This is a genomic window from Streptomyces sp. NPDC051180 (assembly GCF_040689545.1).
Classification (GTDB): domain Bacteria; phylum Actinomycetota; class Actinomycetes; order Streptomycetales; family Streptomycetaceae; genus Streptomyces.
The window spans coordinates 1-44,940 of record NZ_JBFBBC010000025.1; the positions used below are offsets into that span (position 1 = coordinate 1).

43 protein-coding genes are annotated in these 44,940 nt (G+C 73.5%); 19 read left to right on the plus strand and 24 right to left on the minus strand.

What is annotated here, in order from left to right; translation table 11 throughout:
* Positions 1–146 precede the first annotated feature (146 nt).
* The 3 genes from AB0424_RS29455 to AB0424_RS29465 form a co-directional block, all read right to left on the minus strand.
* Positions 147–1,799 (minus strand): phospho-sugar mutase, encoded by a 1,653-nt coding sequence (locus tag AB0424_RS29455; RefSeq protein ID WP_366309692.1) that lies wholly within the window; start codon positions 1,797–1,799, stop codon positions 147–149.
* Positions 1,800–1,974: 175 nt separating this feature from the next.
* Positions 1,975–2,778: a purine-nucleoside phosphorylase gene (locus AB0424_RS29460; protein WP_366309694.1), complete on the minus strand. Its 804-nt coding sequence runs from the start codon at positions 2,776–2,778 to the stop codon at positions 1,975–1,977.
* 167 nt (positions 2,779–2,945) lie between these two features.
* Positions 2,946–3,383 (minus strand): gamma-glutamylcyclotransferase, encoded by a 438-nt coding sequence (locus AB0424_RS29465; RefSeq protein WP_366309696.1) that lies wholly within the window; start codon positions 3,381–3,383, stop codon positions 2,946–2,948.
* 228 nt (positions 3,384–3,611) lie between these two features.
* Here AB0424_RS29465 and AB0424_RS29470 point away from each other — a divergent pair, with 228 nt between their 5' ends.
* Together AB0424_RS29470 and AB0424_RS29475 are read left to right on the plus strand one after the other, a co-directional pair.
* Positions 3,612–5,051, plus strand: coding sequence for an NAD(P)H-quinone dehydrogenase (locus tag AB0424_RS29470; protein ID WP_366309698.1), 1,440 nt, complete (start codon positions 3,612–3,614; stop codon positions 5,049–5,051).
* A 201-nt stretch (positions 5,052–5,252) separates the two neighbouring features.
* A complete protein-coding gene (locus AB0424_RS29475; RefSeq protein ID WP_366309700.1) occupies positions 5,253–6,209 on the plus strand; it encodes a DeoR/GlpR family DNA-binding transcription regulator in 957 nt (318 codons plus the stop codon).
* A 79-nt stretch (positions 6,210–6,288) separates the two neighbouring features.
* Here AB0424_RS29475 and AB0424_RS29480 read toward each other — a convergent pair whose 3' ends face one another.
* On the minus strand, positions 6,289–6,834 hold the full coding sequence (locus AB0424_RS29480) for a helix-turn-helix domain-containing protein (RefSeq protein ID WP_366309702.1): 546 nt from the start codon (positions 6,832–6,834) through the stop codon (positions 6,289–6,291).
* 102 nt (positions 6,835–6,936) lie between these two features.
* Positions 6,937–8,691: a biotin carboxylase N-terminal domain-containing protein gene (locus AB0424_RS29485; protein WP_366309704.1), complete on the minus strand. Its 1,755-nt coding sequence runs from the start codon at positions 8,689–8,691 to the stop codon at positions 6,937–6,939.
* 373 nt (positions 8,692–9,064) lie between these two features.
* On the opposite strand from AB0424_RS29485, the gene AB0424_RS29490 reads away from it, so the two are divergent.
* Complete coding sequence (locus AB0424_RS29490; RefSeq protein WP_366309706.1) at positions 9,065–9,496, plus strand: hypothetical protein; 432 nt, start codon at positions 9,065–9,067, stop codon at positions 9,494–9,496.
* A gap of 197 nt (positions 9,497–9,693) precedes the next feature.
* Here the strand turns inward: AB0424_RS29490 and AB0424_RS29495 are convergent, their stop codons facing one another.
* The 3 genes from AB0424_RS29495 to AB0424_RS29505 all read right to left on the minus strand — a co-directional run bounded on the left by AB0424_RS29495 (position 9,694) and on the right by AB0424_RS29505 (position 11,279).
* On the minus strand, positions 9,694–10,299 hold the full coding sequence (locus AB0424_RS29495) for a nucleoside triphosphate pyrophosphatase (protein ID WP_366309708.1): 606 nt from the start codon (positions 10,297–10,299) through the stop codon (positions 9,694–9,696).
* Between the two features lie 66 nt (positions 10,300–10,365).
* Positions 10,366–10,494: a morphogenic membrane protein MmpB gene (locus AB0424_RS29500; protein WP_093874383.1), complete on the minus strand. Its 129-nt coding sequence runs from the start codon at positions 10,492–10,494 to the stop codon at positions 10,366–10,368.
* A gap of 149 nt (positions 10,495–10,643) precedes the next feature.
* Positions 10,644–11,279: a TetR/AcrR family transcriptional regulator gene (locus AB0424_RS29505; protein ID WP_366309711.1), complete on the minus strand. Its 636-nt coding sequence runs from the start codon at positions 11,277–11,279 to the stop codon at positions 10,644–10,646.
* A gap of 70 nt (positions 11,280–11,349) precedes the next feature.
* Here AB0424_RS29505 and AB0424_RS29510 point away from each other — a divergent pair, with 70 nt between their 5' ends.
* Positions 11,350–12,759: an MFS transporter gene (locus AB0424_RS29510; RefSeq protein WP_366309713.1), complete on the plus strand. Its 1,410-nt coding sequence runs from the start codon at positions 11,350–11,352 to the stop codon at positions 12,757–12,759.
* 82 nt (positions 12,760–12,841) lie between these two features.
* Here AB0424_RS29510 and AB0424_RS29515 read toward each other — a convergent pair whose 3' ends face one another.
* Both AB0424_RS29515 and AB0424_RS29520 read right to left on the minus strand, forming a co-directional pair.
* Positions 12,842–13,054 (minus strand): acyl-CoA carboxylase subunit epsilon, encoded by a 213-nt coding sequence (locus AB0424_RS29515; RefSeq protein WP_366309714.1) that lies wholly within the window; start codon positions 13,052–13,054, stop codon positions 12,842–12,844.
* Between the two features lie 29 nt (positions 13,055–13,083).
* On the minus strand, positions 13,084–14,676 hold the full coding sequence (locus AB0424_RS29520; protein WP_366309716.1) for an acyl-CoA carboxylase subunit beta: 1,593 nt from the start codon (positions 14,674–14,676) through the stop codon (positions 13,084–13,086).
* Between the two features lie 134 nt (positions 14,677–14,810).
* Here AB0424_RS29520 and AB0424_RS29525 point away from each other — a divergent pair, with 134 nt between their 5' ends.
* From AB0424_RS29525 to hutH, 5 genes are all read left to right on the plus strand, one after another.
* Positions 14,811–15,662 carry a biotin--[acetyl-CoA-carboxylase] ligase gene (locus tag AB0424_RS29525; protein WP_366309718.1) on the plus strand — a complete coding sequence of 284 codons (852 nt, stop codon included), beginning with the start codon at positions 14,811–14,813 and terminating at the stop codon, positions 15,660–15,662.
* Between the two features lie 169 nt (positions 15,663–15,831).
* Complete coding sequence (locus AB0424_RS29530; protein WP_366309720.1) at positions 15,832–16,971, plus strand: adenylate/guanylate cyclase domain-containing protein; 1,140 nt, start codon at positions 15,832–15,834, stop codon at positions 16,969–16,971.
* A 65-nt stretch (positions 16,972–17,036) separates the two neighbouring features.
* Positions 17,037–17,831 (plus strand): enoyl-CoA hydratase-related protein, encoded by a 795-nt coding sequence (locus AB0424_RS29535; protein ID WP_366309722.1) that lies wholly within the window; start codon positions 17,037–17,039, stop codon positions 17,829–17,831.
* Between the two features lie 134 nt (positions 17,832–17,965).
* Positions 17,966–19,114: a GGDEF domain-containing protein gene (locus AB0424_RS29540; RefSeq protein ID WP_366309724.1), complete on the plus strand. Its 1,149-nt coding sequence runs from the start codon at positions 17,966–17,968 to the stop codon at positions 19,112–19,114.
* A gap of 88 nt (positions 19,115–19,202) precedes the next feature.
* On the plus strand, positions 19,203–20,747 hold the full coding sequence (gene hutH / locus AB0424_RS29545; RefSeq protein WP_366309773.1) for a histidine ammonia-lyase: 1,545 nt from the start codon (positions 19,203–19,205) through the stop codon (positions 20,745–20,747).
* Between the two features lie 96 nt (positions 20,748–20,843).
* Here the strand turns inward: hutH and AB0424_RS29550 are convergent, their stop codons facing one another.
* On the minus strand, positions 20,844–21,110 hold the full coding sequence (locus tag AB0424_RS29550; RefSeq protein ID WP_366309726.1) for a hypothetical protein: 267 nt from the start codon (positions 21,108–21,110) through the stop codon (positions 20,844–20,846).
* 111 nt (positions 21,111–21,221) lie between these two features.
* Here AB0424_RS29550 and AB0424_RS29555 point away from each other — a divergent pair, with 111 nt between their 5' ends.
* Positions 21,222–21,560, plus strand: coding sequence for a hypothetical protein (locus AB0424_RS29555; RefSeq protein ID WP_366309728.1), 339 nt, complete (start codon positions 21,222–21,224; stop codon positions 21,558–21,560).
* Positions 21,561–21,791: 231 nt separating this feature from the next.
* Entirely contained in the window at positions 21,792–23,060 is a 1,269-nt protein-coding gene (locus tag AB0424_RS29560; RefSeq protein WP_366309730.1) for an Ig-like domain-containing protein, read from the plus strand.
* A gap of 69 nt (positions 23,061–23,129) precedes the next feature.
* On the opposite strand, the gene AB0424_RS29565 is transcribed toward AB0424_RS29560, so the two are convergent.
* Positions 23,130–23,996 carry a helix-turn-helix transcriptional regulator gene (locus AB0424_RS29565; RefSeq protein WP_366309732.1) on the minus strand — a complete coding sequence of 289 codons (867 nt, stop codon included), beginning with the start codon at positions 23,994–23,996 and terminating at the stop codon, positions 23,130–23,132.
* Positions 23,997–24,125: 129 nt separating this feature from the next.
* Here AB0424_RS29565 and AB0424_RS29570 point away from each other — a divergent pair, with 129 nt between their 5' ends.
* Together AB0424_RS29570 and AB0424_RS29575 are read left to right on the plus strand one after the other, a co-directional pair.
* Entirely contained in the window at positions 24,126–25,178 is a 1,053-nt protein-coding gene (locus AB0424_RS29570; protein ID WP_366309734.1) for an NAD(P)-dependent alcohol dehydrogenase, read from the plus strand.
* A gap of 73 nt (positions 25,179–25,251) precedes the next feature.
* Positions 25,252–25,596 carry a DUF1330 domain-containing protein gene (locus AB0424_RS29575; protein WP_366309736.1) on the plus strand — a complete coding sequence of 115 codons (345 nt, stop codon included), beginning with the start codon at positions 25,252–25,254 and terminating at the stop codon, positions 25,594–25,596.
* Positions 25,597–25,645: 49 nt separating this feature from the next.
* Here AB0424_RS29575 and msrA read toward each other — a convergent pair whose 3' ends face one another.
* The 5 genes from msrA to AB0424_RS29600 form a co-directional block, all read right to left on the minus strand.
* A complete protein-coding gene (msrA, locus tag AB0424_RS29580; protein WP_366309738.1) occupies positions 25,646–26,311 on the minus strand; it encodes a peptide-methionine (S)-S-oxide reductase MsrA in 666 nt (221 codons plus the stop codon).
* An 80-nt stretch (positions 26,312–26,391) separates the two neighbouring features.
* Positions 26,392–27,462, minus strand: a complete 1,071-nt coding sequence (locus tag AB0424_RS29585; RefSeq protein ID WP_366309740.1) for a hypothetical protein — start codon at positions 27,460–27,462, stop codon at positions 26,392–26,394.
* Positions 27,463–27,464: 2 nt separating this feature from the next.
* On the minus strand, positions 27,465–28,601 hold the full coding sequence (locus tag AB0424_RS29590) for a hypothetical protein (protein WP_366309742.1): 1,137 nt from the start codon (positions 28,599–28,601) through the stop codon (positions 27,465–27,467).
* A 48-nt stretch (positions 28,602–28,649) separates the two neighbouring features.
* Positions 28,650–30,254, minus strand: a complete 1,605-nt coding sequence (locus AB0424_RS29595) for a M48 family metallopeptidase (protein WP_366309743.1) — start codon at positions 30,252–30,254, stop codon at positions 28,650–28,652.
* A gap of 114 nt (positions 30,255–30,368) precedes the next feature.
* On the minus strand, positions 30,369–31,475 hold the full coding sequence (locus tag AB0424_RS29600) for a hypothetical protein (RefSeq protein ID WP_366309745.1): 1,107 nt from the start codon (positions 31,473–31,475) through the stop codon (positions 30,369–30,371).
* Between the two features lie 72 nt (positions 31,476–31,547).
* On the opposite strand from AB0424_RS29600, the gene AB0424_RS29605 reads away from it, so the two are divergent.
* Positions 31,548–32,702 (plus strand): cystathionine gamma-synthase, encoded by a 1,155-nt coding sequence (locus tag AB0424_RS29605; protein ID WP_366309747.1) that lies wholly within the window; start codon positions 31,548–31,550, stop codon positions 32,700–32,702.
* A gap of 121 nt (positions 32,703–32,823) precedes the next feature.
* On the opposite strand, the gene AB0424_RS29610 is transcribed toward AB0424_RS29605, so the two are convergent.
* From AB0424_RS29610 to AB0424_RS29620, 3 genes are all read right to left on the minus strand, one after another.
* Positions 32,824–33,075: a hypothetical protein gene (locus AB0424_RS29610; RefSeq protein WP_366309749.1), complete on the minus strand. Its 252-nt coding sequence runs from the start codon at positions 33,073–33,075 to the stop codon at positions 32,824–32,826.
* Positions 33,072–33,542, minus strand: a complete 471-nt coding sequence (locus AB0424_RS29615) for a sigma factor-like helix-turn-helix DNA-binding protein (protein WP_366309751.1) — start codon at positions 33,540–33,542, stop codon at positions 33,072–33,074. The genes AB0424_RS29610 and AB0424_RS29615 overlap by 4 nt, the downstream gene beginning before the upstream one ends.
* A 101-nt stretch (positions 33,543–33,643) precedes the next feature.
* Positions 33,644–34,195, minus strand: a complete 552-nt coding sequence (locus AB0424_RS29620) for a MarR family transcriptional regulator (protein WP_366309753.1) — start codon at positions 34,193–34,195, stop codon at positions 33,644–33,646.
* A 149-nt stretch (positions 34,196–34,344) separates the two neighbouring features.
* Here AB0424_RS29620 and ilvA point away from each other — a divergent pair, with 149 nt between their 5' ends.
* The 3 genes from ilvA to AB0424_RS29635 all read left to right on the plus strand — a co-directional run bounded on the left by ilvA (position 34,345) and on the right by AB0424_RS29635 (position 37,550).
* Positions 34,345–35,574, plus strand: coding sequence for a threonine ammonia-lyase (gene ilvA / locus AB0424_RS29625; protein WP_366309755.1), 1,230 nt, complete (start codon positions 34,345–34,347; stop codon positions 35,572–35,574).
* A 99-nt stretch (positions 35,575–35,673) separates the two neighbouring features.
* A complete protein-coding gene (locus AB0424_RS29630; RefSeq protein ID WP_366309757.1) occupies positions 35,674–36,705 on the plus strand; it encodes an ATP-binding cassette domain-containing protein in 1,032 nt (343 codons plus the stop codon).
* On the plus strand, positions 36,702–37,550 hold the full coding sequence (locus AB0424_RS29635) for an ABC transporter permease (RefSeq protein WP_366309759.1): 849 nt from the start codon (positions 36,702–36,704) through the stop codon (positions 37,548–37,550). The genes AB0424_RS29630 and AB0424_RS29635 overlap by 4 nt, the downstream gene beginning before the upstream one ends.
* 25 nt (positions 37,551–37,575) lie before the next feature.
* Here the strand turns inward: AB0424_RS29635 and AB0424_RS29640 are convergent, their stop codons facing one another.
* The 4 genes from AB0424_RS29640 to AB0424_RS29655 form a co-directional block, all read right to left on the minus strand.
* Entirely contained in the window at positions 37,576–39,858 is a 2,283-nt protein-coding gene (locus AB0424_RS29640) for a protein kinase (RefSeq protein WP_366309761.1), read from the minus strand.
* Between the two features lie 4 nt (positions 39,859–39,862).
* Entirely contained in the window at positions 39,863–42,346 is a 2,484-nt protein-coding gene (locus AB0424_RS29645; RefSeq protein ID WP_366309763.1) for a PQQ-binding-like beta-propeller repeat protein, read from the minus strand.
* 127 nt (positions 42,347–42,473) lie between these two features.
* Positions 42,474–42,971 (minus strand): transcription elongation factor GreA, encoded by a 498-nt coding sequence (gene greA, locus AB0424_RS29650; protein WP_366309765.1) that lies wholly within the window; start codon positions 42,969–42,971, stop codon positions 42,474–42,476.
* Positions 42,972–43,159: 188 nt separating this feature from the next.
* On the minus strand, positions 43,160–43,561 hold the full coding sequence (locus AB0424_RS29655; RefSeq protein ID WP_366309767.1) for a DUF4307 domain-containing protein: 402 nt from the start codon (positions 43,559–43,561) through the stop codon (positions 43,160–43,162).
* A 98-nt stretch (positions 43,562–43,659) separates the two neighbouring features.
* Here AB0424_RS29655 and mca point away from each other — a divergent pair, with 98 nt between their 5' ends.
* Both mca and AB0424_RS29665 read left to right on the plus strand, forming a co-directional pair.
* Positions 43,660–44,541, plus strand: a complete 882-nt coding sequence (mca, locus tag AB0424_RS29660; RefSeq protein WP_366309769.1) for a mycothiol conjugate amidase Mca — start codon at positions 43,660–43,662, stop codon at positions 44,539–44,541.
* Entirely contained in the window at positions 44,534–44,779 is a 246-nt protein-coding gene (locus tag AB0424_RS29665; RefSeq protein ID WP_366309771.1) for a hypothetical protein, read from the plus strand. Before mca ends, AB0424_RS29665 begins: the two co-directional genes overlap by 8 nt.
* Positions 44,780–44,940: the final 161 nt, after the last annotated feature.

Genomic DNA, 44,940 nt, shown 5'->3' on the forward strand with positions numbered 1-44,940 from the left:
CCTCCCGGTAGGGGCCGTGGTACGTGCAGTGGTCGACCCACTCCCGCCAGAACTCGGCGGTCGCCGCCAGGGAGCCCTCGACGTGGTGTCCGTACCGGCCCTCCGGCGTGTCGGCCGGGCGGGTCCGCCCGCGCCGCCGACCTGTCCTACAGGCCCGCGGCGGCGGACAGGTCCCGCTTGATCGCGGCGAGGATCTCCGCGCCGGTGGCGCGGGCCGCGGTCAGGCCGCTCGCGTCGGCGACCGGGACGACGACCTCCAGGTAGCACTTGAGCTTGGGCTCGGTGCCGCTCGGGCGGACGATCACGCGGGCCTTGTAGGCCCCCTCCAGGTGGTAGCGCAGGCCGTCCGTCGGCGGGAGGGACTCCGTGCCCTTCGTCAGGTCCTCGGCCGAGACGACCGTGAGCCCGGCGAGGGAGACGGGCGGGCGCTCGCGCAGCGCGGCCATCGCGTTCGCGATGACGGAGAGGTCCTCGACGCGCACCGACAGCTGGTCCGTGGCGTGCAGCCCGTGCGCGACCGCGAGGTCGTCGAGCAGGTCGGTCAGCGTCCGGCCCTGCTCCTTGAGGACCGAGGCCAGCTCGGTGACGAGCAGCGCCGCCGTGATGCCGTCCTTGTCGCGGACGCCCTCGGGGTCGACGCAGTAGCCGAGCGCCTCCTCGTAGCCGTACCGCAGGCCGTCGACGCGGGCGATCCACTTGAAGCCGGTCAGCGTCTCCTCGTAGCCGACGCCCGCGGCATCGGCGATGCGGCCGAGCAGCGAGGACGACACGATCGACTCGGCGAAGACGCCGGTGGCGCCCTTGCCCACCAGGTGCGCGGCGAGCAGCGCGCCGACCTCGTCGCCGCGGAGCATCCGCCAGCCGCCCTCGACGGAGGCGTCGGGCACGGCCACCGCGCAGCGGTCCGCGTCCGGGTCGTTGGCGATGACGATGTCGGGACCCACGGCACGGGCGGCCTCGAAGGCGAGGTCCATGGCGCCCGGCTCCTCCGGGTTGGGGAAGGCGACCGTGGGGAAGGCGGGGTCCGGGTCGGCCTGCTCGGCGACGAGCGCGGGCGGCGGGAAGCCGGCCCGGGCGAACGCGGCCGTCAGGACGTCCTTGCCGACGCCGTGCATGGCCGTGTAGACGGTCCGCGCGGTGCGGGGGGAGCCGGGCGTCAGGACCGCGTCCGTGCGCTCCAGGTAGGCGGCCAGGACCTCGTCGCCGAGGGTCTCCCAGCCCGACGCGGGGCGCGGCACGTCGTGCAGCGAGCGGACCGCGTCGATCTCGGCGGCGATCTCCGCGTCGGCGGGCGGCACGATCTGCGAGCCGTCGCCCAGGTACACCTTGTAGCCGTTGTCGCGGGGCGGGTTGTGACTCGCCGTCACCTCGACGCCCGCGACGGCACCCAGATGCCTTATGGCGTACGCGAGGACGGGCGTCGGCAGCGGCCGGGGGAGGACCGCGGCGCGGAGCCCCGCGCCGGTCATCACGGCGGCGGTGTCACGGGCGAAGTCGGCCGACTTGTAGCGGGCGTCGTAGCCGATCACCACGAGGCCGCCCTCCTCGCCCTTGGCCTTGAGGTACGCGGCCAGGCCGGCGGCGGCGCGGATGACCACCGAGCGGTTCATCCGCATCGGCCCGGCGCCCAGCTCGCCGCGGAGCCCGGCGGTGCCGAACTGGAGCGTCCCGGCGAACCGGGCGGCGAGCTCGGCGGTGTCACCGGCTTCGATGAGTCGCGCGAGCTCCTCGCGGGTCTCGCTGTCGGGGTCCTCGGCGAGCCATGCCTGGGCCCGGGTGAGGAGGTCGTCCTGCGTCACGGTGTGCCTTTCGGGGAGTGCGGGCGGGAGGGCGGCGGGTGCGGGCCGGCGGCGCGTGCGTGCGGCCGTCGCGCGGAGCCTTTCCCCGCCCGGCCCCTTCCCGTAACCCGGGGATCCGCCCGGCCCTCCCCGTGTCCGGGGGATCCGCTCGGCGGCCCCCGGTGAGCCGGGAGGCTCAGATGCGGTCGAGCACCCGGGTCAGGAGTTCGCCCATCCGGGCCGCCGAGTCGCGTCCCGCCTGGAGCACCTCCTCGTGGTTCAGCGGCTCGCCCGAGAGCCCCGCGGCGAGGTTGGTGACGAGGGAGATGCCGAGGACCTCGGCGCCGGCCTCGCGGGCCGCGATGGCCTCCAGGACGGTGGACATGCCGACCAGGTCGCCGCCCATGACGCGGACCATGTTGATCTCGGCCGGGGTCTCGTAGTGCGGGCCGGGGAACTGGACGTAGACGCCCTCCTCCAGCGTCTCGTCGATCTCCTTGCACAGCGCGCGCAGCCGCGGCGAGTACAGGTCGGTGAGGTCGACGAAGTTGGCGCCCACGATCGGGGAGGCGGCCGTGAGGTTGAGGTGGTCGCTGATGAGGACCGGCTGGCCGGGGCGCATGCCCTCGCGCAGGCCGCCGCAGCCGTTGGTGAGGACGACCGTCTTGCAGCCGGCGGCGACGGCGGTGCGGACGCCGTGGGCGACGGAGGCGACGCCCCGGCCCTCGTAGAAGTGCGTGCGGCCGAGGAAGACCAGCGCCCGCTTGGCACCGATCTTGTACGAGCGGACCTTGCCGCCGTGGCCCTCGACGGCCGGCGGCGGGAAGCCGGGGAGTTCGGTGACCGGGAACTCGGCCTCGGGGGCGCCGAGCGCGTCGACGGCGGGCGCCCAGCCCGAGCCCATGACCAGGGCGACGTCGTGGCTCTCGACTCCGGTCAGCTCGCGAAGACGTGCGGCAGCGGCCTCGGCGGCCTCGTACGGGGTGGCAGTTGCGTTCACTGACTCTCTCGCCTCGGGGAGGGGAGTCCGAGGGGGGCCCCGGACGGATTTGTTACGCGAAGAAGCGTATCCGGAGATTGCCTACGCGCGTAGATGACGAGCTGACGGACATGCGATCGTTGTCTTGTCGTTTCCGACGAACGGGTGATCCGGCAGCCGCGGGCGGATCAACAGGGACGCTTCCGCAACTCCATCACGTAGTCGTGCGGCGCGCCCGCCGACTCGGCGGCGTCCGCCACCTCGCCCAGGTACCGGGCGGAGGGCAGCCCGCCCTCGTAGGCGTTGAGGACGTACACCCAGGCCGCCTCCTCGCCGTCGAGCGTGTGCACCCGGACGCGCATCCGGCGGTAGATGTCGAGCCCCACGCCCTCCCAGCGGTCCATGGAGTCCTCGTCCATCGGGGCGATGTCGTACAGCCCCACGAAGACCTGGGACCGGGGGGCCTCCACGATGGTGGCCAGCGCCCCCTCCCAGCCCATCTGCTCGCCGCCGAAGGTCAGCCGCCAGCCGTTCAGCCAGCCGGTGCCGCGCAGCGGGGAGTGGGGTGCGCGGCGGCTCATCAGCCGCGCGTCGAGGTTGCCGGCGAAAGCGGCGTAGAGCGACATGGGACCGAGGGTACGGGAGCGGGCGGGGTGTCCGGCGAACTCCGAGGTGGCGGACGTGCGCAGGCCCCGCGGGCACCGGGGCGGCGCGCCTACCGAGCCCCGACGTGAGGCAGTGCCGGGCGTGCGGGAGAATGGGGTACGCACTTGAAGCGTGCGGGACAATGGCGTACGCACTGCACCCCAGCGGGGGGACCCCCCGGCAGAACGAGACGCGAGGCGTAGATCCCAGTGACCCGGATCGTGATCATCGGTGGCGGACCCGGCGGATACGAGGCGGCCCTGGTGGGCGCCCAACTCGGCGCGGAGGTGACCGTCGTCGACTGCGACGGACTCGGCGGCGCGTCCGTCCTGACCGACTGCGTCCCCTCGAAGACGCTGATCGCCACGGCGGAGGTGATGACCACCTTCGACTCCTCCTACGAGGAACTCGGCATCATCGTCGCGGACGACACCCCGCACGTGGAGCAGGCCGCCCGCGTCGTCGGCGTCGACCTCGGCAAGGTCAACCGACGGGTGAAGCGCCTCGCGCTGGCCCAGTCGCACGACATCACCGCCTCCGTCACCCGCGCCGGGGCCCGCGTGCTGCGCGGCCGCGGCCGGCTCTCCGGCCGCCAGGCCGTGGACGGCTCCCGCCAGGTGGTCGTGACCGCGGCCGACGGCAGCGAGGAGACGCTGACCGCGGACGCCGTGCTGATCGCGACCGGCGCCCACCCGCGCGAGGTGCCCGACGCCAAGCCGGACGGCGAGCGCATCCTGAACTGGACCCAGGTCTACGACCTCAAGGAGCTCCCGGAGGAGCTCATCGTGGTCGGTTCCGGCGTCACCGGCGCCGAGTTCGCCGGCGCCTACCAGGCGCTCGGCTCCCGGGTCACCCTCGTCTCCTCCCGCGACCGGGTGCTGCCCGGCGAGGACCCCGACGCGGCCGCCGTCCTGGAGGACGTCTTCCGCCGCCGCGGCATGAACGTCATGGCCCGCTCCCGCGCCGAGTCCGCCAAGCGGGTCGGCGACCGGGTGGAGGTCACCCTCTCCGACGGCCGGGTCATCTCCGGCACCCACTGCCTCATGGCCGTCGGCGCCATCCCGAACTCGGCCGGAATGGGTCTGGAGGAGGCCGGGATCAAGCTGAAGGACTCCGGTCACATCTGGACCGACCGGGTCTCCCGGACGAGCGCCCCCGGCGTCTACGCGGCCGGCGACGTCACCGGCGTCTTCGCGCTCGCCTCGGTCGCCGCCATGCAGGGCCGCATCGCGATGTACCACTTCCTCGGCGACGCGGTGGCCCCGCTCAACCTGAAGACGGTCTCCTCGAACGTCTTCACCGACCCGGAGATCGCCACCGTGGGGTACACCCAGGCGGACGTCGACGCCGGCAAGATCGACGCCAAGGTCGTCAAGCTGCCGCTGCTGCGCAACCCGCGCGCCAAGATGCAGGGCATCCGGGACGGCTTCGTGAAGATCTTCTGCCGCCCCGGCACCGGCATCGTGGTCGGCGGCTGTGTCGTCGCACCGAAGGCGAGTGAACTGATCCACCCGATCTCGATCGCGGTCGACAACAATCTGACGGTCGAACAGATCGCAAATGCTTTCACCGTGTACCCCTCCCTGTCGGGCTCGATCGCGGAAGTGGCACGGCAGTTGCACACCCGAAAGTCCGCGGGCGAGGCGTAGCACCGGGGTCCGGCCCCGCTCCCGCCTGCGGGAACGGTTCGCCGACTCGGACAACCCCCGGCAAGGCGGGGCATAGCCCTGGCGCCGGACGGATCAATGACGGGGTCTCCCATACCACTTGGGGGCCCCGTCTGTGCACATCTTCTGCAATTCGGCGCATAGTGCTGAAAACTATCGGCCGGTCACGTTACTGTCAGTTTCGTGTTCGCTGCAGAACGTCGCCAGTTGATCCTCGAAATGGTGCGAGCCAATGGGGCCGTGTCGCTCCGCGAGCTCGCCCGCGTCGTCCAGACCTCGGAAGTGACCGTACGAAGAGACGTACGGGCACTGGAGGCAGAAGGACTCCTCGACCGCCGCCACGGCGGTGCGGTGTTGCCGGGCGGATTCACGCGAGAATCCGGCTTCCCGCAGAAATCCCATCTCGCCACCGCGGAGAAGACGGCCATCGCCGACGTCGCCGCGGGTCTCGTCGAAGAGGGCGAGGCCATCGTCGTCGGCGCCGGGACGACCACGCAGGAGCTGGCCCGCCGGCTCGCCCGCGTGCCCGGTCTGACCGTGGTCACCAACTCCCTGCTCGTCGCCCAGGCCCTCGCCCACGCCAACCGGGTCGAGGTCGTCATGACCGGCGGGACCCTGCGCGGCTCCAACTACGCGCTGGTGGGCAGCGGGGCCGAGCAGTCGCTCCAGGGGCTGCGGGTCTCCCGGGCCTTCCTCTCCGGCAGCGGCCTCACCGCCGAGCGCGGCCTCTCCACGTCCAACATGCTCTCCGCGAGCGTCGACCGGGCGCTGGTGCAGGCGGCGGCGGAGGTCGTGGTCCTCGCCGACCACACCAAGCTCGGCGCCGACACCATGTTCCAGACCGTCCCGACGGACGTCATCACCCGCCTGGTCACCGACGAGCCGCCGGCCCACGACGACCGGGCCGCCACCGAGCTCCAGGCCCTCGCCGACCAGGGCGTGCAGATCGCCGTCGCCGGCACCGGCCAGGGCGCGGGCGGCGGTGACCAGCACCCGCCGGGCGCCCGGCCCCGCCGTGACATGCCGCTCCCGGTCCAGCGCGGCCGGATGGCCGCCGGCCCGTACCGGGGCCCCGGCGGAGCGATGGCCGCGGAGACGATGGAGCGCACCGCGCGGGTCGCCGACATGCGACGCCGCTGAGGCCCCGAGGGACCCTCCCCCAGGGGTCCCACGCCGCCCGTCCCCCCGAACGGGACCGGGCCGGCCGCGGACCCGGACGTCAGCCCTTGAGCCCCCGCAGCGTCAGCGCGAGCAGGCGGTCCGCCAGCCGCGCGTCCTCCGGGCACTGCTCCGCCGCCAGCGCGATCGCGTTGGTCAGCTGCATCAGGTCGCCGATGGACACGTCGGCGCGCACCTGCCCCGCCTCCTGGGCCCGGCCGAGCAGCGCCTCACCCGCCGCGCGCAGCGGGTCGCTGCACCGGGAGAGCGCGGAACTCCGGTCGTACGAGGCGGACATCAGCGCGTGCGCGAGCCCCCGGTACTCCACCGCGTGGGTGATCAGCGCCCGCAGCCACTCCACGAGCGCCCGGCAGGGCGCGTCCGCCCCGGCGAGCTCCCGCGAGCGCTCCAGCAGCTCCGCCAGGGCTTCCTGGAAGACGGAGTTGAGCAGGTCGGCCCGGGTGGGGAAGTGGCGGTAGAGGGTGCCGATGCCGACGCCCGCGCGGCGGGCGATCTCCTCCAGGGGCGCGTCCGTGCCCTGCTCGGCGAAGGCGGCCCGGGCCTCGGTCAGCAGCCGCTCGTGGTTGCGGCGCGCGTCGGCTCGCATGGGTGATGGCCCTCCCCTGGTCCGGCCTGATCCACAGCCCCTGTACGAAGGGCCCGCAGGCGGCTGCCTGCGGGCCCTTCGTACGGTACTGCGTGGAGCGGGTCAGTCCTTGATGTCGCAGATGGAGGCGCCGGAGGTGACGGACGCGCCGACCTCGGCGGTCAGACCCTTGACGGTGCCGGAGCGGTGCGCGTTGAGCGGCTGCTCCATCTTCATGGCCTCCAGGACGACGATGAGGTCGCCCTCCTTGACCTCCTGGCCCTCCTCGACCGCGACCTTGACGATCGTGCCCTGCATCGGGGAGGCGAGGGTGTCGCCGGAGGCGGTCGGGCCGGACTTCTTGGCCGCGCGCCGCTTCGGCTTCGCACCGGCCGCGAGGCCCGTGCGGGCCAGCGTCATGCCGAGCGAGGACGGCAGCGAGACCTCGAGGCGCTTGCCGCCGACCTCGACGACGATCGTCTCGCGGTTGCCCTCGTCCTCGTCCGCCTCGCCGACGGCGGGGGCGAACGGCTTGATCTCGTTGACGAACTCCGTCTCGATCCACCGGGTGTGGACGCGGAACGGGTCGGCGGTGAACGCCGGGTCGACGACGACGGCACGGTGGAACGGGATCGCCGTCGCCATGCCCTCGACCTTGAACTCCGCCAGGGCGCGGGCGGCGCGCTGGAGCGCCTGCTCGCGGGTCGCGCCGGTGACGATCAGCTTGGCGAGGAGCGAGTCCCACGCCGGGCCGATGACCGAGCCCGACTCGACGCCGGCGTCCAGGCGGACACCCGGGCCCGAGGGGGCGTCGAAGAGGGTGACGGTGCCGGGGGCGGGCAGGAAGCCGCGGCCCGGGTCCTCGCCGTTGATGCGGAACTCGATGGAGTGACCGCGCGCGGCGGGGTCGTCGTAACCCAGCGCCTCGCCGTCGGCGATCCGGAACATCTCGCGGACCAGGTCGATGCCGGAGACCTCCTCGGTGACCGGGTGCTCGACCTGGAGGCGGGTGTTGACCTCGAGGAACGAGATCGTGCCGTCGGCACCGACGAGGAACTCGACCGTTCCGGCACCGACGTAGCCGGCCTCCTTCAGGATCGCCTTCGAGGCCGCGTACAGCTCCGCGTTCTGCTCGTCCGTCAGGAACGGCGCGGGCGCCTCCTCGACCAGCTTCTGGTGGCGGCGCTGGAGCGAGCAGTCACGGGTGGAGACCACGACCACGTTGCCGTGCGAGTCGGCGAGGCACTGCGTCTCGACGTGCCGCGGCTTGTCGAGGTAGCGCTCGACGAAGCACTCGCCGCGGCCGAAGGCGGCGACGGCCTCGCGGACGGCGGAGTCGTAGAGCTCGGGGACCTCTTCGAGGGTCCGGGCGACCTTCAGGCCGCGACCGCCACCGCCGAAGGCGGCCTTGATGGCGATCGGCAGGCCGTTCTCCCGGGCGAACTCGACGACCTCGTCGGCGCCCGACACCGGGTCGGGGGTGCCGGCCACGAGGGGGGCGCCGGCGCGCTGCGCGATGTGACGCGCCGCCACCTTGTCACCCAGGTCGCGGATCGCCTGCGGCGGCGGGCCGATCCAGATCAGACCGGCGTCCAGGACCGCCTGGGCGAACTCGGCGTTCTCGGAGAGGAAGCCGTAGCCCGGGTGGACGGCGTCCGCCCCGGAGTCCGCGGCCGCCTGCAACACCTTCGCCATGTCCAGGTAACTGGTCGCCGGAGTGTCACCGCCCAGAGCGAACGCCTCGTCGGCCGCCCGGACATGCAGAGCGTCCCGGTCCGGTTCGGCGTACACGGCCACGCTGCCGATACCCGCGTCCCGGCACGCCCGGGCCACACGGACAGCGATTTCGCCACGGTTGGCGATGAGCACCTTGCGCACGATGGCTCCCTCCTTGAAACAAGCTGAGTTTAGGGACTGCCGACACGGCCTTTCGACCCGTCCCCAGTGGTGAGCTTGCCCACACGGAGCGTGACCCCGGGCCTGCTCGGGTCGTGAATTCCCTTGTCGCACCACGGTACGCAGGGTTCCTTTACGGCACAGTAGCTCCGAGGTGTGGCGCAGGTCTCTGTTCAAGCGGCCAGTCGCCATTCGGGTTTCTTTGTGGAGTCCCTACGAATGGCGCAACGATTCTTTGCCGACCGCTCCGCGGCCGCCCACCGTGTGCGCCCCCTTGTCCAGGGGTTTACCGGCCAGTAGCCTTCGCGCTGTCGATCGTACTGTCGGTAACAGGCGAATCCAGGGGGTGGCCGAGGTGGCCCGCAGACCGATAGCCCTCGTGACGGCGGCGGTGCTCCTCCTCGAAGCACCCGGCATCGTCGCGATCAACGCCGTGATGGCACGGTTCCTGGAGGTCCAGACGATGTCGCTGGACGGCATGGACCCCGACGCGATGGTCACCGGCACCTGGGCGCTCGGCATCGCCTCCGGGGTCGCCCTCGCCGTCTGCGGCCTCGTCGCCCTCCTCGCGGGCCTCCGTGACCGCCGCCCGGGCCGGTTCGGCCGCGGGCTCCTCATCGGCTGCGCGGTCGTGCACGGCATCCTCGGCGCGGTCGCCGTCGGTCTGCTCGGCTGGCCGGCCTTCGCCTTCCTGATGTCGGTTCTCGCTCTGCTGGTCCTCACCCTGGTGGCGTACGGCAAGGACGCCCCCGAGGAGACCTCGACCGGAACCCCGGCGACCGCCTAGGGTCCTCCGGCGCCCGTCCAGGGGGCCTCGGGGGCGGCTCAGGCGCCCGTCCAGGGGTTCTCCGGGGTGCCTCCGGCGCGGCCCGACGCCCGGGCGTGTCCCGCCCCCGAGCGGACGAGCCCCCCGGGCGTGTCGCGCGGGGCCCCGCGCCGGCCCGGGCGCGGCGAGCGGCCCGGCGGCGCCGGCCCGGCGGCGGCTCAGGCCCAGAGGTCGGTGATCCGCACGTCCAGCTTGCCGAGGAGCCTGCGCAGCAGCGGCAGCGACAGCCCGATCACGTTGCCCGGGTCGCCGTCGATGCCGTCGATGAACGGCGCCGACCGGCCGTCGAGGGTGAAGGCGCCCGCCACGTGCAGCGGTTCGCCGCTCGCCACGTACGCCGCGATCTCCTCGTCCGTCGGCTCGCCGAAGCGCACGACGGTCGAGGCCGTCGCCGACTCGTACCGCTTGGCGGCCGTGTCGTACACGCAGTGACCCGTCTGGAGGATGCCGACGCGGCCGCGCATGTCCTTCCAGCGGGCGGTGGCGTCCTCGGCGTCGGCCGGCTTGCCGAGGGCCCGCCCGTCGAGTTCGAGGACCGAGTCGCAGCCGATGACGAGCGCGCCGAACACGCCGGGCCTGGCCGCCACATGGGCGGCCTTCGCCTCGGCGAGGGCGAGCGCGAGCTCGGCCGGGGTCGGGGCGTGGACCTTGTCCTCGTCGACACCGCTCACGATCACCTCGGGGGAGAGCCCTGCCTGGCGCAGCAGGCCGAGGCGGGCGGGGGAGGCGGAGGCGAGGACGACACGGCGCGGATCAGCAGTCATGGGGGCAGCGTAGCCAGTGCCGCCCACCCGTTCCCGCCGGAGCGTCAGGAAGCCCCGGCCGCGGGCTCAGCGCGCGCTCGCCACGAACATCGCCACCACCATGGCCAGGGCGAGGAGTACACCCGTTCGGCGGAGCATCGCCTGCATGTCGCGCAGGAACTTCGGCGGCTGGTTCTTGGGGTCGGACCACAGCATGCCCCGATCCTCCGCGCGGGAGGCCCGGGGCGCCTGAGTACGGATACTCAAGCGGCCTGCGCGGAAGGACTCGTCCGGGGCGCGCGGCCGGGATGCCCCTCATGCCGGGCCCTCCGCACCGAGGCGCCCCCTCCGCGCCGAGGCGCCCCCTACGCGCCGGTGAACACGCCGTCGCGCGCCGCCGCGAGCGCCGCCGCCGCGGCCCGTTCCGCCACGTCCGCCGTGAGCTCCTCGTGGGTGACCGCGAAGCGGTAGTACAGCGGCGCGGAGACGGCCCGGAGGAGTTCGACGGGGTCGGTCCCCGCCGGGACCTCGCCGCGCGCCGCGCCCCGGGTGACGACCGGGGTCCATTCGGCGAGCCGGGTCCGGTAGAAGCCGGCGAGCGCTCCGGCGCACTCCTCGTCGCAGGCGGCCGCGGCGATGACCGCGCGGAAGACGGCGCCCATCCGGGGGTCGGTGAGGGTGGCCCGGACGAGTTCGGCGTTGGCGCGCAGGTCGCCCGGGAGGCCGCCGGTGTCGGCGGCCGGCAGGGACTGCTCGGCCATGTCGTGCAGGAGGTCGGCGACGAGTCCGGCGGGGGAGCCCCAGCGCCGGTAGACGGTCGTCTTGCCGACGCCGGCGCTCGCGGCGACCCGGTCCATGTTGAGGGCGTGGAAGCCCGTGTCGGCGAGGGCGTCCCGGGTGGCGTCCAGGACGGCGCTGCGGACCTTCGCGGTGCGGCCGCCGGGGCGGAGGGTGCCGGGCGAGGCCGGGCGGCTCTCAGTCAAATGGGTCTCCTGTTCCATTAAGGCCGTCGACTCTGCTACGGTACGGGACATCTTAACGGAACCAGCCTCCCATTAAGGGGTCGTACGCATGGTTGCCCTGGATCTCCCCGCCACCGCGCCGGCCACATCGCCGAGCGCCCCGCCCGACCGCATGACCGGCCGGATGAGACTCGTCCTGGTCGTCCTCCTCCTCGCCCAGTTCATGCTGGCCGTCGACTTCTCGATCCTGAACGTCGCCCTGCCCGTCATCGGCCGGGGACTCGGCTTCGGCCTCGGCGGCCTCCAGTGGATCGCCACCGCCTTCGCCCTCGCCGCCGCCGGATTCACCCTCCTCTTCGGGCGTGTCGCGGACCTCGTCGGCCGCCGCCGGCTCTTCCTCGGCGGCATGGCGCTCCTCGGCCTCTCCTCGCTCGTCGGCGGCCTCGCCACCGGCCCCGAGATGCTGATGGCCGCCCGGGTCGCCCAGGGCCTCGCGACGGCCGCCGTGACCCCCGCCGGGCTCTCCCTGCTCACCGCCTCGTTCCCCGAGGGCCCGCTGCGCGCCAAGGCGCTCGGCCTCAACGGCGCCCTCATGTCCGCGGGCTTCACCACCGGCGCGATCCTCGGCGGCGTCCTCACCGACCTGCTCTCCTGGCGCTGGGCCTTCCTCGTCAACGTCCCGGTCGCCCTCGCCGTCCTCCTCGTCGCCCCCGCCGTCATCGCGGAGAGCCGCCCGGCGGTCCGGCCCCGGCTCGACGTGCCCGGCGCGGTCACCGTCACCGGCGGCCTCCTCGCCCTCGTCTACGGTCTGACGGCCGCCGGCGAGCACGGCTGGGCCGACCCCGTCGCGCTCACCGCCCTGGCCGCCGGAGCCGCCCTCCTGGCCGCCTTCGGGCTGGTCGAGCGGCGCGCCGCCTCGCCCCTCGTCGCGCTCCACGTCCTGAAGCGCCGCACGGTCGTCTGGGGCAACCTCGCCGGGCTCGTCGCCTTCGTCACCGAGACCTCGCTCGTCTTCCTGATGACGCTGTACCTCCAGGACGTCCTGGGCTTCTCGCCGCTCGCCGCCGGACTCTCCTTCGGCGTGCTCGGCGCCGGCACGATCCTCGGCGGCGTCACCGCCTCCCGGTTCATCGGCCGCTTCGGAGCCCGCGGCGCCCTGGTCACCGGTGGACTCCTCCAGGCCGCCGCGACCCTCGCGCTGTACGGCCTGGGCGACGACCGGAGCGGCCTCTGGCTGCTGCTCGCCGCCACCTTCGCCGGCGGGGTCGGCAACATGCTCGCGATCGTCGGCTTCATGGTCACCGCCACCTCGGGCATCCCCGACGGCGAGCAGGGCATGGCGACCGGCCTCGCGACGATGACCCAGCAGATCGGCATCACCATGGGCACGCCGGTGATGAGCGCCGTCGTCGTCACCGCCCCGGTGCTCCTCGACGGCATCGGCCTCGCCGTCCTCGTCAACGCCGCGATCGTCGCCGTCGGCGCCGTGCTCGCCGGTCTCTTCCTCCGCCGTACGTGACGCGGCCCCGGACAGGGGAACGCGAAGGGCCGGACCCCCCGCACACGGGGTCCGGCCCTTCGTCGCACGGCGGCCTCTCCGGCTACACCGGCCAGTACGACCGCGCCCAGGCCCGCGGGCCCGGTCGCTGCCGCACCGTCCGCGCGATGCGCGACGGGTCCGACCACCCCTCCGGTACGGCCGGGCCGCCGCCCTCGGCGGACGCCGCCGCCGTGGCCGCGGCCCGCGCCTGCACGACCGCCAGTGCGGCGGCCAGCTCCTCGGGGGTCGGATTTCCTCGTACGACCTTGATCACAACGGCTCCTTCAGCGCTCGTACAGGGGCCTACAGCGGGATGTTGCCGTGCTTCTTCGGAGGAAGGGATTCCCTCTTCGTCCGCAGCTGACGCAGCCCCTTGACGATCTGCGGGCGCGTGTCGGACGGCAGGATCACCCCGTCGATGTAACCGCGCTCGGCGGCGATGTACGGGTTGAGCAGCGCGTCCTCGTACTCCTGCATCAGCCGCGCCCGCTCCGACTCCTGGTCCTCCGCCTCGGCGATGGTCCGCCGGTGCAGGATGTTGACCGCGCCCTGCGCGCCCATGACCGCGATCTGCGCCGTCGGCCACGCCAGGTTCAGGTCGGCGCCCAGGTGCTTGGAGCCCATGACGTCGTACGCGCCGCCGAACGCCTTGCGGGTGATGACCGTGATCAGCGGGACCGTCGCCTCGGCGTACGCGTAGATCAGCTTCGCGCCGCGCCGGATGATGCCGCCGTACTCCTGGTCCACGCCCGGCAGGAAGCCCGGCACGTCGACGAAGGTCAGGACGGGGATGTTGAACGCGTCGCAGGTGCGCACGAACCGCGCGGCCTTCTCGGACGCGTTGATGTCGAGGCAGCCCGCGAACTGCATCGGCTGGTTGGCGACGACGCCGACCGGGAAGCCCTCGACCCGGCCGAAGCCCGTCAGGATGTTCGGCGCGAAGAGCGCCTGGGTCTCCAGGAACTCGCCGTCGTCGAGGACGTGCTCGATGACCTTGTGCATGTCGTACGGCTGGTTCGCCGAGTCCGGGATCAGCGTGTCGAGTTCGCGGTCCTCGTCGTTCACCTCGGTCTCCGCCGCCTCCGGGAAGGCGGGCGGCTCGGAGAGGTTGTTCGACGGCAGGTAGGACAGGAGCGACTTCACGTACTCGATCGCGTCCTTCTCGTCCCCCGCCATGTGGTGCGCCACGCCCGAGGTCGCGTTGTGCGTCCGGGCGCCGCCCAGCTCCTCGAAGCCCACGTCCTCACCGGTGACCGTCTTGATGACGTCCGGACCGGTGATGAACATGTGCGAGGTCTGGTCCACCATCACCGTGAAGTCGGTGATCGCGGGGGAGTACACCGCGCCGCCCGCGCACGGGCCCACGACCAGGGAGATCTGCGGGATCACCCCCGACGCGTGGGTGTTGCGGCGGAAGATCTCGCCGTACATGCCGAGCGCGCTCACACCCTCCTGGATGCGGGCGCCGCCGGAGTCGTTGATGCCGACGACCGGGCAGCCCGTCTTCAGCGCGAAGTCCATCACCTTGATGATCTTCTGGCCGTACGTCTCGCCCAGCGCGCCGCCGAAGACGGTGAAGTCCTGGGAGAACACGGCCACCGGACGGCCGTCGACCGTGCCGTAGCCGGTCACGACGCCGTCCCCGTACGGGCGGTTCTTCTCCAGGCCGAAGTTGGTCGACCGGTGTCGGGCCAGTTCGTCGAGCTCGACGAACGACCCTTCGTCGAGCAGCAGGGCGATCCGCTCGCGCGCGGTCAGCTTCCCCTTCGCGTGCTGCTTCTCCACCGCACGCTCCGAGCCGGCGTGAGTGGCCTCGTCGATACGGCGCTTGAGGTCCGCGATCTTGCCTGCGGTCGTGTGAATGTCGATCTCGTACTGCTCTGCCGGCTCGGACATCGGGATGCGGCTCCCTGCCTGGTCACGGGGGGTTCGTTGACTTCGAATGGGCTACTGCTGGCCTACTGACCCGTAGCGTATCGACGCCGATACGGTTCGGCACTGCGGTCTTTGCCACACCTACTCTGGCTTGCATGACGTCCTCCCAAGGCTCAGGCGGCCCCTGGTCCGACCTCGACCGGCCCCCGCTGAACGCCCCCGCACTGCGCCGCGCGCTAGTCACCCCCGACGGCCCGTGGACCTCGCTCGACGTGGTCGCCTCCACCGGTTCCACCAACAGCGACCTCGCCGGCCGCGCCGACGAACTGCCCGAGGGCGCGGTCCTCGTCGCCGAGGAGCAGACCTCGGGCCGCGGCCGCCTCGACCGCAGCTGGACGGCGCCGGCCCGCTCCGGGCTCTTCCTCTCCGTCCTGCTCAAGCCCGAGGTCCCCGTCCACCGCTGGGGCTGGCTCCCGCTCCTCACCGGGGTGGCCGCGGCGACCGGCCTCGCGAAGGCCGCCGGCGTCGACATGTCCCTCAAGTGGCCCAACGACCTCCTGGTCTCCGTCGCCGGCGAGGAGCGCAAGACCGGCGGCATCCTCGCCGAGCGGGCCGGCGCGGACGGCGTCGTCGTCGGCCTCGGCATCAACGTCACCCTCAAGGCGGACGAACTCCCCGTCCCCACCGCGGGGTCCCTGCTCCTCGCCGACGCCGTCTCCACCGACCGCGACACCCTGCTGCGGGCCGTCCTGCGCTCCCTCGCCCAGTGGTACGGAGACTGGGTGCGGGCCGGGGGCGATCCGGTCGCCTCCGGCCTCCAGGCCGCGTACACCGCCGACTGCGCCACCCTCGGCCGCCGCGTTCGCGCGGACCTCCCGGGTGAACGCATGCTGGAGGGCGAGGCCGTCGCCCTGGACGGCGACGGCCGGCTGGTCGTCGCCACCGAGGGCGGCGGCACCGAAGCGGTCGGCGCCGGCGACATCGTCCACCTGCGGACCCCCGTCTGACGGCCGACGTGAGCGAGGGGCGCGGTCCGGGCACGGCCCGGACCGCGGCCACGGGACGGAATGGCTCGCCGTTCGGGCGTGAGCCATTCCACACCTGTCGTATCGTGGACCGCGATCCAGGCGACAGATCGGCAGGGCAAGTGGGCAGGGAACGGGCAGGAGGCGGCCGGTGACCGTCGACGACGAGAACGAGGGCCGCGCGCCCGAGCCTCCCGCGTACCCCACCCCCCACCACGAGGTCGACCACACGGTCGAGCCGACCGACGACCCCCTCGCCATCCGCCTCGAACAGCTCATCCTCGGAGCGGACCGGCGCTACACGCCCTTCCAGGCCGCCCGCACGGCCGGCGTCTCCATGGAGCTCGCGTCGCGCTTCTGGCGGGCCATGGGCTTCGCCGACATCGGCCAGGCCAAGGCGCTCACCGAGGCCGACGTGCTGGCCCTGCGCCGCCTCGCCGGCCTCGTCGAGGCGGGGCTGCTCAGCGAGCCGATGGCCGTCCAGGTCGCCCGCTCCACCGGCCAGACCACCGCCCGTCTGGCCGAATGGCAGATCGACTCCTTCCTGGAGGGCCTCACCGAGCCCCCCGAGCCCGGCATGACCCGGACCGAGGTGACCTACCCCCTCGTCGAGCTGCTCCTGCCCGAGCTGGAGGAGTTCCTGATCTACGTGTGGCGCCGCCAGCTGGCCGCCGCCACCGGCCGGGTCGTGCAGGCCGCCGACGACGAGGAGATGGTCGACCGGCGCCTCGCCGTCGGCTTCGCGGACCTCGTCGGCTTCACCCGGCTCACCCGGCGCCTGGAGGAGGAGGAGCTCGGCGAGCTGGTCGAGGCGTTCGAGACCACCTGCGCCGACCTCGTCGCCGCGCACGGCGGCCGGCTCATCAAGACCCTCGGCGACGAGGTGCTGTACGCCGCCGACGACGCCGGCACGGCCGCCGAGATCGCGCTGCGCCTGATCGAGACGCTCAGCCACGACGACACCATGCCCGCCCTGCGCGTCGGCATCGCCTTCGGCACCGTGACGACCCGGATGGGCGACGTCTTCGGCACCACCGTGAACCTCGCGAGCCGCCTGACCTCGATAGCCCCCAAGGACGCCGTCCTCGTCGACGGCGCGCTCGCCGAGGAGCTGTCCAGGACCGGCGAGGCGCCCGTCTCCGAGACGGCCGCCGCCGAGGACGCGGCCCGCGCGGAGAAGGAGGGCCGCGAGGCCGCCCGCTACCGCTTCGCGCTCCAGCCGATGTGGCAGCGTCCCGTCCGCGGCCTCGGCGTCATCGAGCCCTGGCTCCTGACCCGCCGTCCCACTTAGGATCCCCGGTGAACGCCGGTTAACAACCGTTGACGGGCGGATCACGGTCGGGAGGGTGTGCGGTCATGTCCGAGCAGCGCTTCGGTGAGTTCGTGGTGGTCCGGAAGGACGGGAGCGGTCACGTCGCCGAGCTCGTCCTCGACCGGCCCAAGGCGATGAACGCCGTCTCCTCCGAGATGGCCCGCTCGCTCGGCGCCGCCTGCGAGACGCTCGCCGCCGACCCGGCGGTCCGGGTGACCGTGCTGACCTCGTCGAACGACCGGGCCTTCTGTGTCGGCGCCGACCTCAAGGAGCGCAACTCCTTCACCGACGCCGAGCTGGTCCGGCAGCGCCCCACCGCCCGGGCCGCCTACACCGGCGTCCTGGAGCTGCCGATGCCGACCGTCGCCGCCGTGCACGGCTTCGCGCTCGGCGGCGGCTTCGAGCTGGCGCTCGCCTGCGACGTGATCGTGGCCGACGCGACCGCCGTGGTCGGCCTCCCCGAGGTCTCCGTCGGCGTCATCCCGGGCGGCGGCGGTACGCAGCTGCTGCCGCGCCGGGTGGGGGCCGCGCGCGCCGCCGAGCTGGTCTTCACGGCCCGCCGGGTGGAGGCCGCGGAGGCCCGCGAGCTGGGTCTGGTGGACCTCCTGGAGGAGGACGCGCGGACGGCGGCCCTGGAGCTGGCCGGCCGGATCGCGGCCAACTCGCCGGTCGGGCTGCGCGCGGCCAAGAAGGCGATGCGGCTCGGTCAGGGCCTGGACCTCAGGGCGGGCCTGGAGGTGGAGGACGCGGCGTGGCGTTCGGTGGCCTTCTCGGGCGACCGCGCGGAGGGCGTGGCGGCCTTCAACGAGAAGCGCAGGCCGAACTGGCCGGGCGAGTAGGGGCGACCGCCGGCCGGGCGGAGCGGGGCGCGTGAGCCGTCCCGTCCCCTCGGCGCCCCTCGATTTCTCCCCGGATGTCACGGACGGTGACGTCTCGAAGGGGAAAACGGGTGGAACCTCCCTAAGCTGGAGGAATGGGAGAGGACGTGCGGCTGCGGGCCGTAGTGGCGCTGGCGCAGGGGATGGCGGCGGCGCACACTCCGCGAGAGTTCTGGCGGGCTGCGGCGCTCGGGTCCTGCGAGGGGCTCGGCGGGAGCTTCGCCGCGCTGTCGGTCTGGCAGCGGGACCACGGTCGGCTGAAGGTCCTGGTGAACGCCGGGGAGCGGGCCGTGGGCGAGGAGGAGTTCCCGGACGCGGAGACGTATCCCGTGCACCAGTTCCCCGAGATCACCGAGTTCCTGCACGAGCAGTGGGCGGGCGGCGGCGAGCCGGACTCCTGGGTGGAGACCGCCGCGGACCGGGTCCCGACCGGCCGGGTGCTCGGTCTGCGCCGGCGGGGCCGGGGCTGCTGCGTGGTGGCACCGATCGTGCTGCACGGGCGGGCGTGGGGCGAGCTCTACGTGGCGCGCCCGATGGAGGCGAAACCTTTCACCCGTGCGGACGCCGATTTCGCGACCGTCCTGGCGGCGGTCGTGGCGGCGGGCATCGCCCAGGCCGAGCGCCTGGAGGAGGTCCGCAAGCTGGCCTTCACCGATCCGCTCACCGGCCTCGCCAACCGGCGGGCCGTCGACACCCGCCTCGACGAGGCCATCGAGCGCTACCGGGCGGACGGCTCCGTGGTGAGTCTCGTGGTCTGCGACCTCAACGGCCTCAAGCGCGTCAACGACACCCACGGCCACGCCGTCGGCGACCGGCTCCTCGAACGCTTCGGCTCGGTCCTCTCCCGCTGCGGCGCCCGGCTCCCCGGCGCCCTCGCGGCCCGCCTGGGCGGCGACGAGTTCTGCCTGCTCGCGGTCGGCCCGACGTCCGACGAGGTGGTCGCCGTCGCCGAGGAGCTCTGCGTGCGGGCGGCGGAGCTCGAACTCGGCGAGGGCGTCGCCTGCGGCGTGGCCTCCACCGGTGACCCGATCGGCCCCCTCAAGTCCGCCCGCCGCCTCTTCCGGCTGGCCGACGCCGCCCAGTACCAGGCCAAGGCCGAGCGTTCCGCGAAGCCCGTCGTCGCGGGCCGCGACGGCACCGTCATCCGCCTCGCCGACGCCCCGCCCGGCGCCCGCGACCGCCGCCGCTTCCGCGACGCGCCCACGACCGAGCCCCCGTCCGGACCCCCGCGGCGGGCCGACTGACCGGTAAGGGTCCGTCCCGTGTCGGGACGGTGACAGATTTCCCCTAGTGACATGTCGGTCTTCAATCCGTAGGGTGCTGAATATGGATATGCAGACAGTCGTCGTCCTCGGCACGTCCGGCACGACCCCGCAGGACGTCATCGACGTCGCCCGCCACGGCGCCCGCGTCGAGCTGTCGGCCGACGCGGTGGCCGCGCTCGCCGCCGCCCGCGAGATCGTGGACGCCCTGGCAGCCAAGCCCGAGCCCGTCTACGGCGTCTCGACCGGCTTCGGCGCCCTCGCCACCCGGCACATCGGCCACGAGCTCCGCGCACAGCTCCAGCGCAACATCGTCCGCTCGCACGCCGCCGGCATGGGCCCGCGCGTCGAGCGCGAGGTCGTGCGCGCCCTGATGTTCCTGCGCCTGAAGACCGTGGCCTCCGGCCACACCGGTGTCCGCCCCGAGGTCGCGCAGACCATGGCCGACGTCCTCAACGCCGGCATCACCCCGGTCGTGCACGAGTACGGCTCCCTCGGCTGCTCCGGCGACCTCGCCCCCCTCTCCCACTGCGCCCTCGCGCTCATGGGCGAAGGCGACGCCGAAGGCCCCGACGGCGTCCTGCGGCCCGCCGGCGAACTGCTCGCCGCCGCCGGCATCGCCCCCGTCGAGCTCAAGGAGAAGGAGGGCCTCGCCCTCCTGAACGGCACCGACGGCATGCTCGGCATGCTGGTCATGGCCCTCGCCGACCTCGAGAACCTGTACAAGTCGGCCGACGTCACCGCCGCGCTCTCCCTCGAAGCGCTCCTCGGCACCGAGAAGGTCCTCGAACCCGAGCTGCACGCCATCCGCCCCCACCCCGGCCAGGCCGCCTCCGCCGCCAACATGCTCGCGGTGCTCAAGGGCTCCGGCCTCACCGGCCACGCCCAGGCCGGCGAGGCGCCCCGCGTCCAGGACGCCTACTCGGTCCGCTGTGCCCCGCAGGTCGCCGGCGCCGGCCGCGACACCATGGCCCACGCCCGCCTCGTCGCCGAGCGCGAGCTCGCCGCCGCCGTCGACAACCCCGTCGTCCTGCCCGACGGCCGGGTCGCCTCCAACGGCAACTTCCACGGCGCCCCCGTCGCGTACGTCCTCGACTTCCTCGCGATCGCCGCCGCCGACCTCGGCTCCATCGCCGAGCGCCGCACCGACCGGCTCCTCGACAAGAACCGCTCGCACGGCCTCCCGCCGTTCCTGGCCGACGACGCCGGCGTCGACTCGGGCCTGATGATCGCCCAGTACACGCAGGCCGCCCTGGTCAGCGAGATGAAGCGGCTCGCGGTCCCGGCCTCCGCCGACTCCATCCCGTCCTCCGCGATGCAGGAGGACCACGTCTCCATGGGCTGGTCCGCCGCCCGCAAGCTGCGCACCGCGATCGGCAACCTCAACCGGATCATCGCGGTCGAGATGTACGCCGCCACCCGCGGCATCGAGCTCCGCGAGGGCCTCACCCCGGCGCCCGCCTCGCGCGCCGCCATCGACGCCCTGCGCGCCGCCGGCGTCGAGGGCCCCGGTCCGGACCGCTTCCTCGCCCCCGACCTCGCCGCCGCCGACGACTTCGTCCGCGAGGGCAGGCTGGTCGCCGCCGTCGAGCCGGTCACCGGCCCGCTGGCGTAACACCCGCCCGAACCTGTCGAGGGCCCTCCTCCCGGAATCCGGGAGGAGGGCCCTCGGCCGTGGTGGAAGGGCGCACGACGCCCGTCGGCGGAGGCGTCAGAAGGCCCGGCCGCGCCGCCGCATCGCCAGGGCGACGAAGCCCGCGCCGACCCCCAGGAAGCCGGTTCCGCCCAGCACGTACGGGGTGGTGTCCAGCCGGCCGGTCTCCGCGAGGCGCCCGTCGGAGACGGGGCCGTCCTGACTCACCCCGACCCGTACCCCACCCTGCTCGTCGGTGGCGTTCGCGGACGGCACGAACCACAGGGCGCACAGCAGCGTCCCCGCGGCGGTGGCGGTCAGCAGTGGACGTCGGGCGGCGGACACGGAAATTTCGATCCCCCTTGCGGAAACCGCGAATTGGTCGGTGCATGGATGCTAATGAACACACCGGGTCGTGGGAAAGCCGAGACCCCCCGGACCCCTACGCTCCCGACCATGAGCACTTCTGAGACCGCACGCTATGTACGTCTTCGCGTCGATGTCGTCCTGGAGATCGACGGCCCCGCCGCACTGACCGACGCCGCCAAGGCCCGGATCGACGACGACGAGTTCATGCCCGAGGAGGAGCGGACGCAGGCCCGCGCCGCCGTGACCGAGGACAGCGCCGAGGCGCTCGCCCACCTCGTCGAGCCGTTCGACCTCATCCGCGACGTCCCCGGCATCGACATGGTCCAGGCGTCCTGGAGCACCGAGGAGATCGAGTACGACCCCGATGCGCTGGAGTGGGACCTCGGCGAGGAAGATGGGGACGAGGAAGACGACGACCAGCCGTAGGGGCCGGGACCGGTCGCGCGAGCGCCGGTGAACGACCTGCTCACAGGCCCTGGGGCGATGTCCCGGGGCCTTTCCCGTGACGGGGCCCCGGTTCGCCTAGTGAGCGGGGAACCGGACGCTCCGCCGGTGCGTGTCGAACAGTGGCGTTCCCCACAAACGGACCGGAGACGGAACCGGACGGGGTGTCATGGGTATTGAAGTAGACGAAGCAAGAACCGCAAATCGGCGACGATGGAGAAGCGTGTGATGACGGACGGCAAGCGCCGCAGGAGCCTGGCCGCCGCGGCCGCCGTGCTCGGCGGCGTGCTGGTGCTCTCGGCGTGCAACGACGGGGACAAGGACGGCGGCGCCTCCGGCTCTCCCACGGAACAGTCGCAGGCCCAGGTCGACGAGGCGGCCGCGCAGAAGACCTCCAAGGCGCAGATCACCATCGCGCCGAAGAACGGTGCGCAGAACGCCTCGATCAACAACGACGCCAAGGTCACCGTCACCGACGGCAAGCTCACCGAGGTCACCATGACCTCCGCCGAGGGCACCGCCGTCGAGGGCGCGATAGCGGCCGACGGCCTCAGCTGGAAGCCCACCGGGGCGCTCAAGCGGGCGACGGTCTACAAGATCGCCGCCACCGCCACGGACGCGGCCGGCCTGGAGGCGCACGAGAACTCCTCCTTCACCACGGTCTCGCAGGCCAACAGCTTCATCGGGAACTTCACCCCCGAGGACGGCTCGACCGTCGGCGTCGGCATGCCCGTCTCGATCAACTTCAACAAGTCGATCACCGACAAGAAGGCCGTCCAGGGCGCCATCAGCGTCTCCTCCAGCTCCGGCCAGGAGGTCGTCGGGCACTGGTTCAACACCCAGCGCCTCGACTTCCGCCCGGACGAGTACTGGACCGAGGGCTCGACCGTCACGCTGAAGCTGGACCTCGACGGCGTCGAGGGCGCCGACGGAGTCTTCGGCGTCCAGCAGAAGACCGTCACCTTCAAGATCGGCCGCAACCAGGTCTCGACCGTCGACGTCGCCACCAAGACCATGACGGTCAAGCAGGACGGCAAGACGATCAAGACGATCCCGATCTCCGCCGGCTCCCCGGACAACCCGACCTATAACGGTCAGATGGTGATCTCCGAGAAGTTCAAGGAGACCCGGATGAACGGCGCCACCGTCGGCTTCACGGACGACGACGGCAAGGGCGAGTACGACATCAAGGACGTGCCGCACGCCATGCGGCTGTCCACCTCCGGCACCTTCATTCACGGCAACTACTGGGGCCCGGACTCGATCTTCGGCTCCTCCAACACCAGCCACGGCTGCGTGGGCCTCAACGACGTCAAGGGCGCCGGCGACCCGAACCAGTCGGCCGCCTGGCTGTACGACCACTCGATCGTCGGTGACGTCGTGATCGTCAAGAACTCCAAGGACAAGACGATCGCCCCCGACAACGGCCTCAACGGCTGGAACCTGAGCTGGGCGGACTGGAAGGCCGGCTCGGCCGTCTGACCGAGCGCCCACGGCGCGCACGAGGCCCCCTCCCGCACCGGGAGGGGGCCTCGGCCGTACGCGCCCCCGCTACTCCCGCATCTCCGCCGGCTCGTCCACGCCCCACTGCGCGAGCAGCCGCAGCGCGTCCGCCGACGGGGACCCCGGCTCCGCGTGGTACGTCACCAGCACCAGGTCCGGGTCACCGCCCGACACCTTCAGCGTCTCGTACGCCAGCGTCATCTCGCCCACCAGCGGATGCCGCAGCCGCTTCGTCCCGTGCCCCTTGTCGGTCACCGTGTGCGCCGCCCACAGGGAGCGGAACTCCTCGCTCTTCACCGACAGCTCGCCCACCAGCGCGGACAGCAGCGGATCGTCCGGATAGCAGCCCGCGTACAGCCGCAGCACGCTCACCACCTCGGTCGCCTTGCACTCCCAGTCGAGGTAGAGGGCGCGCGCGTTCGGGTCGAGGAACACCATCCGGGCCATGTTCCGCTCGCGCGGATCCCAGGCGGCGAAGTCGCCGAGCAGCGCCCGCGCCATCCGGTTCCACGCCAGCACGTCGAGACGGCGGCCCAGGACGACCGCGGGCACGGCGTCCAGGGAGTCGATGAGGTGGACCAGCCCCGGCCGGACCTGCTGGGGGCGGGCGATCGCCGCCCGCTGCCGCTTCTTCACCGTCGGCTTCGCGAGATGCGTCAGATGGGCCCGCTCGGTGTCGCTCAGTCGCAGCGCCCGCGCGATCGCGTCGAGGACCTCCACGGACACGTTCCGGCCGTTGCCCTGCTCCAGCCGGGTGTAGTACGCCACCGACACCCCGGCCAGCTGCGCCAGCTCCTCGCGGCGCAGGCCGGGCACCCGCCGGTGCCGCCCGAACTCGGGCAGACCCACGTCCTGCGGCTTCAGCCGGGCCCGCCGGGAGCGCAGGAATTCGCTGAGTTCGGCACTGGGGTCCATACGACCCGATTATCGGCGATCCGGACGGCCGACGGACATGCGTTCCTGACCCTGCCGGTAGTAGGCACACCGGACGTAGGCAGGACAGGTGGCTGGGTGCCGCCCGCCCCCTCCGGCAGGCTGGACGCCATGACCACGAACGTCACCACCGTCCCCGCGTACGCCGCCCCCGCCGCCAACGCCCCGCTGGAGCGCACCACGGTGCCGCGCCGGCCGGTCGGCGAGCACGACGTCCTCATCGACATCAAGTACGCCGGGATCTGCCACTCCGACATCCACCAGGCGACCGACGGCTGGGGGCAGGGCATCTTCCCGATGGTCCCCGGCCACGAGATCGCGGGTGTCGTCGCCGAGGTCGGCCCCGGCGTGACCAGGTTCCGGGTCGGCGACCGGGTCGGCGTCGGCTGCTTCGTCGACTCCTGCCGGGAGTGCGCGTACTGCCGGCGCGGTCTGGAGCAGTACTGCGTCACGGGCGGCACCGGCACCTACAACGCGCGCGACAAGAACGGCGAGCCCACCTACGGCGGCTACTCCAGCCACATCGTCGTCGACGAGAACTACACCCTCCGCATCCCCGAGGGCATCGACCTCGACGAGGCCGCGCCGCTGCTCTGCGCCGGCATCACCCTGTACTCGCCGCTCGTCCACTGGAAGGCCGGCCCCGGCAAGAAGGTCGCCATCGTCGGCCTCGGCGGTCTCGGCCACATGGGCGTCAAGATCGCCCACGCGCTCGGCGCCGAGGTCACCGTCCTCAGCCAGTCGCTCAAGAAGCGGGAGGACGCCCTCAGGCTCGGCGCCGACCACTACTACGCGACCGGTGACCCGGAGACCTTCACCGAGCTCGCCGGCACCTTCGACCTGATCGTCTCCACCGTCTCCGCGCCGCTCGACTTCGGCGCCTACCTCTCCCTGGTGAAGACGGACGGCGCCCTGGTCAACGTCGGCGCCCCCGAGGAGCCCATCGCCCTCAACCTCTTCTCCCTCATCGGCGGGCGCAAGACCCTCGCCGGCTCCATGATCGGCGGCATCGCCGAGACGCAGGAGATGCTCGACTTCTGCGCCGCCCACGGCCTCGGCGCCGAGATCGAGGTCATCGCCGCCGACAGGATCAACGAGGCGTACGAGCGGGTCGTCGCCAGCGACGTCCGCTACCGCTTCGTCATCGACACGGCCACCATCTGATCCGCCGCCCGTCGCCGGGCCATGACGTCCGGGGTAATCGACTCCGCACGGCAGGGCCCGGCAGGCTGGTCCCATGACCGCATACGCCATCGGAAACCTGCACCCGAAGCCCGTCCTCGACGAGGAGGTCCTCACCTACATGGAGCGCATCCAGGACACCCTCGACCCCTTCGGCGGCCGCTTCCTCGTCCACGGCGCCCCCGCCCGCGAGGTCCGCGAGGGCAGCTGGCCCGGCGCCGTCGTCGTCATCGCCTTCCCGGCGTACGACAACGCCCGCGCCTGGTACGACTCCGACGCCTACCAGGCCCTCATCCCGCTCCGCACCCGCCACATGCCCGGCGACGTCCTCCTGGTGGACGGCGTCCCCGACGGATACGAGGCATCCGCCACGGCGGCACTCCTGCGCGCCTCGGCCTGACCGGCACCGGGGCCGCTCGGCCCCGCGCGCCGGTCAGGCCCGGCCGGTGTCAGCCGTCGGCCTTCGCCACGCCGATCGGGCACGAGACGCCCGTGCCGCCGATGCCGCAGTACCCGGCGGGGTTCTTGTCGAGGTACTGCTGGTGGTAGCCCTCCGCGGGGTAGAACGGGCGGGTGGAGTCGGCGGGGAGGACGTGGGTGGTGATCTCGCCGTAGCCGGAGCGGGCGAGGACCTGCTGGTAGGCGTCGCGGGAGGCGGCGGCCGCGGCGGCCTGTCCGGGGGTGTGGGTGTAGACGGCGGACCGGTACTGGGTCCCGACGTCGTTGCCCTGGCGGAAGCCCTGCGTGGGGTCGTGGGACTCCCAGAAGAGCTTGAGGAGCGCGTCGTACGAGACCTTCGCCGGGTCGAAGACGACGCGGACGACCTCGGTGTGGCCGGTCAGGCCGGAGCACACCTCCTCGTACACCGGGTTCGGCGTGTGGCCTCCCTGGTAGCCGACGAGCGTCGTCCAGACGCCGTCGGTCTGCCAGAACTTGCGCTCGGCGCCCCAGAAACAGCCCAGGGCGAAGTCGGCGACCTCCAGGCCCTCCGGGTAGGGACCGAGCAGCGGGTTGCCGAGGACGGTGTGGCGCTCCGGGACCGAGAACTCGGGCTCGGGGCGACCGCGCAGGGCCTGCTCGGGGGTGGGGAGGACGGGGGTGCGGGACAGGAACATGCTGCATCTCTCCTCAGCGGTCGGCGAAGGGGACAACGCCCGCGGCGAGGGAGGGATTCCCTTCCGGCCTCCCGGCCCCCTCAGCGGCGCCGGCCGCCCCGCACCGCCCGGTCGCGCCACCGGCAGAAGGCCGCCGCCGGATCGTCGAAGTACCGCCACGGCATCGCGTTCACATAGCCGTCGACCAGGCGGAACTGCTGCACCGCCTCCGCGTGGCGGCCCTGCTCGGTGAGGAAGTACGCCAGCAGGTGCCGGGTCGGGGCGAGCCGCGGATGGTCGGGACGGGCGGCCGCCACGTCCGCGAGGGCCGCGTCGACGAGCGCGGTCGGACCGGGCGAGCGGAACAGGGCCGGACCCGTCCTCTCCGGCCGGTGCTCGAACCAGGCGACCAGCGGCAGCACGGTCAGCAGCGAACCCGCCGGAGCCCCGTCCGCGGCCTCGCGGGCGAAGGACGTCGCCAGCTCCTCCGAGCCGTGCCACTTGGCACACCAGTACTGGAGCATGGCGAGATGCGCCCCGCAGTGGTACGGGTCGAGCGCGGTGATCCGCGACCACAGCGCCCGCATCTCCTCGTGCGGACGGCCCTGCCCGATCCCCGCCCACACCTCGGGAAGCAGCGGCGTCGGATCCTCCGGCGCCAGCTCCGCGGCGCGCGCGAGCACCTCGCGGGAGGCGGCGAGCACCCCGTGGAAGTCCCTGAACCGCTCCCGGCTCGTGTCCGCGGCCCAGCCCGCACCGCGCAGCTGCCAGGCCAGCCGGATGACCGCCTCGGCGCGGACGACGGCGAGATCCGGGTCGTCGGGTCCGGCGATCCGTTCCCAGGCGCCGAGGAAGGCCGCCTCGCCGCCGTCCGTCCGCACGGCGGCGACGCCCAGGGCGCCGGCGTACTCGGCGCGGCGCGCCCAGTCCCGCGACTCGCGGGTGGCGGCGAGCAGCCGCGCCGCCGGTTCCCAGCCGCCGCGCGAGGCGGCCGACACGGCGACGTGCAGCGCCGGGTCGGGGCCGGCGAGCCGGGTGTTCTGCCGGGACGGGGGCAGGAACCCGGGGGGCGCGGTCTCCGGCCCCGGCCCGGGGTCGGCGGCGTGGTGCCGGTAGACGAGGACGCCCAGCACGACGACGGCGAGCAGGACGACGACGCGCGTGATCTCCACGCTCACCCCGCCTCCCGTCCGGCGCCGGCGCCGTCCGCGGCGGCCGCGGCGTGCCGGGCGGACTCGTCGCGCATCCGGCAGAACTCCGCCGCGGGGTCGCCCTTGTACCGCCAGGGCAGCGCCCCCACGTACCCGTCGACCAGCCGGAACTGCTCCAGGGCCTCGTCCCACCGGTCCTGCAGGTACAGGTAGTACGCGAGCAGGTGCCGCACCTCCGCGAGGCGCGGGTGGCCCGGATCGGCGGCGGCCACGTCCGCCAGCGCCGCGTCCACCGCGGCGAACATCTCCGGGGTGCGGTCCACGTCCGTCGAGTCCGACTCGTCGTGCTCGAAGTGGGCGATCAGCGGGAACGCCGTCATCAGGCTCCCGGCCGGCGCCCCGGCGGCGGCCCGTACGGCGAAGGCGCGGGCCTGCTCCTCGGAGCCGCGCCACTTGGCGCACCAGAACTGGAGCGCCGAGAACGTGGCCTCGTAGTGGTGCGGCGCCCGGTCGGTGATCTCGCGCCAGATCCGCCGCATCTCCGCGTGCGGCAGCCCGAGTCCGAGCGCCGTCCAGATCTCGCCCACGTACGGGGAGGGGTCGTCGACCGGCGCCAGCGCCACGGCCCGCACGTGCTCCTCGCGCGAGCGGGCCAGCACGCGGCGGAAGCCCTCGAACTGCTCCCCGGTCGTCTCCGCGGCCCGCTTCCCGCCCCGGACGTTCCAGGCGAGGAAGACCGTGCCGCGCGCCCGCAGCAGGGCGGCGCCCGGGTCGCCCGGCCTCGCCTCCTCCCAGGCCCGCAGCCAGGTGTCGTCGTCGGCCGCCACGTCCGCGAGCTGTTCGGTGAGGAACGTGCGGCGCTCCCAGTCCCGGGCGGCCGCCGTCGCGTCGAGCAGGTCGGCGGCCGGCTCCCACTCGCCGGCCCGGGCGGCCGCGAGGGCGACGGTGAGCGCGGGCGGCAGCGGGGCGGCCAGGTCGGTGTGCTGCCGCTCGGCGTCGAGCATGCCGAGCGCGTGGACGCGCGCCGCGGCCTCCGCGGCGTACGGATCGGCGCGCAGGCCCTTGGCGAAGCCCTGCACGATGGCCTTCAGGAAGACGAGGGCGACGGCGAGGAGGCCGAGCGCGAGGGGGGTCAGGACGACCCAGAGCAGGATGATCACGGGGGTCTCGTTCGGGGAGGAAGCGGGGACGGGGGAGCGGCGGCAGGGTCAGGCGGTCGTCGCCAGCAGTTCGCGCAGCGGCCCGGTGTCGGAGCGCTCGGAGATCGCCGCGTCCAGCGCCTCGTCCAGCGCGCCGGTGCGGCCGACGGCCAGACGGAGCGAAGCGGGCCCGGACCAGGACAGCTGCCAGCGGGCCCGGCCGTCGGAGGCGAGGGCCGCCGTCACGAGACGGGCGAGCTCCCGCCGCAGCGAGGAGCGGGCGAACTCGCGGGCGGCCCGGCCGGTCGCGGCGGCGGCCTCCTCGGACCGGGGCAGCCCGCCGACGACGTCCCAGGCGGTGCCGGAGTCGACGGCGTCGAGGAAGGCGTCGAGGAGGGCGGCCGGACCGGAGTCGGCGGGAGCGGTTTTCAGGGCGGCGCGCACGGGCTCGGTGTCCTGGACGTACCGGGCGGTCATCGCCTCGTGGACCAGGTCGGGCCAGTCGAGGCGGCGCATCAGCAGGGCCTCGGGGGCGAGGGTGGCGTCCTCGACCCGGACGGACGCCGCCTCGGGCGAGTCGAACAGGTCGAGGGCCGGGCGGGGCCGCTCGGAGCCGCGCCCGTCGTCGGGCAGCGCTTCGAGGGCGGCGACCCGCTCGGCGGTCGGCGGGTGGGAGTCGTAGGGGGAGACGGGCTCGACGGGCAGCGCGGCCCCTGCCCCCGCCGGTTCCTCCGCGCGGGCGTCGAGCAGCCGCCGGACCCCGCCGAAGACCTCGCCGCGCGGCGGAAGCATCCCGAACTCGACGCCCAGGGTCGCGTAGGAGGAGAGGTAGAACGCGTGGGCGTCGTCGAGGGCGGGGAGGGCGCGCAGCGCCGAGGCGGTGGCGTCGCGGCCCGCGATGCGGGCCGCGGCGAGGTCGGCGGCGAGCTCCTGGCGGCGGGCGTCGCTCTGGGTGGCGCGCATGGAGAAGCGGCCGTACGCCGTGTAGACGCGGGCCATCGCGCGGTAGGTGAAGCCGACGCCGGTGGTGTCGACCTCGCGGGCGGACCTGCCCCGGGCGACCCGCTTGGCGGACCGCTTCTCCTGACGGGCGCGTTCCTTGGCGATCGTGTGGCCGGACTTCTCCTCGAAGCGGTCGACGGTGCGGGCCACGTGGGCGCGGCAGCGCTCGGCGATCCCGGAGAGCCGGGTGTCGAAGTGGCCGTAGTGGCCGAGTTCGTGGGCGAGCACCGCGCGCAGCCGGGCCTCGGTCAGGCCGGCGACGAGGGGGAGGCCGAGGTAGAGGCGGCGGGTGCCGCCGAGGAGCCCGAGCAGGCGGGCGTCCTCGGTGACGGCCGCGTTCATGTCGGCGGTGAGGCGGATCTCGTCGGGCGCGCGGGTGCCGACCAGGGCGGCCAGGTCCCGTACGGCCGCCCAGAGCCGCGGTTCCTCGGCGTCGGTGACGGGGACGCCGGCGACGCCCTCGTCCCGGGGTGTCCGCAGCAGGAGCATGCCGCGGACGACGGGGACGGCGAGGAGGAAGCTGACGACGTAGAGCTTGAGCGCCCAGCCGGCCGGCGCCCAGCGGTGGGCCGCCCAGTCGAGCGCGCCGAGCGCGGTGAGGAGGGCGAGGCCGAGCAGGTGGAAGCAGGCGAGCAGGACGAGGGCGCGCAGCGCGCGCAGAGTTGCGCCCATCGGGCAGATTCCCCCCACGGGAATGGCGTGATGATCATACGAGCCGTGGGGGTGCCCGGAGTATGGCCCACCGCGGACGCCGTCGTCCACACGGTTCCCGCAGGTGGGCGCGGGTCAGCGCGGCAGCGTCGCCGGACTGCCGCCGTTCGCCTCGTACCCGGCGACCGCCAGGTTCCGGAAGACGGTGTAGAGCTCCGCCGGGTCCCGGCTCAGCGTCCACGGCACCGCGCCGACGTGCCCGTCGACGCGCACCAGCTGGTGCATGGCCTCCGTCCAGCGCTCGGCGCGCACGAGGAACCAGACGAGCAGATGGCGCACGTGCGCCAGCATCGGGTCGTCGTGCCGGGCGGAGTGGACCGCGTACAGCGCGCCGTCGATGGCCTTGGCCACCACGGCCGTACGGAAGAAGTCCTGCACGAGGACGACGTCGGGCACGTGCTCGTGCACCGCGAACAGCGGCAGCGCGGCGAGCAGCGACCCGCGCGGGGCACGGGCGGCGGCGGTCGTCGCGAAGTGGTCGGCCTCCTCGCGCGAGCCGTGCCACTTCTCGCACCAGTAGTGCAGCGCCGCCAGGTGCGCCCCCATGTGCTCCGGCGCGCGGTCGATGACCTTCGCCCACACCTGGTCGAACTGCTCGTGCGTGTAGCCGAGTCCGCGGGCCACCGCCAGCTCCACGATGTACGGCACCGGGTCGCCGGGCGCGAGCAGCGCGGCCTCGCCGGCGACCTTCCGCGCCTCCTCCAGGATGATCCGGAAGTCGTCCGTGCCGGCCGACGAGGAGCGCCACGCCTGCTGCACCAGGAACTCGGCGTGCACGGCCGCGCCGCCCGGGTCCTTCGGCGCCTCGGCGCGCCACGCCCGCAGCCACGCGCCGCCGACGCCCGGCCGGTCCCGGAGTTCGAGCGAGGCGGCGCCCGCGAACGCCTGGACGCGCTGCCAGCGCACCTCGCCCGCCGCGTCGGTGTCGGCCAGCAGCCGGGACGCGGCCCGCCAGTCCTGGGTGGCCTGGACGACGTCGAGCACGTGGAGCAGGTCGTCGTCCGCGCCCGGCAGCCGTACGTCCTGGTCCTCCTGACGCGCGAACCCGTACGCCTCCGGGTCCGCCGCGTCCGGCGCGTCGGGTGCCACCACCCGGATGCCGCCGCGCCGCCGGCGCAGCACGTAGGGGCCGAGGACGCCGAACAGCAGCCCCAGCGCGATCAGGAACCAGAGAATCTCCATGTGTCCATTGTCCAGGACACCGGATGAGACGATCGCGGCGCCGGGGTGTGCACAGGACTACGCTCCTGACCCATGAGCGACCAGCACACCCATCAGAGCTTCGAGACCCGCGCGATCCACGCGGGCAACACCGCCGACCCGCTGACCGGCGCGGTCGTCCCGCCCATCTACCAGGTGTCCACCTACAAGCAGGACGGCGTGGGCGGGCTGCGCGGCGGGTACGAGTACAGCCGCAGCGCCAACCCCACGCGCACGGCCCTGGAGGAGAACCTCGCGGCCCTGGAGGGCGGCCGCCGCGGCCTGGCCTTCGCCTCGGGCCTGGCCGCCGAGGACTGCCTGCTGCGGACGCTCCTCGCGCCCGGCGACCACGTCGTCATCCCGAACGACGCCTACGGCGGCACCTTCCGCCTCTTCGCCAAGGTCGTGCAGCGCTGGGGCGTGGACTTCTCGGTGGCGAACACCTCCGACGTCGACGCGGTGCGGGACGCCGTCAACGACCGGACGAAGCTGATCTGGGTCGAGACCCCGTCCAACCCGCTCCTCGGCATCACCGACATCGAGGCCGTCGCGGGCGTCGCCCGCCAGGCCGGCGTCAAGCTCGTCGTCGACAACACCTTCGCGTCGCCCTACCTCCAGCAGCCGCTGGCCCTCGGCGCCGACGTGGTCGTGCACTCGCTCACCAAGTACATGGGCGGTCACTCGGACGTCGTCGGCGGCGCCCTGGTCACGGCCGACGAGGCGCTCGGCGAGGAACTGGCCTACCACCAGAACGCGATGGGCGCGGTCGCCGGCCCCTTCGACTCGTGGATCGTGCTCCGCGGCATCAAGACCCTCGCCGTGCGCATGGACCGCCACAGCGAGAACGCGGCCAAGGTCGTCGAGATGCTGACCCAGCACCCGAAGGTCACCCAGGTCCTCTACCCGGGCCTCCCGGAGCACCCGGGCCACGAGATCGCGGCCAAGCAGATGCGCTCCTTCGGCGGCATGATCTCCTTCCGCGTGCAGGGCGGCGAGGAGGCGGCGGTCGAGGTCTGCAACCGCGCGAAGCTCTTCACCCTGGGCGAGTCCCTCGGCGGCGTCGAGTCCCTCATCGAGCACCCCGGCCGGATGACCCACGCGAGCGTCGCGGGCTCCGCCCTGGAGGTCCCGGCCGACCTGATCCGCCTCTCGGTGGGCATCGAGAACGTCGACGACCTGCTGGCCGACCTGCGCCAGGCGCTCGGCTAGACCGTCCCTTCCGATCCGGGGGGACACCCTCCGGACGGCCCCGGAGGGCCCGGATCCCCGTCAGGGGGTCCGGGCCCTCCCGCGTCCCGGTCCCCGGCGGCCCGTCCCGCCGGCCCGCGCCTCACCACCCTTCGAACGGCGGTGTCGTCTCGGCCGGCGGCACCTCCCAGGGCCGGGTGACCGACGCCCACACCGTGAACGCGAACGCGGCGACCGCGCACACCGCCCACAGCACCCGGCGGACGGTACGGGCGCGGCGGCGCAGCAGCGCCCCGCGCGCGGCGGCCCGCAGCGACAGGTCGCCGGGTACCGGCGGGTGCGGGGTGTCGAGCAGCCGGCGCACGGCCGCCTCCCGGTCCTCGTACCGGCTCACGCGGCGGCTCCCGTGCCGCCCCGGGCGCCGGCCCGCAGCGTGGCGACGCAGCGGGCGCACACCGCGCGGACGCGGGTCTCGGAGAGCCCGAGCAGGGCCGCGGTCTGCTCCTCGGCGACGCCCTCGTACAGCCGCAGGACGACGACGAGCCGTTCCTGCGGGGTGAGGACGGAGAGCACTCCGCCGTGGCCGCCGTGGTGCCGCCACGCGGTGCGCGCGAAGCGGGCGGCCAGGTCGCGGCGGGCGAGGTCGTAGGGGTCCTCGTCGCGCAGCCGGCCCCACACCGCGTAGGTGTGGGCGAGGGCCGCGGTCAACAGCTCCTGGGCGTACGGGTTGCGCGCCCGGGTCTCGGCCGTGAGCAGGGTGGCGGCGTGCAGCAGCCGCCCCGCCGCCCCGGCCACGAACGCGTCGAACTCCCGGGTGCGGTAGGTGCGTTCGCGTTCGCTCCCGCTCCGTCGCGCTGCCACCTCCTCATATGAGGACAGCGCGCGGGCCGGGTCAAGGGGTCGGTGCGCGGTCGCTAGCGGTCCCGACCGCCGCCCGACCGCCCCGCGGCCCGGCCGGAGGGCTACTCGGCCGCCGTGCCCGCCTCGTCCGACGCCTCCGCCACCGGGCCGCCCGCGCCGGGGGCCGCGGCGGCCGCGTGCCCCGACTGCCGTGCGGACAGGGCGGTGTTGAAGCGCGTGAGCAGCGTGCAGAAGGACTCCCGCTCGTCCGGCGTCCAGCCGTCGGTGACCTCGACCATCAGCTGGCGGCGCGAGGAGCGGACCTCCTCCAGGCGGGCCAGGCCGCGCGGCGACAGCTGGAGCACGACCGCGCGGCCGTCCTCCGGGTGCGAGGTGCGCTTGACGAGACCGGTGTCGACGAGCGGCGCGACCTGCCGGGTGACGGTCGAGGAGTCGATCCCCATGCCCGCCGCGAGCGCCTTGACGCCCATCGGTCCTTCCTGGTCCAGCCTGTTGAGGAGCAGGTAGGCGGCCCGGTCCATGGAGTTGCGGAGCTGCCCCGTGCCACCGAGGCGGGTCTGCTCGGCCCGGCGGGCGAAGACGGCCACCTGGTGCTGGAGCGCGTCGAGGAGACCGGGGTCGAGCTCAGTCGTCATGTCCTGAGATGTGGGCATGGCTGTGGGTCTCTCTCGTGCGGGGGTGGTCGGTCGGTGGGGGACAGAGTACGCGGACCCGACGGGGTCCGTACCGGCGCTGCGCAAACCCGCTGAGGCACCTGTCGGCCGGGCGGTCACCAGGGCCGTGAGCTGCGAGACTTGGTGTCATGAGCTTCCGTACGCGATACCCCTTGCACCATCTGATGCTGGACGACGTACGGGGGGCGCAGAAGATGCTGTCCGGGGTGGCCCGGGTGACCGCGATGGAGGGCAGCCGGCACCTGTCGGCGCTGGTCGGGGCGCCTGTCCACCTCAAGTGCGAGAACCTCCAGCGGACCGGCTCGTTCAAGCTGCGCGGGGCGTACGTGCGGATCGCCGGCCTGCGCCCCGAGGAGCGGGCCGCCGGGGTCGTCGCCGCCTCGGCCGGCAACCACGCGCAGGGCGTCGCGCTCGCCTCGCAGCTGCTCGGCGTCCACGCGACCGTCTTCATGCCGGTCGGTGCCCCGCTGCCGAAGGTCGCGGCGACCCGGGAGTACGGCGCCGACGTCCGGCTGCACGGCCACGTCGTCGACGAGACGCTCGCGGCGGCGGAGCAGTACGCCCGGGAGACCGGCGCCGTCTTCATCCACCCCTTCGACCACGCCGACGTCATCGCCGGCCAGGGCACGGTCGGCCTGGAGATCCTGGAGCAGTGCCCCGAGGTCCGCACGATCCTGGTGGGCGTCGGCGGCGGCGGCCTCGCGGCCGGCATCGGGCTCGCCGTGAAGTCGCTGCGGCCGGACGTGAAGGTGATCGGCGTCCAGGCAGAGGGCGCGGCCGCCTATCCGCCGTCGCTGGCCGCCGGGCACCCGGTCGTCGTCGAGTCACCGGTGACGATGGCCGACGGGATCAAGGTGGGGAGGCCGGGCGACGTGCCGTTCTCGCTGGTCCGGGAGTACGTCGACGAGGTCCGGACCGTCTCCGAGGACGCCCTCTCCTCCGCGCTCCTGCTCTGCCTGGAACGGGCGAAGCTCGTCGTCGAACCGGCGGGCGCCAGCCCGGTCGCCGCCCTCCTCGCCGCCCCGGAGTCCTTCCAGGGCCCGGTCGTCGCGGTGCTGTCGGGCGGCAACGTCGACCCGCTGCTCCTCCAGCGCATCCTGCGCCACGGCATGGCCGCGGGAGGCCGCTACCTGAGCCTGCGGCTGCGCGTCACGGACCGGCCCGGCGCGCTCGCGACGCTCCTCGCCGTCCTGACGGTGGTCGACGCGAACGTCCTGGACGTCGGCCACGTCCGCACCGATCCGCGCCTCGGCCTGACCGAGGCGGAGGTCGAGCTGCATCTGGAGACCAAAGGCCCCGAGCACTGCCGGGAGGTCGAGGAGGCGCTCCGGGACGCGGGGTACACCGTCCTCGGCTGAACCGGACCGTGTGACCCCGCTCACCCGTTCACTGGGCAGGGGCCGCCCCGCGCGCCTAGGATCGGACGGAAACGCCCGAATCTCCCCGGGAGTATTCCTATGCCAGGCGCGATCTACGCCGAGGGTCTGGTGAAGACCTTCGGCGACGTACGAGCACTGGACGGCGTGGACCTCGACGTCCCCGAGGGCACCGTCCTGGGCCTGCTCGGCCCGAACGGCGCGGGGAAGACCACCACCGTGCGCGTGCTGACCACCCTGCTCCGGCCCGACAGCGGCCGGGCCGTCGTCGCCGGGATCGACGTCCTCAGGCACCCCGACGAGGTCCGCCGCTCGATCGGCCTCTCCGGCCAGTTCGCCGCCGTCGACGAGTACCTGACCGGCCGCGAGAACCTCCAGATGGTCGGCGAGCTCTACCAGATCAAGGCGAAGGCCGCGAAGGCCCGGGCCGGAGAGCTCCTGGAGCGGTTCCACCTCGCCGACGCCGCCGACCGCCCCGCCAAGACCTACTCCGGCGGCATGCGCCGCCGCCTCGACCTCGCGGCCGCCCTCGTCGTCTCCCCGCCCGTCATGTTCATGGACGAGCCGACCACCGGCCTCGACCCCCGCAACCGGCAGGAGCTCTGGGAGGTCATCAAGGAGCTCGTCGCGGGCGGTACGACCCTGCTCCTCACCACCCAGTACCTGGAGGAGGCCGACCACCTCGCCCACGACATCTGCGTCGTCGACCACGGCAAGGTCATCGCGCGCGGCACCGCCGACCAGCTGAAGGCGCAGACCGGCGGCGAGCGCGTCGAGGTCGTCGTCCAGCAGCCCGAGATGATCCCGGACGCCCGGGACGTCCTCGCCCGCTACGGCGTCGCGGGCACCGGCCACGGCGAGGTCTCCGTCGAGCACCACGTCCGCAAGCTCACCGTCCCCGTCACCGGCGGCGCCAAGCTGCTCGCCGAGGTCATCCGCGACCTGGACGCCGTCGGCGTCGGGATCGACGACATCGGCCTGCGCCGCCCCACCCTCGACGACGTCTTCATCTACCTCACCGGCCACGCGGCCGAGCGCGCGGAGGACGAGGGGAACGGCGCGGCGGACGCCGCCGGCAGGAGCCGGAAGGACCGGAAGGAGAACGCCTCGTGACCACCCTGACGGACACCCTCTCCGGCGCCCGCAAGCCCCGCGGCGCCCTCGTCCAGTCGGTCAACGACTCGCTGGTCGTCACCAAGCGCAACCTGATCCGGATGACCCGCATCCCGGAGATGGTCATCTTCGGGCTCATCCAGCCCGTCATGTTCGTGGTCCTCTTCAGCTTCGTCTTCGGCGGCTCGATGAGCGTCGGCGGCACCACGGACCCGCTGGTCTACCGCGAGTTCCTGATGGCCGGCATCTTCGCCCAGACCGTCACCTTCGCCACGGCGGGCGCCGGCGCGGGCATCGCCGACGACATGCACAAGGGTCTCGTCGACCGCTTCCGCTCGCTGCCGATGGCCCGGGGCGCCGTCCTCACCGGCCGCACCCTCGCCGACCTCGTGCAGACCGCGCTGACCGTCGTGGTCCTGGCGATCGTCGGACTCCTGGTCGGCTGGCGCATCCACAACGGCGTCCCCAAGGCCCTCGGAGCCTTCGCGCTGCTCCTTCTCCTCGGCTACGCCTTCTCCTGGATCGGCGCCCTCATCGGCCTGTCGGTCCGCACCCCGGAGGCGGCGACCTCCGGCGGCCTGATCTGGCTCTTCCCCGTCACCTTCGTGTCGAACGCCTTCGTCGACCCGAGCATGATGGCGTCCTGGATCCGCCCCATCGCCGAGTGGAACCCGTTCAGCGCGACCGTCCAGGCGTGCCGCGAACTCTTCGGCAACCCCGGCGTCGTCCAGTCCGACGCCTGGCCCATGCAGCATCCGGTCTGGGCGTCCGTCCTCTACTCGGTGCTGATCGTCGGCGTCTTCCGCTCCCTCGCCGTACGGAAGTACCGCTCGGCGACGGTGTGAACGGGCCCTCCCCGGGCCCGTCGGATCAGGGGAGGTAGCCCGAGACGACGAGGCCGTCGGGGAAGCCGACGAAGACGGCCCCTCCGGCGGCCAGCGCGTCCCCCGACGTCTCCGTCCGGAACCCGTCGGGAAGATTGGGCTCGTACGTCCGCACCCGGTCGCCGCCGGACGGGCCGGCGGCCGGATAGGACACCACGAACTCCTCGCCCGTGGTCACGACCCGGTCGCCCACCAGGTAGATCCGGTCCGCGGAACCCGACAGCGACTCCCGCCACCGCTCCCGGCCGCTCCCCAGGTCGTACGCGACGACCGCGTCGTCCCCCTCGACGACCGCGACGAGACCGTCCGCGCCCACCGCGGGCCCCGCCGAGACGTCCGTGCCGAGGGTGCGGCGCAGTCGCAGCGTCGCCGGGTCGAGGACGCCCACGGTGCCGTCCTGGCGGCCCGAGCACAGCACGCTCCCGCTCTTCGCGTGGACCGCGAGCCCGCCGCAGTACTCCGCCGCGCGCGCCGCCGCCTTCCCGGTGCGGGCGTCGAGGGACACCACCGAGGTGCCGACCGGCACGAGGACCCGCCCGCCGCCCACGACCGGCTCCTCGGGCAGCCCGTCGAGCGGCGACCGCCACAGCTGCGCGCCGTCGCGCAGCCGCACCGCGGTGACCAGACCGGTGCGCTCGTCCCGCCGGTTGACGAAGGTGGAGTAGAGGACCCCGTCGAGCAGGTCGGTGCCCTTCACGGCCCAGTCGCCGCCGGGCGCCGGGACGCGACCGCGCTCGCGGCCGTCGAGCACCCCGTACGCGACGACCCCCTCGGGCCCGGTCACATAGGCGGTGTCGCCGACGACCGCCGGGTACTGCGGCCCGGTGCGCAGCCCCTCGCCCCGGCCCGGGACCTTCCACCGCACCTTGCCGTCGGCCGCGCCCAGAGCGGTGACCGCGCCGCCGTTCCCGGGGCAGACCAGCACCTTCGGGGAGAGCGCGCAGGCGCCGCCGCCCGCCTCCACCTCCGCGGTCCAGGGGGACCAGCCGGCCGGGCGGTACGCGCGGTCCGTCCCGGCGCGGCCGAAGTCGTGCGTGCGGCCTGCGGAGCCGTACGGCAGGACCACCTGGCTCAGTGCGACGGGCACCGGGACGCCGGGGCCGGCGGTGCCCGGGGTCGTCGGTGCGGCGGCGCCGCCCGTGGCCCCGCCGCCCTGCCCGTCGGTCCGGTCCAGCACCACCACGCCCGCCGTGGCCGCCACGGCCACCGCCACCGCGGCCGCCACGACCGCGCCCCACGGGCGGCGCCGCGCGGGGACCGCCGCCGGGAGCGCCGGCCGGTCGGTCATGGCCGTGGGGGAGTACGGCACGACCGGGCCCAGCGTCGGAAGATCGGCCACGCCCGCGCCGGAGGCCGCCGCCTCCCCGACCCGCCGGGCCGCCTCCCCGTACTCCGCGAGCAGGGACAGCACGCCGCCCGGCCACGGGAAGACGCCGGGTTCCTGCGCGTCGCCCAGTTCCTCCGCCAACTCCGCCGCCGACGGCCGCTCCCGCGGGTCGAGACGCAGACAGCGCTCCAGGACCGGCCGCAACCCCTCCGGGACCCCGTCGAGTTCGGCGTCCGCCCGGCTGATCCGGTAGATCACCGCGGCCATCTCGTCGTCGTGGAACGGCGCCCGGCCGCTCGCCGCGAACGCGAGCACCGCCCCCAGGCAGAACACGTCGGAGGCGGGCACCACCGCCCGGCTCCCCACCAGGTGCTCCGGCGACATGAAGCCGGGCGAGCCCACCACGAGACCGGACGAGGTCAGCGCCGTCGCCTCGAACGCCTGTGCGATGCCGAAGTCGATCAGCTTCGGTCCGGCCGCGCCCAGCAGCACGTTCGCCGGCTTGAGGTCCCGGTGCAGCACCTCCGCCCCGTGCACCCCGGCCAGCGCCCCGGCGAGCGCGGCCCCGAGGGCCCGCACGGCGGCCTCGGGCAGCGCCCCCGAGCGGACGACCGCCTCCGACAGCGAGGGACCCGGCACGTACTCGGTCGCCAGCCACGGCGAGAGCGCGTCGGCGTCCGCGTCCACGAGCCGGGCCACCCCGGGGCCGTCCACCGTCCGGGCCGCCGCGATCTCCCGCCGGAACCGCGTCCGGAAGTCGGCGTCGACCTCCAGCTCCTCGCGCACGGTCTTCACCGCGACCATCCGGTGCGGATCGGCCGTCGGCGCGTCGGCGCGGCACGCGAGGTGCACCTCGCCCATGCCGCCCGCGCCGATCCGGGCGAGCAGCCGGTACGGGCCGACGAGGCGCGGCGGCCCACCGGCGGGCAGGGCTTCCAGCATCCGACTACTCCTTCTCGCCGGGGAGCGCGACGGCGGCGACGGCGCCCTTGTCGAAGACGACGTACGCGATGCCGCCGAGCGGCAGCACCTCCGGCTGCCGGATCTGCCGGGAGACGAACTCCCCGTAGTTCGGGTCGTAGTCCTCCTCCTCGGCCCGCGGCCCCGGTGCGCCGGGCACCCGGGTCGTCTCGACCGGCCCCGGCCTGCCGTCGGTGCCGAGCCGCACGGTGTAGAGCGAGGAGTAGTCGGCGTACACGACCCGGTCGCCCGCGAGCAGCGGCGTGGACCAGCTCTGGGACAGTCCCGCCGGGGCCGCCCGGACCGGGAAGGAGGCGAGCGTCTCGCCGGTGCGGGGGTCGAGGACGCGCAGGCCCTCGTCCCAGGTCACGACGGTGCGCGGGCCGATCGCCGAGGGCGCGGCAGTGCCGAGCGGGCCGGGCGGTGACGCCTTCGTGGCGAGGGTGCGGGCGTCGAGCAGGTGCAGGGTGGTGTCCGGGTCGGCACCGAACCCGTCACCGGCGCAGTACGCCGAAGCGCCCAGCACCTTCAGGGTCTCGCACTCCTTGGCGTCCGGGTCGACCTGTCCGAGCTGCGCTCCGCTCCTGGCGTCGTACGCGACGAGTCCGCCCTGGCTGAGGGCGTAGACGACCCCCTTGGCGTACGCCACCGGCTCGTACGCCTTGCGCTCGGCGTACGAGGTGGTCCCGTTGGTGAGCTCCTTCGACCAGAGCTGCCGGCCGTCGGCCAGGGAGAACGCGGTCAGCGCGGCCCGCACCCACGTCGTGTCCTCCTGCACCTCCGTCGCCGCGAAGACGATCCCGTCCGCGACCACCGGCCGGGTGGCCCAGAAGCCCTGCGGCCCCTGCGCCGGCTTCTGCCAGCGGACCTTCCCCGTGCGTGCCTCGCGCACCTGGACGGTGCGCCCGGCGACCAGGACCACGCTTCCCTCGTGGACGGTGGGGCGGGTCGCGCTGCCGCTCGCGAAGGGGTAGCCGTGCGGGCTGACGTACGTCTCGCCCGGCGTGTCGGCGGCCCGCGCGACGTCCCACAGCCTCTTCCCGGTCGCCGGGTCCAGCGCCTCGTACCGCCCGTCCGTCGTCCGGCAGACGAGCACCCGCTCGCCGACCGAGCAGCCGAAGGCCGGCGCGGTCAGCTCCGTGTGCCAGGGCCGCCAGCCGGCCGGGCGCTGGGAGGCGGTCTGCGGGACGACCCCGGACGCGTCGGCGGTGCCCCGGTCGTCGACCCCGGGGACCCGGGGCCCGGCCGGCGGGGCGGCCTTCGCCGGGGACTTCGGTCCGGCCGGCGGCTTCTCCTGCTCCGGCCACAGCAGGTACGCCCCGGCCCCGCCCGCGACCAACGCCAGGGCGAGCACGGCGGCGACGATCCGGCCCCGGCGCCGGCGCGGGGGAACGGCGGGCCGGGAGACCGGCGCCTGCGTCGGCACGGAGTGCAGGCCCGGCACGGTCGGCGTGACGACGGGAGCGGCGACGGGCGCCGCCTCCAGGAGTGGTCCGCCCGAGGCCACCAGCTGGGCGAGGTCCCTGCCGTAGGCGCCGATGTGGTCCCGTATCCCCTCCGGCCACGGGAAGACCTTGGCCCGCGCACCGGGTGCGAGCAGCTCCGCGAGCCGCTCCGGGGACGGCCGGTCCGCCGGGTCCACGGCCAGGCAGGCGGCGATCGTCCCGCGCAGTTCCCCGGGCACCCGCGTCAGGTCGGCCTCGGCCCGCGAGACGCGGTGGAGGACGGCGGCGAGCGGCCCGTCGCCGAAGGGGTCCTCGCCGGTCGCCGCGTGGCAGAGGAGCGAGCCGAGGCAGAAGACGTCGGAGGCGGCGGTGACGTGCCGGGCCCCGGCCACGTGCTCGGGGGACATGAAGGAGGGCGTCCCGACCATGAGGCCGGTCGCGGTCATGGTGGTGGCGGTGCTGCTGCGGGCGATGCCGAAGTCGATGAGCCGGGGGCCGTCGACCGAGAGCATGACGTTCCCCGGCTTGAGGTCCCGGTGCAGGACCTCGGCCCGGTGCAGATCGGCCAGGGCCCGGGCGACGTCCGCGCCGAGCGCCCGCACGGCGTCGACGGGCAGCGCGCCGCCGCGCCGCACGGCCTGGGAGAGGCTGGGGCCGGGGACGTAGGCGGTCGCCAGCCACGGCACCTCGGCGTCGGCGTCACCGCCGACGGGGGCCGCGGCGTACGGGCTGTCGACCAGTCCGGCGACCCTGATCTCGCGCCGGAAGCGGTCCCGGAAGGCCGGATCGCCGGCGACGTCGCGGCGCACGGTCTTCACGGCGACGAAGGTGCCGGGCACCGGCCCGCCGGACCGTGCTCCTCCGTCGGCGTCCCCGTCGCCCGCGGCGCCGTTCCCGCCGCCGTCCCCGGCGGCGCGGCCGAGGTACACCTCGCCCATGCCGCCGGCGCCGAGCCGCGCGAGCACCTCGTAGGGCCCGATCCGTCGTGGCGCGCCCTCGCGCAGCGGTCCCAGCACCTCGTCCATCCCCCCGTGCAGACGTGTGTGACGTGTGTGACGTGTGACGCGACGTCAGCCCCGCATCATCGCACGGGCGTGCAGGACGAAGGGCCGGCCCCCCAGGGGGCCGGCCCTTCGCTCAAGGAGGTGCGGCTCAGCCGGAGTACGGCTTGGCGCTGAGGATCTTCACCGTGGCCTTCTTGCCGTTCGGCAGCTCGTACTCCGCGTCGTCGCCGGCCTTCTTGCCGTTGACGCCGACGCCGAGCGGCGACTGCGGCGAGTAGGTCTCGATGTCACCGCTCGCGTACTCGCGGGAGGCCAGCAGGAACGTCATCGTGTCGTCCTCGTCGCCGTCGAAGGCGATCGTGACGACCATGCCGGGCTCGACGACGCCGTCGTCCGCCGGAGCCTCGCCGACCTTGGCGTGCTGGAGCAGCTGGGTGAGCTGGCGGATGCGGAGCTCCTGCTTGCCCTGCTCCTCCTTGGCCGCGTGGTACCCGCCGTTCTCGCGCAGGTCGCCCTCTTCGCGTGCCGCGGCGATCTTGACGGTGATCTCGGTACGCGCGGGACCAGACAGGTACTCAAGCTCGTCCTTGAGCTTGTTGTACGCCTCCTGGGTGAGCCAGGTGACGTTGTCGCTGGTCTGGGTCACGGGTGCTCCTCGTAGGTACTGGGAATACAAAGCATCGCCCTACACGGAATGGATGGCGTCCCGGGTGGGCGAAAGCACGAGCCTAACAATGAGTGGCGAAAAGCGGGAGGACATAAAGCATCAGGATGGCGTCACCCCAGGTCACGATGGTGACCCGCCGGGACTCGTCACCCGGTCCCTACCCACCGCTACGGTGCCGTACACCCGATCAGCTCCGCGCTGGTCGCGCGGGCGGTGGTGCGGAGCGAGAAGACGGAGTCCACCCGGGTCGCGGGGTCGTCGATCCGAACGTCCTTGCGGGCCACCTCGGCGCCGTCCTCGGCGCGCGAGCGCAGGGTGCACACACCCTTGACGCCCTCGTCCTTGCGGACCTCCAGGTGGACCTGCACCTCGGAGTCGCTCACCACGTCGAACTTGATCATCTCGGCGCTGATCCTGTTGTCGACGACGTAGTGCCAGCCGAACCAGCCCATCAGCCCGAGGAAGAGGACGCCGAGCACCGCGCCGACGATCCTGAGCGTGCGGTCGGCCCGCTCGTCCGCGGAGCGCCCGTAGCGCCCCTCGGGCAGCCGCTCTCGCACCGCGCTCATGATCGATCCTCTCGAAGCCGGGGGTGGCGGAATTTTCACTCCCCCGATTCCGTCACTATAGAGACCTGGCTCCGCGTCGAATCACTGAGGATCGAGTCTTGACTGAGCAGCTTCGACTGATGGCCGTCCACGCCCACCCCGACGACGAGTCGAGCAAGGGTGCGGCGACGATGGCCAAGTACGTGTCCGAGGGGGTGGACGTCATCGTGGTGACGTGCACGGGCGGCGAGCGCGGCTCGGTCCTGAATCCCCAGCTCCAGGGCGACCCCTACATCGAGGCGAACATCCACGAGGTGCGCCGCAAGGAGATGGACGAGGCCCGGGAGATCCTCGGCGTCTCCCAGGAATGGCTGGGCTTCGTCGACTCGGGCCTGCCCGAGGGCGACCCGCTGCCCCCGCTGCCGGAGGGCTGCTTCGCCCTGGAGGACGTGGACAAGGCGGCCGGCGAGCTGGTCCGCAAGATCCGCTCCTTCCGTCCGCAGGTCGTCACGACCTACGACGAGAACGGCGGCTACCCGCACCCCGACCACATCATGACCCACAAGATCACGATGGTGGCCTTCGACGGCGCGAACGACGCCGAGAAGTTCCCGGAGGCCGAGTTCGGCCCGGTCTGGCAGCCGCTGAAGCTCTACTACAACCAGGGCTTCAACCGCCCCCGGACGGTCGCCCTGCACGAGGCGCTCATCGCCCGCGGCCTGGAGTCCCCCTACGGGGAGTGGCTGGAGCGCTGGAAGGAGTTCGAGCGCAAGGAGCGGACGCTGACCACGTTCGTGCCGTGCGCCGAGTTCTTCGAGACCCGCGACAAGGCCCTCATCGCCCACCGCACCCAGATCGACCCCGACGGCGGCTGGTTCCGGGTCCCGATGGAGATCCAGAAGGAGGTCTGGCCGACGGAGGAGTACGAGCTCAGCAAGGCGCTGGTGCCCACCTCCCTCCCCGAGGAAGATCTCTTCGCGGGCATCCGCGACAATGCCTGACATGAGCGCACACCTGGCACTGACCCAGCTTGTCCCCTTCGCCGCCGAAGAGCTGGACAAGAACAAGGTGACCCCCGGCGTCCTCGGCTTCGTCGTCTTCGCCGTCCTGGCCGTCGCCGTCTGGCTGCTGATGAAGTCGATGAACCGCCACATGGGCAGGGTCTCCTTCGAGGAGGCCCCCGACCCCGCCGCCGGCCAGGACGCCCCGGCCGCGCAGGCCGGCACCCCCGCCCCGTAGCGGCACCGCCCCCTGTTCCGTACCCGGCGGGTACGGAACAGGGGGCGGTCTCCGTCCTCCGGCGCCCCTAAAGGGTGTTGCAGAAGGCTCAGTTCTGGGCATTTTCCCTGTATGGGTGGGGTGTTGCGGGCTGAGCCGGTGTGGGTGGAGACGTTCACGGG

What these genes read in the sequence shown, in the direction of transcription:
- AB0424_RS29465 (WP_366309696.1), bottom strand. Translation starts at nt 3,383, where the DNA reads ATGTCGCTCTACGCCGCTTTCGCCGGCAACCTCGACGCGCGGCTGATG.
- AB0424_RS29480 (WP_366309702.1), bottom strand. Translation starts at nt 6,834, where the DNA reads ATGCGAGCCGACGCGCGCCGCAACCACGAGCGGCTGCTGACCGAGGCC.
- AB0424_RS29495 (WP_366309708.1), bottom strand. Translation starts at nt 10,299, where the DNA reads ATGACTGCTGATCCGCGCCGTGTCGTCCTCGCCTCCGCCTCCCCCGCC.
- AB0424_RS29500 (WP_093874383.1), bottom strand. Translation starts at nt 10,494, where the DNA reads ATGCTGTGGTCCGACCCCAAGAACCAGCCGCCGAAGTTCCTGCGCGAC.
- AB0424_RS29505 (WP_366309711.1), bottom strand. Translation starts at nt 11,279, where the DNA reads ATGGAACAGGAGACCCATTTGACTGAGAGCCGCCCGGCCTCGCCCGGC.
- AB0424_RS29510 (WP_366309713.1), top strand. Translation starts at nt 11,350, where the DNA reads ATGGTTGCCCTGGATCTCCCCGCCACCGCGCCGGCCACATCGCCGAGC.
- AB0424_RS29520 (WP_366309716.1), bottom strand. Translation starts at nt 14,676, where the DNA reads ATGTCCGAGCCGGCAGAGCAGTACGAGATCGACATTCACACGACCGCA.
- AB0424_RS29525 (WP_366309718.1), top strand. Translation starts at nt 14,811, where the DNA reads ATGACGTCCTCCCAAGGCTCAGGCGGCCCCTGGTCCGACCTCGACCGG.
- AB0424_RS29535 (WP_366309722.1), top strand. Translation starts at nt 17,037, where the DNA reads ATGTCCGAGCAGCGCTTCGGTGAGTTCGTGGTGGTCCGGAAGGACGGG.
- AB0424_RS29540 (WP_366309724.1), top strand. Translation starts at nt 17,966, where the DNA reads ATGGGAGAGGACGTGCGGCTGCGGGCCGTAGTGGCGCTGGCGCAGGGG.
- hutH (WP_366309773.1), top strand. Translation starts at nt 19,203, where the DNA reads ATGCAGACAGTCGTCGTCCTCGGCACGTCCGGCACGACCCCGCAGGAC.
- AB0424_RS29555 (WP_366309728.1), top strand. Translation starts at nt 21,222, where the DNA reads ATGAGCACTTCTGAGACCGCACGCTATGTACGTCTTCGCGTCGATGTC.
- AB0424_RS29560 (WP_366309730.1), top strand. Translation starts at nt 21,792, where the DNA reads ATGGAGAAGCGTGTGATGACGGACGGCAAGCGCCGCAGGAGCCTGGCC.
- AB0424_RS29565 (WP_366309732.1), bottom strand. Translation starts at nt 23,996, where the DNA reads ATGGACCCCAGTGCCGAACTCAGCGAATTCCTGCGCTCCCGGCGGGCC.
- AB0424_RS29570 (WP_366309734.1), top strand. Translation starts at nt 24,126, where the DNA reads ATGACCACGAACGTCACCACCGTCCCCGCGTACGCCGCCCCCGCCGCC.
- AB0424_RS29575 (WP_366309736.1), top strand. Translation starts at nt 25,252, where the DNA reads ATGACCGCATACGCCATCGGAAACCTGCACCCGAAGCCCGTCCTCGAC.
- msrA (WP_366309738.1), bottom strand. Translation starts at nt 26,311, where the DNA reads ATGTTCCTGTCCCGCACCCCCGTCCTCCCCACCCCCGAGCAGGCCCTG.
- AB0424_RS29595 (WP_366309743.1), bottom strand. Translation starts at nt 30,254, where the DNA reads ATGGGCGCAACTCTGCGCGCGCTGCGCGCCCTCGTCCTGCTCGCCTGC.
- AB0424_RS29600 (WP_366309745.1), bottom strand. Translation starts at nt 31,475, where the DNA reads ATGGAGATTCTCTGGTTCCTGATCGCGCTGGGGCTGCTGTTCGGCGTC.
- AB0424_RS29605 (WP_366309747.1), top strand. Translation starts at nt 31,548, where the DNA reads ATGAGCGACCAGCACACCCATCAGAGCTTCGAGACCCGCGCGATCCAC.
- AB0424_RS29620 (WP_366309753.1), bottom strand. Translation starts at nt 34,195, where the DNA reads ATGCCCACATCTCAGGACATGACGACTGAGCTCGACCCCGGTCTCCTC.
- ilvA (WP_366309755.1), top strand. Translation starts at nt 34,345, where the DNA reads ATGAGCTTCCGTACGCGATACCCCTTGCACCATCTGATGCTGGACGAC.
- AB0424_RS29630 (WP_366309757.1), top strand. Translation starts at nt 35,674, where the DNA reads ATGCCAGGCGCGATCTACGCCGAGGGTCTGGTGAAGACCTTCGGCGAC.
- AB0424_RS29640 (WP_366309761.1), bottom strand. Translation starts at nt 39,858, where the DNA reads ATGCTGGAAGCCCTGCCCGCCGGTGGGCCGCCGCGCCTCGTCGGCCCG.
- AB0424_RS29645 (WP_366309763.1), bottom strand. Translation starts at nt 42,346, where the DNA reads ATGGACGAGGTGCTGGGACCGCTGCGCGAGGGCGCGCCACGACGGATC.
- AB0424_RS29655 (WP_366309767.1), bottom strand. Translation starts at nt 43,561, where the DNA reads ATGAGCGCGGTGCGAGAGCGGCTGCCCGAGGGGCGCTACGGGCGCTCC.
- AB0424_RS29665 (WP_366309771.1), top strand. Translation starts at nt 44,534, where the DNA reads ATGCCTGACATGAGCGCACACCTGGCACTGACCCAGCTTGTCCCCTTC.